Source organism: Nocardioides dongkuii (assembly GCF_014127485.1).
Classification (GTDB): domain Bacteria; phylum Actinomycetota; class Actinomycetes; order Propionibacteriales; family Nocardioidaceae; genus Nocardioides; species Nocardioides dongkuii.
Genome location: NZ_CP059903.1, coordinates 680,636 through 735,137, shown reverse-complemented (window position 1 = coordinate 735,137; position 54,502 = coordinate 680,636). Strand labels below are relative to the sequence as shown.

60 protein-coding genes and 3 tRNA genes (2 of these 63 cut by a window edge) are annotated in these 54,502 nt (G+C 73.4%); 21 read left to right on the top strand and 42 right to left on the bottom strand.

Annotation, left to right across the window (positions count from 1 at the left end):
- The 3 genes in view from H4O22_RS03450 to H4O22_RS03440 are tightly spaced (each overlapping or abutting the next) and all read left to right on the top strand, a layout consistent with a single transcriptional unit that may run on beyond the window.
- Positions 1–708 carry the 3' portion of a pyridoxal phosphate-dependent aminotransferase gene (locus H4O22_RS03450; RefSeq protein ID WP_182525680.1) on the top strand. Its footprint begins 531 nt before the window's first position, so only the last 708 of its 1,239 coding nucleotides appear in the window; its start codon lies off the left edge, out of view; the stop codon is at positions 706–708.
- Complete coding sequence (locus H4O22_RS03445; protein ID WP_182525679.1) at positions 709–1,743, top strand: adenosine deaminase; 1,035 nt, start codon at positions 709–711, stop codon at positions 1,741–1,743.
- A complete protein-coding gene (locus H4O22_RS03440) occupies positions 1,740–2,183 on the top strand; it encodes a DUF4190 domain-containing protein (RefSeq protein WP_182525678.1) in 444 nt (147 codons plus the stop codon). Before H4O22_RS03445 ends, H4O22_RS03440 begins: the two co-directional genes overlap by 4 nt.
- An 18-nt stretch (positions 2,184–2,201) precedes the next feature.
- Here the strand turns inward: H4O22_RS03440 and H4O22_RS03435 are convergent, their stop codons facing one another.
- Genes H4O22_RS03435 through H4O22_RS03425 form a run of 3 tightly spaced genes read right to left on the bottom strand, consistent with a single transcriptional unit; the run spans position 2,202 to position 4,007 of the window.
- Entirely contained in the window at positions 2,202–3,233 is a 1,032-nt protein-coding gene (locus H4O22_RS03435; protein WP_182525677.1) for a UDP-N-acetylmuramate dehydrogenase, read from the bottom strand.
- On the bottom strand, positions 3,226–3,609 hold the full coding sequence (locus tag H4O22_RS03430; protein WP_182525676.1) for a MaoC/PaaZ C-terminal domain-containing protein: 384 nt from the start codon (positions 3,607–3,609) through the stop codon (positions 3,226–3,228). Before H4O22_RS03430 ends, H4O22_RS03435 begins: the two co-directional genes overlap by 8 nt.
- Complete coding sequence (locus tag H4O22_RS03425; RefSeq protein WP_182525675.1) at positions 3,606–4,007, bottom strand: FAS1-like dehydratase domain-containing protein; 402 nt, start codon at positions 4,005–4,007, stop codon at positions 3,606–3,608. Before H4O22_RS03425 ends, H4O22_RS03430 begins: the two co-directional genes overlap by 4 nt.
- A gap of 23 nt (positions 4,008–4,030) precedes the next feature.
- Between H4O22_RS03425 and H4O22_RS03420 the strand changes: the two genes are divergently transcribed.
- A complete protein-coding gene (locus tag H4O22_RS03420) occupies positions 4,031–4,927 on the top strand; it encodes a hypothetical protein (RefSeq protein WP_182525674.1) in 897 nt (298 codons plus the stop codon).
- Positions 4,928–4,999: 72 nt separating this feature from the next.
- Here the strand turns inward: H4O22_RS03420 and rpmG are convergent, their stop codons facing one another.
- From rpmG to H4O22_RS03400, 4 genes are all read right to left on the bottom strand, one after another.
- Positions 5,000–5,170: a 50S ribosomal protein L33 gene (gene rpmG / locus H4O22_RS03415; protein ID WP_182525673.1), complete on the bottom strand. Its 171-nt coding sequence runs from the start codon at positions 5,168–5,170 to the stop codon at positions 5,000–5,002.
- Between the two features lie 45 nt (positions 5,171–5,215).
- Positions 5,216–5,289, bottom strand: a tRNA-Met gene (locus H4O22_RS03410).
- A 51-nt stretch (positions 5,290–5,340) separates the two neighbouring features.
- A tRNA-Thr gene (locus tag H4O22_RS03405) sits at positions 5,341–5,413 on the bottom strand.
- A gap of 46 nt (positions 5,414–5,459) precedes the next feature.
- Entirely contained in the window at positions 5,460–6,887 is a 1,428-nt protein-coding gene (locus H4O22_RS03400) for an amidase (RefSeq protein WP_227466364.1), read from the bottom strand.
- 17 nt (positions 6,888–6,904) lie between these two features.
- Between H4O22_RS03400 and H4O22_RS03395 the strand changes: the two genes are divergently transcribed.
- Together H4O22_RS03395 and H4O22_RS03390 are read left to right on the top strand one after the other, a co-directional pair.
- Entirely contained in the window at positions 6,905–7,801 is an 897-nt protein-coding gene (locus tag H4O22_RS03395; protein ID WP_182525672.1) for an alpha/beta hydrolase fold domain-containing protein, read from the top strand.
- Positions 7,802–7,814: 13 nt separating this feature from the next.
- Positions 7,815–8,567 carry a class I SAM-dependent methyltransferase gene (locus tag H4O22_RS03390; protein ID WP_182525671.1) on the top strand — a complete coding sequence of 251 codons (753 nt, stop codon included), beginning with the start codon at positions 7,815–7,817 and terminating at the stop codon, positions 8,565–8,567.
- 63 nt (positions 8,568–8,630) lie between these two features.
- Here H4O22_RS03390 and H4O22_RS03385 read toward each other — a convergent pair whose 3' ends face one another.
- The 3 genes from H4O22_RS03385 to H4O22_RS03375 form a co-directional block, all read right to left on the bottom strand.
- Positions 8,631–9,335 (bottom strand): LrgB family protein, encoded by a 705-nt coding sequence (locus H4O22_RS03385; protein WP_182525670.1) that lies wholly within the window; start codon positions 9,333–9,335, stop codon positions 8,631–8,633.
- Positions 9,332–9,676 carry a CidA/LrgA family protein gene (locus H4O22_RS03380; protein WP_182525669.1) on the bottom strand — a complete coding sequence of 115 codons (345 nt, stop codon included), beginning with the start codon at positions 9,674–9,676 and terminating at the stop codon, positions 9,332–9,334. Before H4O22_RS03380 ends, H4O22_RS03385 begins: the two co-directional genes overlap by 4 nt.
- A gap of 118 nt (positions 9,677–9,794) precedes the next feature.
- Positions 9,795–10,958 (bottom strand): ROK family protein, encoded by a 1,164-nt coding sequence (locus H4O22_RS03375; protein WP_182525668.1) that lies wholly within the window; start codon positions 10,956–10,958, stop codon positions 9,795–9,797.
- 101 nt (positions 10,959–11,059) lie between these two features.
- Between H4O22_RS03375 and zwf the strand changes: the two genes are divergently transcribed.
- From zwf to eda, 3 genes are read left to right on the top strand one after another with little or no spacing between them, the layout of a single operon-like run.
- Positions 11,060–12,535 carry a glucose-6-phosphate dehydrogenase gene (zwf, locus tag H4O22_RS03370; RefSeq protein WP_182525667.1) on the top strand — a complete coding sequence of 492 codons (1,476 nt, stop codon included), beginning with the start codon at positions 11,060–11,062 and terminating at the stop codon, positions 12,533–12,535.
- The gene (gene edd, locus H4O22_RS03365) at positions 12,532–14,400 is read left to right on the top strand and encodes a phosphogluconate dehydratase (protein WP_182525666.1); all 1,869 of its coding nucleotides are present in this window, start codon (positions 12,532–12,534) and stop codon (positions 14,398–14,400) included. Before zwf ends, edd begins: the two co-directional genes overlap by 4 nt.
- A complete protein-coding gene (gene eda / locus H4O22_RS03360; protein ID WP_182525665.1) occupies positions 14,384–15,019 on the top strand; it encodes a bifunctional 4-hydroxy-2-oxoglutarate aldolase/2-dehydro-3-deoxy-phosphogluconate aldolase in 636 nt (211 codons plus the stop codon). Before edd ends, eda begins: the two co-directional genes overlap by 17 nt.
- Before the next feature lie 137 nt (positions 15,020–15,156).
- Here the strand turns inward: eda and H4O22_RS03355 are convergent, their stop codons facing one another.
- Positions 15,157–15,735 (bottom strand): DNA-3-methyladenine glycosylase I, encoded by a 579-nt coding sequence (locus tag H4O22_RS03355; RefSeq protein WP_182525664.1) that lies wholly within the window; start codon positions 15,733–15,735, stop codon positions 15,157–15,159.
- The gene (locus H4O22_RS03350; RefSeq protein WP_244963091.1) at positions 15,732–16,739 is read right to left on the bottom strand and encodes a pirin family protein; all 1,008 of its coding nucleotides are present in this window, start codon (positions 16,737–16,739) and stop codon (positions 15,732–15,734) included. The genes H4O22_RS03355 and H4O22_RS03350 overlap by 4 nt, the downstream gene beginning before the upstream one ends.
- Before the next feature lie 125 nt (positions 16,740–16,864).
- Here H4O22_RS03350 and H4O22_RS03345 point away from each other — a divergent pair, with 125 nt between their 5' ends.
- Both H4O22_RS03345 and H4O22_RS03340 read left to right on the top strand, forming a co-directional pair.
- The gene (locus H4O22_RS03345; protein ID WP_182525663.1) at positions 16,865–17,698 is read left to right on the top strand and encodes a hypothetical protein; all 834 of its coding nucleotides are present in this window, start codon (positions 16,865–16,867) and stop codon (positions 17,696–17,698) included.
- A gap of 224 nt (positions 17,699–17,922) precedes the next feature.
- Complete coding sequence (locus tag H4O22_RS03340) at positions 17,923–18,645, top strand: DUF2189 domain-containing protein (protein ID WP_182525662.1); 723 nt, start codon at positions 17,923–17,925, stop codon at positions 18,643–18,645.
- On the opposite strand, the gene H4O22_RS03335 is transcribed toward H4O22_RS03340, so the two are convergent.
- Positions 18,620–19,816 carry a homogentisate 1,2-dioxygenase gene (locus H4O22_RS03335; protein ID WP_182525661.1) on the bottom strand — a complete coding sequence of 399 codons (1,197 nt, stop codon included), beginning with the start codon at positions 19,814–19,816 and terminating at the stop codon, positions 18,620–18,622. The genes H4O22_RS03340 and H4O22_RS03335 overlap by 26 nt on opposite strands.
- Positions 19,817–19,874: 58 nt before the next feature.
- Here H4O22_RS03335 and H4O22_RS03330 point away from each other — a divergent pair, with 58 nt between their 5' ends.
- The 4 genes from H4O22_RS03330 to H4O22_RS03315 are packed head-to-tail and all read left to right on the top strand — an operon-like array spanning position 19,875 to position 23,237.
- On the top strand, positions 19,875–20,684 hold the full coding sequence (locus H4O22_RS03330; protein ID WP_182525660.1) for a hypothetical protein: 810 nt from the start codon (positions 19,875–19,877) through the stop codon (positions 20,682–20,684).
- Positions 20,681–21,805 carry a fumarylacetoacetate hydrolase family protein gene (locus H4O22_RS03325; protein ID WP_182525659.1) on the top strand — a complete coding sequence of 375 codons (1,125 nt, stop codon included), beginning with the start codon at positions 20,681–20,683 and terminating at the stop codon, positions 21,803–21,805. The genes H4O22_RS03330 and H4O22_RS03325 overlap by 4 nt, the downstream gene beginning before the upstream one ends.
- A gap of 10 nt (positions 21,806–21,815) precedes the next feature.
- Positions 21,816–22,289, top strand: a complete 474-nt coding sequence (locus tag H4O22_RS03320; protein ID WP_182525658.1) for a nitroreductase family deazaflavin-dependent oxidoreductase — start codon at positions 21,816–21,818, stop codon at positions 22,287–22,289.
- 9 nt (positions 22,290–22,298) lie between these two features.
- The gene (locus tag H4O22_RS03315; RefSeq protein WP_182525657.1) at positions 22,299–23,237 is read left to right on the top strand and encodes a metallophosphoesterase; all 939 of its coding nucleotides are present in this window, start codon (positions 22,299–22,301) and stop codon (positions 23,235–23,237) included.
- A 68-nt stretch (positions 23,238–23,305) separates the two neighbouring features.
- On the opposite strand, the gene H4O22_RS03310 is transcribed toward H4O22_RS03315, so the two are convergent.
- The 5 genes from H4O22_RS03310 to H4O22_RS20705 all read right to left on the bottom strand — a co-directional run bounded on the left by H4O22_RS03310 (position 23,306) and on the right by H4O22_RS20705 (position 28,107).
- Positions 23,306–25,312, bottom strand: a complete 2,007-nt coding sequence (locus tag H4O22_RS03310; RefSeq protein WP_220451276.1) for an oxidoreductase — start codon at positions 25,310–25,312, stop codon at positions 23,306–23,308.
- Entirely contained in the window at positions 25,309–26,412 is a 1,104-nt protein-coding gene (locus tag H4O22_RS03305; RefSeq protein WP_182525656.1) for an NAD(P)H-dependent amine dehydrogenase family protein, read from the bottom strand. Before H4O22_RS03305 ends, H4O22_RS03310 begins: the two co-directional genes overlap by 4 nt.
- A 71-nt stretch (positions 26,413–26,483) precedes the next feature.
- Positions 26,484–27,143 (bottom strand): hypothetical protein, encoded by a 660-nt coding sequence (locus H4O22_RS03300; RefSeq protein WP_182525655.1) that lies wholly within the window; start codon positions 27,141–27,143, stop codon positions 26,484–26,486.
- A 206-nt stretch (positions 27,144–27,349) separates the two neighbouring features.
- On the bottom strand, positions 27,350–27,931 hold the full coding sequence (locus tag H4O22_RS03295) for an SGNH/GDSL hydrolase family protein (protein ID WP_280530192.1): 582 nt from the start codon (positions 27,929–27,931) through the stop codon (positions 27,350–27,352).
- A 41-nt stretch (positions 27,932–27,972) separates the two neighbouring features.
- On the bottom strand, positions 27,973–28,107 hold the full coding sequence (locus tag H4O22_RS20705) for a hypothetical protein (protein WP_264674370.1): 135 nt from the start codon (positions 28,105–28,107) through the stop codon (positions 27,973–27,975).
- Between the two features lie 115 nt (positions 28,108–28,222).
- Here H4O22_RS20705 and H4O22_RS03290 point away from each other — a divergent pair, with 115 nt between their 5' ends.
- Together H4O22_RS03290 and H4O22_RS03285 are read left to right on the top strand one after the other, a co-directional pair.
- A complete protein-coding gene (locus tag H4O22_RS03290) occupies positions 28,223–28,588 on the top strand; it encodes a DUF4333 domain-containing protein (protein WP_220451274.1) in 366 nt (121 codons plus the stop codon).
- Positions 28,585–29,121: a hypothetical protein gene (locus H4O22_RS03285; RefSeq protein WP_182525652.1), complete on the top strand. Its 537-nt coding sequence runs from the start codon at positions 28,585–28,587 to the stop codon at positions 29,119–29,121. Before H4O22_RS03290 ends, H4O22_RS03285 begins: the two co-directional genes overlap by 4 nt.
- A 24-nt stretch (positions 29,122–29,145) precedes the next feature.
- On the opposite strand, the gene H4O22_RS03280 is transcribed toward H4O22_RS03285, so the two are convergent.
- From H4O22_RS03280 to H4O22_RS03270, 3 genes are read right to left on the bottom strand one after another with little or no spacing between them, the layout of a single operon-like run.
- A complete protein-coding gene (locus H4O22_RS03280; RefSeq protein ID WP_182525651.1) occupies positions 29,146–29,697 on the bottom strand; it encodes a hypothetical protein in 552 nt (183 codons plus the stop codon).
- 37 nt (positions 29,698–29,734) lie between these two features.
- On the bottom strand, positions 29,735–31,072 hold the full coding sequence (locus H4O22_RS03275) for a putative T7SS-secreted protein (protein WP_182525650.1): 1,338 nt from the start codon (positions 31,070–31,072) through the stop codon (positions 29,735–29,737).
- The gene (locus H4O22_RS03270) at positions 31,069–31,383 is read right to left on the bottom strand and encodes a type VII secretion target (protein ID WP_182525649.1); all 315 of its coding nucleotides are present in this window, start codon (positions 31,381–31,383) and stop codon (positions 31,069–31,071) included. The genes H4O22_RS03275 and H4O22_RS03270 overlap by 4 nt, the downstream gene beginning before the upstream one ends.
- 123 nt (positions 31,384–31,506) lie before the next feature.
- Here H4O22_RS03270 and H4O22_RS03265 point away from each other — a divergent pair, with 123 nt between their 5' ends.
- Entirely contained in the window at positions 31,507–32,244 is a 738-nt protein-coding gene (locus H4O22_RS03265; RefSeq protein WP_182525648.1) for a DUF2238 domain-containing protein, read from the top strand.
- Here the strand turns inward: H4O22_RS03265 and H4O22_RS03260 are convergent.
- The 14 genes from H4O22_RS03260 to H4O22_RS03195 form a co-directional block, all read right to left on the bottom strand.
- On the bottom strand, positions 32,165–32,800 hold the full coding sequence (locus H4O22_RS03260) for a 3-oxoacid CoA-transferase subunit B (protein WP_182525647.1): 636 nt from the start codon (positions 32,798–32,800) through the stop codon (positions 32,165–32,167). The two genes, H4O22_RS03265 and H4O22_RS03260, sit on opposite strands and share 80 nt — an antisense overlap.
- Positions 32,797–33,468 carry a 3-oxoacid CoA-transferase subunit A gene (locus H4O22_RS03255; RefSeq protein WP_182525646.1) on the bottom strand — a complete coding sequence of 224 codons (672 nt, stop codon included), beginning with the start codon at positions 33,466–33,468 and terminating at the stop codon, positions 32,797–32,799. Before H4O22_RS03255 ends, H4O22_RS03260 begins: the two co-directional genes overlap by 4 nt.
- The gene (locus tag H4O22_RS03250; RefSeq protein WP_182525645.1) at positions 33,465–34,661 is read right to left on the bottom strand and encodes a thiolase family protein; all 1,197 of its coding nucleotides are present in this window, start codon (positions 34,659–34,661) and stop codon (positions 33,465–33,467) included. Before H4O22_RS03250 ends, H4O22_RS03255 begins: the two co-directional genes overlap by 4 nt.
- Positions 34,658–35,026: a 4-carboxymuconolactone decarboxylase gene (gene pcaC, locus H4O22_RS20495; protein WP_182525644.1), complete on the bottom strand. Its 369-nt coding sequence runs from the start codon at positions 35,024–35,026 to the stop codon at positions 34,658–34,660. The genes H4O22_RS03250 and pcaC overlap by 4 nt, the downstream gene beginning before the upstream one ends.
- On the bottom strand, positions 35,023–35,787 hold the full coding sequence (locus H4O22_RS03240; RefSeq protein WP_182525643.1) for an alpha/beta fold hydrolase: 765 nt from the start codon (positions 35,785–35,787) through the stop codon (positions 35,023–35,025). The genes pcaC and H4O22_RS03240 overlap by 4 nt, the downstream gene beginning before the upstream one ends.
- Positions 35,784–37,007, bottom strand: a complete 1,224-nt coding sequence (locus tag H4O22_RS03235; protein WP_182525642.1) for a lyase family protein — start codon at positions 37,005–37,007, stop codon at positions 35,784–35,786. The genes H4O22_RS03240 and H4O22_RS03235 overlap by 4 nt, the downstream gene beginning before the upstream one ends.
- The gene (gene pcaG / locus H4O22_RS03230) at positions 37,004–37,570 is read right to left on the bottom strand and encodes a protocatechuate 3,4-dioxygenase subunit alpha (protein WP_182525641.1); all 567 of its coding nucleotides are present in this window, start codon (positions 37,568–37,570) and stop codon (positions 37,004–37,006) included. The genes H4O22_RS03235 and pcaG overlap by 4 nt, the downstream gene beginning before the upstream one ends.
- Positions 37,567–38,394, bottom strand: coding sequence for a protocatechuate 3,4-dioxygenase subunit beta (pcaH, locus tag H4O22_RS03225; RefSeq protein WP_182525640.1), 828 nt, complete (start codon positions 38,392–38,394; stop codon positions 37,567–37,569). Before pcaH ends, pcaG begins: the two co-directional genes overlap by 4 nt.
- 211 nt (positions 38,395–38,605) lie before the next feature.
- Positions 38,606–40,444 carry a bifunctional sugar phosphate isomerase/epimerase/4-hydroxyphenylpyruvate dioxygenase family protein gene (locus tag H4O22_RS03220; RefSeq protein WP_182525639.1) on the bottom strand — a complete coding sequence of 613 codons (1,839 nt, stop codon included), beginning with the start codon at positions 40,442–40,444 and terminating at the stop codon, positions 38,606–38,608.
- A complete protein-coding gene (locus tag H4O22_RS03215; protein WP_220451273.1) occupies positions 40,444–41,463 on the bottom strand; it encodes a phosphotriesterase family protein in 1,020 nt (339 codons plus the stop codon). The genes H4O22_RS03220 and H4O22_RS03215 overlap by 1 nt, the downstream gene beginning before the upstream one ends.
- On the bottom strand, positions 41,460–42,488 hold the full coding sequence (locus tag H4O22_RS03210; protein ID WP_182525638.1) for a DctP family TRAP transporter solute-binding subunit: 1,029 nt from the start codon (positions 42,486–42,488) through the stop codon (positions 41,460–41,462). Before H4O22_RS03210 ends, H4O22_RS03215 begins: the two co-directional genes overlap by 4 nt.
- A complete protein-coding gene (locus H4O22_RS03205) occupies positions 42,488–43,411 on the bottom strand; it encodes a shikimate dehydrogenase (RefSeq protein ID WP_182525637.1) in 924 nt (307 codons plus the stop codon). The genes H4O22_RS03210 and H4O22_RS03205 overlap by 1 nt, the downstream gene beginning before the upstream one ends.
- The gene (locus tag H4O22_RS03200; RefSeq protein WP_182525636.1) at positions 43,408–44,682 is read right to left on the bottom strand and encodes a TRAP transporter large permease; all 1,275 of its coding nucleotides are present in this window, start codon (positions 44,680–44,682) and stop codon (positions 43,408–43,410) included. The genes H4O22_RS03205 and H4O22_RS03200 overlap by 4 nt, the downstream gene beginning before the upstream one ends.
- Entirely contained in the window at positions 44,679–45,260 is a 582-nt protein-coding gene (locus H4O22_RS03195) for a TRAP transporter small permease (RefSeq protein WP_182525635.1), read from the bottom strand. The genes H4O22_RS03200 and H4O22_RS03195 overlap by 4 nt, the downstream gene beginning before the upstream one ends.
- A 77-nt stretch (positions 45,261–45,337) precedes the next feature.
- Here H4O22_RS03195 and H4O22_RS03190 point away from each other — a divergent pair, with 77 nt between their 5' ends.
- Together H4O22_RS03190 and H4O22_RS03185 are read left to right on the top strand one after the other, a co-directional pair.
- Positions 45,338–46,357: a LacI family DNA-binding transcriptional regulator gene (locus H4O22_RS03190; RefSeq protein ID WP_182525634.1), complete on the top strand. Its 1,020-nt coding sequence runs from the start codon at positions 45,338–45,340 to the stop codon at positions 46,355–46,357.
- 60 nt (positions 46,358–46,417) lie between these two features.
- A complete protein-coding gene (locus H4O22_RS03185) occupies positions 46,418–47,077 on the top strand; it encodes a DUF2238 domain-containing protein (RefSeq protein ID WP_182525633.1) in 660 nt (219 codons plus the stop codon).
- 16 nt (positions 47,078–47,093) lie between these two features.
- Here the strand turns inward: H4O22_RS03185 and H4O22_RS03180 are convergent, their stop codons facing one another.
- Entirely contained in the window at positions 47,094–48,440 is a 1,347-nt protein-coding gene (locus H4O22_RS03180; protein WP_182525632.1) for a cytochrome P450, read from the bottom strand.
- A 183-nt stretch (positions 48,441–48,623) separates the two neighbouring features.
- A tRNA-Tyr gene (locus tag H4O22_RS03175) sits at positions 48,624–48,705 on the bottom strand.
- A 93-nt stretch (positions 48,706–48,798) separates the two neighbouring features.
- Between H4O22_RS03175 and H4O22_RS03170 the strand changes: the two genes are divergently transcribed.
- Positions 48,799–49,290 carry a YajQ family cyclic di-GMP-binding protein gene (locus H4O22_RS03170; protein ID WP_182525631.1) on the top strand — a complete coding sequence of 164 codons (492 nt, stop codon included), beginning with the start codon at positions 48,799–48,801 and terminating at the stop codon, positions 49,288–49,290.
- Between the two features lie 57 nt (positions 49,291–49,347).
- On the opposite strand, the gene H4O22_RS03165 is transcribed toward H4O22_RS03170, so the two are convergent.
- The 5 genes from H4O22_RS03165 to H4O22_RS03145 form a co-directional block, all read right to left on the bottom strand.
- Positions 49,348–50,430, bottom strand: coding sequence for a TolB family protein (locus H4O22_RS03165; RefSeq protein WP_182525630.1), 1,083 nt, complete (start codon positions 50,428–50,430; stop codon positions 49,348–49,350).
- 413 nt (positions 50,431–50,843) lie between these two features.
- Positions 50,844–51,818 (bottom strand): sulfate/molybdate ABC transporter ATP-binding protein, encoded by a 975-nt coding sequence (locus tag H4O22_RS03160; RefSeq protein ID WP_182525629.1) that lies wholly within the window; start codon positions 51,816–51,818, stop codon positions 50,844–50,846.
- A 19-nt stretch (positions 51,819–51,837) separates the two neighbouring features.
- The gene (locus H4O22_RS03155) at positions 51,838–52,647 is read right to left on the bottom strand and encodes a sulfate ABC transporter permease (protein ID WP_182525628.1); all 810 of its coding nucleotides are present in this window, start codon (positions 52,645–52,647) and stop codon (positions 51,838–51,840) included.
- Complete coding sequence (gene cysT / locus H4O22_RS03150; RefSeq protein ID WP_182525627.1) at positions 52,641–53,522, bottom strand: sulfate ABC transporter permease subunit CysT; 882 nt, start codon at positions 53,520–53,522, stop codon at positions 52,641–52,643. Before cysT ends, H4O22_RS03155 begins: the two co-directional genes overlap by 7 nt.
- Positions 53,522–54,502, bottom strand: the 3' portion of a protein-coding gene (locus H4O22_RS03145) for a sulfate ABC transporter substrate-binding protein (protein ID WP_182525626.1). The gene runs 63 nt beyond the window's last position; the window shows 981 of its 1,044 coding nt (coding positions 64–1,044); its start codon lies off the right edge, out of view; it ends in the stop codon at positions 53,522–53,524. Before H4O22_RS03145 ends, cysT begins: the two co-directional genes overlap by 1 nt.

The following is a 54,502-nucleotide window of genomic DNA, read 5'->3' as shown; positions in this document are numbered from 1 at the left end:
CGCACCGAGCGCACCAAGGTGCTGCTGTTCGTCTCCCCCTCGAACCCGACCGGCGCGGTCTACACCGCCGACGAGATCCGGGCGATCGGCGCCTGGGTCGAGGAGCACCAGCTGTGGGTGCTCACCGACGAGATCTACGAGCACCTCGTCTACGACGGCGTCGACACCGGCTCGATGCCGGTGCTGTGCCCCGAGCTCCAGGACAACTGCGTCGTGGTCAACGGCGTCGCCAAGACCTACGCGATGACCGGCTGGCGGGTCGGCTGGCTGATCGGCCCGAAGGACCTGGTCAAGGCCGCGACCAACCTGCAGTCCCACGCCACCTCCAACGTCGCCAACGTCTCCCAGCGAGCCGCGATCGCCGCGCTCGAGGGCGACCTCACCGCCGTCGAGGAGATGAAGACCGCCTTCGACCGCCGCCGCCACACGATCGTCCGGATGCTCCAGGAGATCGACGGCGTCGTGTGCCCGATGCCGGGCGGCGCGTTCTACGCCTACCCCTCGGTCAAGGGCCTGCTCGGCCGGGAGCACGGCGGGCGGACGATCACCACGTCGGCCGAGCTCGCCGAGTACATCCTCGAGGAGGCGGAGGTCGCGGTGGTCCCCGGCGAGGCGTTCGGCTCGCCCGGCTACCTGCGGCTCTCCTACGCCCTCGGCGACGACGACCTCGTGGAGGGGATCTCCCGCCTCCAGAAGCTCTTCGCGTAGTTGAGAGACCTGCACGCGCTCCCCAAGGCGCACCTCCACCTGCACTTCACGGGGTCGATGCGGCACACCACCCTGCTGGAGCTGGCGGAGCGCGACGGCATCAGCCTGCCCGACCAGCTGGTCGAGGACTGGCCGCCGCAGCTCTCGGCCGCGGACGAGAAGGGCTGGTTCCGCTTCCAGCGGCTCTACGACGTCGCGCGCTCGGTGCTGCGCACCGAGGACGACGTACGCCGGCTGGTCCGGGAGGCCGCCGAGGACGACGTCCGCGACGGCGGCCGGTGGCTGGAGATCCAGGTCGACCCCAGCGGGTACGGCGCCCGGTTCGGCGGCATCACGGCCTTCACCGACCTGGTCCTCGACGCCGTGCGCGACGCCTCGCAGGCCACGGGGCTCGGCATGGCCGTGGTGGTCGCGGCGAACCGCACCCGGCACCCCCTCGACGCCCGCACCCTGGCCCGGCTGGCCGCGCAGTACGCCGGGCGCGGCGTGGTCGGCTTCGGGCTCTCCAACGACGAGCGCCGCGGCACCACCGCCGAGTTCGCGCCGGCGTTCGCGATCGCCGAGCGGGCCGGGCTGGCGCTGGTCCCCCACGGCGGCGAGCTGCGCGGCCCCGAGCACGTCGTGGCCTGCCTCGACGCGCTGCACCCCGACCGGCTCGGCCACGGCGTGCGGTCCGCGGAGGACCCCTCCCTGCTCGACCGGATCGTGGCGGCCGGGGTCGCGCTCGAGGTCTGCCCGGTCTCCAACGTCGCACTGGGGGTCTACTCCGACCTGACCTCGGTCCCGGTGCCGACCCTGCTCGAGGCCGGGGCCACCATCGCGCTCGGCGCCGACGACCCGCTGCTGTTCGGGTCGCGGCTGGCCGGCCAGTACGCCACGATGCGGGCAGCGCACGAGCTGTCCGACCAGACCCTGGCCGAGCTGGCGAGGATGTCCGTCCGGGCGTCGCGGGCGCCCGAGGACGTGCGCACCCGCGTGCTCGCCGAGATCGACCGGTGGCTCGCCACCGACCCCACTGCGACGGAGGCCCCGTGACCGACCAGCCCAGCCAGCCCGACCAGCCCGGCCAGCAGCCCGGCCAGCAGCCCGGCCAGCCTGCCTGGAACCAGTACGGCCAGCAGCAGTACGGCGGCCCGCCGCCGTACGGGCAGCCGTACGGCCAGCCGGGCTACCCGGCGTACGGCCAGGTGCCGATGCACCCGCAGGCCACCACCGCACTGGTCCTGGGGATCGTCGGCCTGGGCGGCACCTTCGTGTGCGGCCTGCCGATCCTGCTCGGCCCGTTCGCGTGGTTCGTGGGTGCGCGGGCGAAGCGCGAGATCGACGCCGAGCCGCAGCGGTGGCGGGGCGCCGGCGAGGCGAACATCGGCATGGTCCTCGGCATCGTCAGCACGGTGCTCCTGCTGCTGGCCGTGCTGGCGGTGGTGCTGTTCATCGTGATCGCGGTCGCCGCGGGCAACGAGACCAACTACTAGGCGACCTCCCGCCCGGGGCTACAGCGCGCAGCCGACCAGCACCGGCTCGTTGACGAGCCGGATGCCGAAGCGCCCCTCGACGCCGTCCCGGACCTCCCGGGCGAGCGCGAGCAGGTCCTCGGTGCGCGCGGCACCGCGGTTGGTCAGCGCCAGGGTGTGCTTGGTCGACAGCGTGGCCGGCCCCGCGCCGTGGCCGCGGTGGAACCCCGCGTGCTCGATCAGCCAGGCCGCGCTGGTCTTGACCCGGCCGTCGGGCTGCGGCCAGGCGGGCGCGCCCTCGGGGACCACGTCCGGGTCGACGACGGGGTTGGTGAAGAACGAGCCGGCGCTCCAGGTGTCCGGGTCGTCGGCGTCGAGGACCATGCCCTTGCCGCGGCGCAGCCCCAGCACCGCCGCGCGCACGTCGGCCAGCGGGGCCCGGGCGCCGGTCTCGACGCCGAGGGTGCGCGCCAGCTCGGCGTACCGCACCGGCTCGCCGAGGGTGCCCTGGCGCAGCTGGAAGGTGACCGCGAGGACGACGTGCCGGCCGGGGTCGGCCTTGAACCGGCTGTGCCGGTAGCCGAACCCGCAGTCGGCCGCGGCGAAGGTACGCACCCCGCGGAGCCGGCGGTCCCAGACCCGCACCGACGCGATGGTCTGCGACACCTCCTGACCGTAGGCGCCGACGTTCTGGATCGGCGTCGCGCCGACGGAGCCGGGGATGCCGGAGAGCGCCTCGACGCCGACCCAGCCGCGCCGGACCGCGAGGGCGACGAGGTCGTCCCAGCCCTCCCCCGCCGCGACGGTCACCAGCACCCCGCCGCAGGTGGGGTCGTCGTCCCCGTCGAGGTCGGTCGTCACGCCGCGGGTGGCGACCTCGACGACGGTGCCGGGGAAGCCGGCGTCGGCGACCACCAGGTTGCTGCCGCCGCCCAGGACCAGGACGTCCTCGCCGGCGGCGTCGGCCGCCGCGACCGCCTCGACCAGGTCGGCCTCCGTCGTCGCCCGCACCCAGCGGCCGGCGGGGCCGCCGAGGCGCAGGGTGGTGTGGTCGGCGAGCCGCTCAGCCATGGACCCGGACGACGGCGCGGGGCATCCCCAGCACCTTCCGGCCACCCGAGGTGACCGTGAGCGCGACCGTGGTCAGCCCGTCGTCGCCGGGCTTCTCCTCGCCGGCGACCTCGAGCTCGACCCCGCCCTCGGCGGGCACGGCGACCGGCTGGGTGAACTTGCAGCCCAGGCTGACGACCTCCGAGCCCGGGAACCAGGTCCCGACGGCGCGCGCGGCGAGCGCCATCGTGTACATCCCGTGCGCGATCACCCCGGGCAGCCCGACGCTGCGGGCGACGTCGTCGTCCTGGTGGATCGGGTTGTGGTCGCCGCTCGCCGCGGCGTACCGCACCAGGTCGGCGCGGGTGACGGTGTAGGTCTGGGTCTCCAGCGTCATGCCTCGGCCCCCCGGTGCACCAGGGTGGCGCTCGTCGAGCACACGAGGGTGCCGTCGGCGTCGGAGACCTCGGAGGTGGTGCCGATGATGTCGTTGCCGCCCATGGTCCGCAGGCTCGCGACGGTCAGGGTGGCGGTCAGCACGTCGCCGGGGACGACCGGCCGCTCGTAGGCGAACCGCTGCTCGCCGTGGACGATGCGGTGCAGGTCGATCCGCTCGGCCTCGAGGAAGGCGTTCATCGCGTCGAAGGCGAGCACGATCGGGAAGGTCGCCGGCGCGGCGCCCCCGTCGTACGGCGTGCCGGAGGCGGCGGCGAAGGCACCGACCGCCTCGGCCGTGACGGCATAGGGTCGGGTGGGTGGGAAGACCCGGCCGACGAGGGACTGGTCGACTGGCATGTCCTCAACCTAGCCAACGCCGGGTGCCGCTCCGGGGCCTGGTCGTGGCCCTGGTCCTCGCCACCGCCATGGCCTGCACCCCGGGAGGCACCTCCACCACCTCCCGCGCCGGCCCGCCGACCGCCGCGGAGCCGCCGTCCTGCGGGCCGCTCACGCGGGCCTCCCGGAACGCCTGCGCGCACCGCTGGCTGCCGACCCGCGACGGGTTCGTCCCGCAGGGGCTGGCGGTGGCCGGCCGCACCGCCTGGGTGGGCGGGGTGGACGCCGACGGGCAGCCGAGGACGTGCGTGGTGGTGCGGGTCGACCTACGGCGCGGGACGGTCCGCGACCGCGTCGACCTGCCCCGCTGCTGGCACGGGGGCGGCCTGGTCCGCGACGAGCACGGCCTCTGGCTGGTCGACACCCGGCAGCTGCTGCTCCTCGACGAGGACGAGCTGACGGTGCAGCGCACCTGGCGGCTGCTCGACCCGCTGCGGGGGTCCTTCGCGACCGGGGACGACGCGGGCCGGCTGGGCCTGGGCCGGTGGCACCCGCGCCGGCCCGGCGTCCTGGACTGGGTGGAGACCGAGGCGCTGCTGGCGCCGGGGGTCACCGAGGTCGGCGCCGCGCAGGTGGTCGGGTCGGTGCCGGCCCCCGCACGCGCGCAGGGTGCTGTCGTGCTGGGCGGCCGCTGGTCCGGCGTCTGGTTCAGCCGGTCGGTCACCCGCTGCGGGATCCTGGTCGGCCCGGGGGGACGCCGCCGCGCGCTGGTCCCGGGCGCCGAAGGCCTGGCCCGCTCCGGGGAGGACGCGGTGTGGGTGGTCAGCGAGGCCGGGTCGGCGTACTACCAGCGCCAGGGCGGCCGGCCGCGCGTCCCGACCCTGATCCGCCTGGACGTCACCGACCTGGCGACCGGGCCGCGTCCGGACTGCACCGTGTGAGCGGGCGGGAACGCGACGACCCCTCCGAGCAGCGCTCGGAGGGGTCGTCGGACGTGCGGGAGCGGACCCGGGTCAGCGGGTCTCTCGGTGCGCCTGGTGGGTGCGGCACCGCGGGCAGAACTTCGCCAGCTCGAGCCGGTCGGGGTCGTTGCGGCGGTTCTTCTTGGTGATGTAGTTGCGCTCCTTGCACTCAACGCACGCGAGAGTGATCTTGGGGCGAACGTCAGAGCTCTTGCTGGCCACGGGAAGTCCTTGGAGGTCGATGGTGCGTGCTGCTCGGTGGTCGAGTAGCGGGGGCGGGACTCGAACCCGCGACACCACGATTATGAGCCGTGTGCTCTAACCACCTGAGCTACCCCGCCACGAGGGCAGGCTGGTCCGGCCAATCTAGCGCGCCGGACAAACCTTCCCAGAGCCCCTTTACGGAATCGAACCGTAGACCTTCTCCTTACCATGGAGACGCTCTGCCGACTGAGCTAAAGGGGCAACGACGGAGAACGATACACAGCGTCCCCGGGAACGAGAAATCGCCTCAGACACCCCGCGCCGGGGCGTCGATCCGGGCGAACGGAAAGGCCTCCTCGAGCTCCAGGGCGAGCTCCAGCAGGGTCGCCTCCCGGCCCGCCGCAGCGCCGAACATCACCCCCTGGGGAAGCCCCGCGGCGGTGATCGCGAGCGGCAGCGAGACCGCCGGGTCGCCGGTCACGTTCTGCCACGGGGTGAACGCCACCCAGTCCAGGAGCCGCTCCATCACCACGTCGTAGGACCGGCTCGGGTCCAGGTGGCCGACCCGCGGGGTCTCGGTCGCCAGGGTCGGCGTCAGGACGACGTCCCAGGTCTCGTGGAAGGCGGCCGAGGCCACCCGGGCACGCCGGAGCCGTCGGATCGCCCCCGGGATGCGGTGCAGGTGGCGGCGGGCGTGCCGCTCCAGGCCGAGGGTGAGGTTGTCGAGCCTGCTCGGGTCCCAGGAGGGGCCGTTGAGCCGGCGGCCGGTGCGCACGATCGCCGTCGCCAGCAGCGCCCAGTACAGGAGGAAGTCGTCGGGGAAGCCGGGGTCGACCGGCGCGTCGACCTCCTCGACGGTGTGGCCGAGCTCCTCAAGGCGGCCGGCGACCTTGAGGGTCAGCTCGGTGACCTCGGGGCTGGCGCCACGACCGACGCCGACCGTGTGCAGCGCGATGCGGAGCCGCCGTCGCCCGGGGCGGGTGACGTCGCCGACCGGCGGCAGGTGCGGGACGCGGTAGACCCGCTCGGCCTCGCGCAGGAACGCCGCGGTGTCGCGCACCGAGCGGGTGACCACGCCGTCGGCGACGATCCGGATCGGCATGTCGCGGGTGAGCCGCTCCTGGGCCAGCCGGTCGCGGGTGGGCTTGAGCCCGACCATGCCGTTGACCGATGCGGGGATCCGGATCGACCCGCCGCCGTCGTTGGCGTGCGCGAGGGGTACGGCGCCCGCGGCGACCAGGGCCGCGGACCCCGCCGAGGAGGCGCCGGCCACGTGGTCGGTCGACCACGGGCTGCGGACCGGCCCGAGCCGCGGGTGCTCGGCGGTCGCGCTGAAGCCGTACTCCGAGAGCCGGGTCTTGCCCAGCGGCACCAGCCCGGTCGCGAGGAACATCCGGGCCACGTCGCCGTCGGCGGGCCGGGGGCGGCCGACGAACGCGTCGGTGCCGTGCTGGGTGGGCAGCCCCCGGACGTCGACGTTGTCCTTGAGGAAGGTGGGCACGCCGGCGAAGTAGCCGCCCCGCGGGTCGCGGGCCTCGGCGCGTGCCCGGTCGAAGGCGGCGACGGCGACGGCGCCAAGCTGCGGGTCGACCGCCGTCACGCGCGCGATCGCGGCCTCGGTCACCTCCGGGACCGACACCCGCCCCGCGTGCAGGGCCTCGACCAGGCCGACCGCGTCGAGGTGACCGAGGGCGTCGTCGGAGGAGAAGGCGTGCACGCGGGTCATGCCGGTCATCCAACTACGCTCACGCCGTGGTGTCCTGGCAGCTGACGGGTGTGGCGGGGCTGATGCGCGCCACGCGCAAGCGGGCGTTCCGGACCCGGGAGGGCGGGCACCAGCTGCTCGCCCGGCCCAAGGGACCCTCCGCGCCGCCTCGCGCGGTGACCCGGCGGCTGCGGGTGACCACGACGAGCGTGGACGGGTTCGACGTCCACCGGGTCTCCCGGCCGGGCACGGCCCCGGACGCGCCGGTCGTGGTCTACCTGCACGGCGGCGCCTACGTGAGCGAGATCGTCGCGCAGCACTGGTCGCTGGTCGCCGAGATCGCCACGGCGCTCGACGCCGAGGTCTGGGTGCCGGTCTACGGCCTGGCGCCCGAGCACACGGCGACCGAGGCGCACGGCCTGGTGGCCGCGCTGCTCGAGGAGCTGTACGCCGCGGGGCGGGCCTGCTGCCTCGCCGGCGACTCCGCCGGCGGCGGCCTGGCGCTCGCCGCCACCCAGCTGGCGGTCGCGCGCGGCCGGTCGCCGGTCCGTGGGCTGACGCTGATCGCCCCGTGGCTGGACCTCGGCATGCGCAACCCCGAGGTCGACGAGCTCGAGCCGCACGACCCGTGGCTGGCGCGGCCGGCGCTCCGGGTGGTCGCCGACGCGTGGCGCGGCGACCTGTCCCTCGACGACCCGCGGGTCAGCCCGATCCTCGGCGACCTCGCGGGGCTGCCGCCGGTCGAGACCTGGGTCGGCACCCGCGACATCACGCTGCCGGACTGCCGGCTGCTGCGCGACCGGCTCGCGGGCCTCGGCGAGGTCGCGCACCACGAGCTGCCCGGCGGGATCCACGTCGTACCCCTGCTGCCGGTGCCGGAGGCGCGCCCGGCGCGGGAGCGGATCGTCGCGGGGCTGGGCCGGCGGCTCGGCGTCCCGGCCTAGGAGGGCGCGCTCGATGGGTGAACGGTTCTACTCGGATGCGAGGTTGTACGACCGGCTGTTCCCGGGTGGCGAGCGGGCCGTCGACTTCTATCGGGCCAAGGCCGATCGGCAGGGCGGATCTGTCCTGGAGCTCGGGTGCGGCACCGGGCACAAGCTGATCCCCATCGCCTCCGACGGGCATCCATGCACTGGCCTGGAGCTCTCGTCGGACATGCTCGCCGAGGCTCGGGGCAAGGCCGACGAACGTGCGACAGCGGTGGACTGGGTGCAGGGTGACATGCGTCGCTTCGACCTCGGTCGAACGTTCGATCTCGTGCTCATCGCAGCGAACTCGTTGCTCCACCTGCACGAGACTGCCGATCTGCTGAGCTGCCTCCGGTCCGTGCGGGCGCACCTGGCACCCGGGGCGCGGTTCATCTTCGACGTGTTCAACCCGGACGTGCGCCTCCTCGCCGGTGCCGACGGCGTTCGACGCCCCCGCGACGGTCTGTCGTTCTTCGATCCCGACCGTGGCGACGTGAGGGTCGACGTCGCCGAGACCTACGACGCTGCCGCGCAGGTGACCCGCGGGACGTGGTACTTCTCCACCGACCTCGAGCCCGACTTCGTCGTCGCACCGCTCGAGCTCCGGAGCATCTACCCCCAGGAGCTGCCACTGCTGCTCTCCCAGGCCGGGCTCCGACTCGTCGAGCGCTTCGGCGACTGGTCCGGTCGGCCGTTCACCGGGGACGCGGCTATCCAGCTCTGCGTCTGCGAGGCGGACTGAGCAGATTTCGACACGTCAGGAGGCTGGCCGACGGACCGGACGGTGGGCCGAGGGACGCACCCGTCAGAGCAGCAGCGCGAGGACCAGCGGCAGCACCAGGCTCGTCGCCAGCGCGGTCAGCCCCATGGACAGCCCGGAGAACGCGCCCTCGGTGCGGTCCTCGGCGAGCGCGCGCGACGTACCGATGCCGTGGGAGACCGCGCCGAGCGCGATGCCGCGGGCGGTCCGGGCGCGGACCCGGAGCAGGGTCAGCACCGCCGGGCCGGCGACGGCGCCGAGGATGCCGGCGACGATGGTGAGCGCCGCCGTCAGCTCGGGGATGCCGCCCGCGGTGTCGCTGAGCGCGATCGAGACAGGCGTGGTCGCGGCCTTGGGCGCGAGGGTGCGCTGGAGCAGCTCGTCGCCGCCGAGGGCGCGCGCCAGCAGGACGGCCGAGCCGACCGAGACCACGGCACCGAGGGGTACGCCGACCGCCAGCGGCAGCAGCAGCGACCGGAGCCGGTGGGCCTGGCGGTGCAGCGGCACGGCCAGCGCCACCGTGGCCGGCCCGAGCAGGAAGGTGAGCGCCGCGGTGCCGTCGAGGTAGTCACCGACGTCCGCGTCGAGCAGCAGGAGCACCGCGCCGACGAGCACCACCGCGACCAGCACCGGCTGCGCCAGGGCGTGCCCGCCCGACCGCGCGTGCACGGCGCGACCGAGCTGGTAGGCGAGCAGCGTCAGCAGCAAGGGGAACAGCGGCGAGCCGAGCAGCCAGTCGACGGTGCTCACGCCTCCGCCCGGCTGAGGAGCGCGACCGTCCAGCCGACCACCGCGAGGCCGAGCCGCCAGGAGCCCACCAGCGCGACGCCGATCGGCAGCGCGTCGGCGCGCAGCACGCCCAGGTAGCCCACCACACCCGCGCCCGCCGGCACGAACAGCAGCTGCAGGTGCCGCGGCACCCCGTCGGCGGCCCGCACCACCGCGGCGTCGTCACCGCTGCGGCGTACCTGGAGGACGACGAGGAGCAGCACCATCCCCACCACCGGCCCCGGCACCGGCACGTCGGTCGCCCGCACCGCCACCTCCCCCACCAGCTGGCAGCCCAGCAGCCACGTCAGTCCCGCAATCACCGCCCCATCCTCCCCCGCCGAGTCGGCGCGAATGTTCGCCTTGTCCACCACGCGCCTGTGGAGAACCCGGACATTCGCGCCGACTCGGCGTACGGCGGGGTGGGGGTGGGGGTGGGGGTCAGGCGGTGAGGCGGGCGTCGACGGCCTCGGGGCGCAGGGCGTGCTCGATGGCGAGGGCGGCACAGCCGACCAGCCCGGAGGAGTCGCCGTGGGCGGCGGGGAGGAAGGCGAGGTCGCGCACGGCGGTGGCAGTGGCGAGCGCGTAGACGCTCTCGCGGACGCCGGCGACGAAGAGGTCGAAGGCGCCGGCGAGGTCGCCGCCGATCACGACCGCGCGGGGGTTGAGCAGGTTGACGGCGACCGCGAGCACCTCCCCCACCTGGCGGCCGGCGTCGCGCAGCAGCCCCCGAGCGACCGCGTCCCCCTCGAGCGCCAGGGCCACCAGCTCGCGCACGTGGGCGACGGGACGCCCGGACCGGGTCATCCGCTGCACCAGCGCCCAGCCGCCCGCGAGCGTCTCGAGGCAGCCGGTGGCGCCGCACCGGCAGACCAGCCCGTCGGCGTCCGGCACCCGGGTGTGGCCGATCTCCCCGGTGGTGCCGACGCTGCCGGTGACGATCCGGCCGCCGGACACGGTGCCGAGGCCCAGCCCGGTCGAGGCCTTGAGCACGAGCATGTCGGTCACGACCGAGCTCGGGAACAGCTGCGAGCGGGCGAGCGCCTCGGTGTCGTTGGCCAGCAGCAGCGGCGCGTCGCAGACCTCGGCGAGGTACGGCGCGAGCGGGACCCGCTCCCAGCGGCCCATGATCGGCGAGTCGACGCTCGACCCGTGGACCGGGTCGACCGACCCCGGCAGGCTCAGCCCGATCCCCGCGACCGGCGGCTCGATCCCCTCCAGCAGCCGCGCCAGCCGCGCGGCGACGTCCGGCATCAGCTCGTCGGGCCCGACCCCCACCTCGTGGTCGCGGGTGTCGCCGACCAGCTCGCGCCCGTCGAGGTCGAAGATCCCGAGCTGGCTGCGCGAGCGCCCGATCGCGGCGCCGGCCACGACCGCGGCGTCCTGGTTGAAGACCAGCGCCCCGGGCGGCCGCCCGCCGGTCGAGGGCAGCTCCTCGCCGAGCAGCAGCAGCCCGGAGTCGACCAGCGCGGAGACGCGGGTGACGACCGCCGTGCGGGACAGCCCGGTCAGTCGCCGCAGCTCGGCCCGGGTGGTCGCCCGGCCGGTGCGCACCAGCTGGAGCAGGTCGGCCGCCGAGGATCCGGTGGGGGCGGTCTCACTCATGGCTCGGATTGAACCATGCCGTACCCAAGCCCCCGTTCTTTGATCTGAAAAAAGCCCAAGAGTGGTTGCCGTAGGGCTGAACCCGTCCTACCGTGGAAGACATGGAGATGCCCGAGACCTGTGACTTCACCGTGTTCGGAGGCACCGGCGATCTTGCGCTCCGCAAGCTCCTCCCCGCGCTCTACCTCCGCGACCACGAGGACCAGCTCCCCCGGGACTGCCGGATCATCGCCGTCTCCCGCAGCGAGTACGACGACACGGCGTACCGCGCCGAGGTCCGCGCGTCCCTGCAGCGGCACGTCGACCCCGCCGACCTGCGCGAGGACGTCGTCGAGCGGCTGCTCTCCCGGCTGCACCACGTGAGCCTCGACTTCGAGGACCCCGAGGGCTGGCACCTCCTCCACGGCCTGCTCAAGGACCGGCCGTCGTACGACGAGACCGTGCGCGTCTACTACCTCGCCGTCGCGCCGAGCATGTTCGGCGAGATCTGCGCGCGGCTCGAGGAGATCGGCGCGGTCGACCCGCAGGCGCGCGTGGTGATGGAGAAGCCGATCGGCCACGACCTGGCCTCGGCGCGCGCCGTCAACGAGTCGGTCGGACGGGTCTTCGAGGAGCGGCAGATCTTCCGGATCGACCACTACCTCGGCAAGGAGACCGTGCAGAACCTGCTGGTCACCCGGTTCGCGAACACCTTCCTGGAGCCGCTGTGGAACTCCAGCTGGGTCGACCACGTGCAGATCACCGTCGCCGAGTCGCTCGGCGTCGGCAACCGCGGGGGCTACTACGACTCCGCCGGCGCGCTGCGCGACATGGTGCAGAACCACCTGCTCCAGCTGCTCTGCCTGGTCGCCATGGAGCCCCCGACGTACGTCGACCGCGAGACCGTCCGCGACGAGAAGCTCAAGGTCCTCCTGGCGCTGCGGCCGATGACGCCCGAGATCGTGGACCGCGACACCGTGCGCGGGTGCTACGCCGCCGGCGAGGTCGACGGCGAGCCGGTGCCGTCGTACGCCGAGGACCTGGGCCGCGACGGGTCGCGCACCGAGACCTTCGTGGCGCTCAAGACCGAGGTTCAGAACTGGCGCTGGGCCGGGGTGCCGTTCTACCTGCGCACCGGCAAGCGGATGGACCGGCGGGCCTCCGAGATCGTGGTGGTGCTCAAGCGGCCGCCGCACGCGATGTTCCCCGGTGCCGAGGGCGTCACCACCGCCAACCGGCTGCACATCCAGGTCCAGCCCGACGAGGGCATGCGCCTGCACCTCACGGTCAAGGAGCCGGGTCCCGGGGGCTACCGCCTGCGGCCGGTCTCCCTGGACCTCTCCTACGCCACGGCCTTCGGCCAGCGCCTCCCCGACGCCTACGAGCGGCTGCTGATGGACGTGATGAAGGGCAACCCGACGCTGTTCATGCGCCGCGACGAGGTCGAGGCCGCGTGGGCCTGGGCCGAGCCGATCCTGCGCCGCTGGGACGAGTCGCCCGTGCCCCCGCTCGACTACCCCGCCGGCAGCGCCGGTCCCCAGGCCGCCGCGGCCCTGCTGGAGCGCGACGGCCGCACCTGGCAGGAGCTCGACGCATGACCTCACCCCACCCCACGGTCGCGGCGGTCACCGCCCGGATCGCCGCCCGCAGCGAGCGCACGCGGACGGCGTACCTCGCCCGGATCCGCGCCGCCGCCGACCGCGGCCCGGCCCGCGGCCGGCTCGCGTGCGCCAACCTCGCGCACGGCTTCGCGGCGTCCGAGCCCGCCGAGAAGGAAGCCCTGCGCGGGAGCACGAAGCCGAACCTGGCCATCGTCACCAGCTACAACGACATGCTCTCCGCGCACCAGCCCTTCGAGACCTACCCGCGGGTGCTCAAGAAGGCCGTCGTCCGCGCCGGCGGCATCGCCCAGGTCGCGGGCGGCGTCCCGGCGATGTGCGACGGCATCACCCAGGGCCGCGACGGCATGCAGCTCTCGCTGTTCAGCCGCGACGTGATCGCGATGTCGACGGCGATCGGGCTCTCCCACGACATGTTCGACGGCGCGCTGATGCTCGGCGTGTGCGACAAGATCGTGCCCGGCCTGCTGATCGGCGCGCTGTCCTTCGGCCACCTGCCGACCGTCTTCGTCCCGGCGGGGCCGATGCCCTCGGGGCTGCCGAACGGCGAGAAGGCCCGCGTCCGGCAGCGGTACGCCGAGGGCAAGGCCGGGCGCGAGGAGCTGCTGGCGGCCGAGTCCGCGTCGTACCACTCGCGCGGGACGTGCACGTTCTACGGCACCGCCAACTCCAACCAGCTGATCATGGAGGTGCTCGGCCTGCACCTGCCCGGCTCCTCCTTCGTCAACCCCGACACCCCGCTGCGGGACGCGCTGACCCGCGCGGCCGCCGCGCGTGCCGTCGCGATCACCCGGCAGGGCGGGGAGCACACCCCGATCGGCGAGCTCGTCGACGAGAAGGCAGTGGTCAACGCGTGCGTCGCGCTGCTCGCCAGCGGCGGCTCCACCAACCACACGCTGCACCTGGTGGCGATCGCCCGGGCCGCCGGGATCGACCTCACCTGGGACGACCTCGCGGACCTCTCCGCGGTCGTGCCGCTGCTGGCCCGGGTCTACCCCAACGGCGCGGCCGACGTGAACCACTTCCACGCCGCCGGCGGGATCGGGTTCCTCGTGCACACGCTGCTGCGCGCCGGGCTGCTGCACGAGGACGTCCGCACGATCGCCGGGCACGGGCTGTGGCGCTACACCGCCGAGGCCCGGCTCACCGGGACCGAGGTCTCGTGGGAGGAGGGCGCCAAGGTCAGCCACGACCTCGACGTGCTGCGCCCCGCGACCGCGCCGTTCTCGCCCGACGGCGGGGTCCGCGTGCTCGACGGCCCGCTCGGACGGGCCGTCATCAAGACCTCGGCGGTCGCCCCCGAGCACCGCGTCGTCACGGCGCCCGCGAGGGTCTTCGACCACCAGGACGACCTGCTCACCGCCTTCAGCGCGGGCGAGCTGGCCGGCCGCGACCTGGTGGCGGTGGTCCGCTACCAGGGACCCGCGGCCAACGGCATGCCCGAGCTGCACAAGGTCCTCCCTGCCCTCGGCATCCTCCAGGACCGGGGGCAGGGGGTCGCCATCGTCACGGACGGCCGGATGTCCGGCGCGTCCGGCAAGGTCCCCGCCGCGATCCACGTGACCCCGGAGGCCGCCCTCGGCGGTCCGCTGGCGCGGGTGCGGGACGGCGACCTGATCACCGTCGACGCCGACGCCGGCGTGCTGAGCATCGACGTCGACCCCGACGTACTGGCCCGCCGCGAGGCCACCGGCCGGGCGCCCCAGGGCGAGGAGTGGGCCGGCACCGGCCGCGAGCTGTTCGCGGTCTTCCGCGCCACCGTCGGGCCGGCCGACGCCGGCGCCAGCGTCTTCCCGGTGCCCGCACCGTTCCAGGAGGAGGTCCCTGTTGACCAGCACGCCTGAGCAGGTCCGCTCGGTGCTCTCGCTCGCCCCGGTCGTGCCGGTGGTCGTGCTGGACTCGGTCGCGCACGCCGTGCCGGTCGCCCGCGCGCTGGTCGCCGGCGGGGTGCCGGTCGTCGAGCTGACCCTGCGCACGCCGGTCGCGCTCGACGCGATCCGCGCGATCGCCTCCTCGGTCCCGGAGATCACCGTCGGCGCCGGGACCGTGACGTCCCCGCGGCAGGCGGAGGCGGCGTACGACGCGGGCGCGCAGTTCCTGGTCTCCCCCGGGCTCACGCCCGCGCTGCTCGCCGGCATGCGGGAGACCGGGCTGCCGTTCCTGCCCGGCACCGCCACCGTCTCCGAGGTGCTCGCCGCGCTCGAGGCGGGCTGCACCGAGCTGAAGTTCTTCCCCGCCGAGGCCTCCGGCGGGGCGGCGTACCTCCGCTCGATCGCCTCGGTCGTCCCCACCGCGCGCTTCTGCCCCACCGGCGGGATCACCGCCGCCAGCGCCCCGGCGTACCTCGCCCTCGACAACGTCGGCTGCGTCGGCGGCTCCTGGCTGACCCCCGCCGACGCCCTCGCCGCCGGCGACTGGGACCGGGTCACCCGCCTCGCCGCCGCGGCCGCCGCGCTGGGCTGACCTGCGCTTCCCGGCCCGGGACGTCATACGAACCGGTCGCCATCGCCGCCACCCCGCATGACGTCCCGCCGGACGTCAGACGAACAGGTCGCTATCGCCGCCACCTCGTATGACGTCCCGCCGGACGTCAGCCCGCGTCAGCCAGCACCCCGCCGGAAGCAGCCGCCCAGGTGCGGGTCGAAGATGCCCAGCGCCTCCATGAGCGCGTACATCGTGGTCGGCCCGACGAAGGCGAAGCCGCGCTTCTTCAGCGCCTTGGACAGCGCGGTCGACTCCGCCGAGGTGGTGGCGGCCTCCGCGGTGTCGGTCCACGCGGGCGGGTCGGCGGGGGCGAACGAGAGCACGAACGCCTCCAGCCCCTCCTGCTCGCGCAGCGCGACCGTGGCCCGGGCGTTGGTGATCGCCGCGTCCACCTTGAGCCGGTTGCGGACGATACCGGCGTCGGCCATCAGTCGCGCCCGGTCGTCGTCGTCGAACGCCGCGACCACGTCGGCGTCGAAGCCGCGGAACGCCTCCCGGAACGCCTCCCGCTTGCGCAGGATCGTCGACCAGGACAGGCCGGACTGGAAGGCCTCCAGGGTGAGCCGCTCGAGGTACGCCGACTCGCCGTGGACCCGCACCCCCCACTCGGCGTCGTGGTAGTCGCGCATCAGCCCCGGGCCGCCCGCCCACGGGCAGCGGGCGACGCCGTCCTCGCCGACCTCGGCGCCGGTCACCGGCGCTCACGCAGCCGGACGTTCGGCAGCACCGGCGCGGGGATCGGCGCCAGCCGCTCGCCGAGGACCACCCCGAACCGTCCCGGCCGGACCCGCTGGCCGTCGGGCACCACCCGCTCGCCGGCTGCGGAGTCCTCGTGCAGCCCACCCGCCTCGTCGGGGTCCCGCGGGGCTCCGTCGCGGTCCAGCACCTGGGCCTGCCACTCCTCGCGGAAGCCGGCGACCTCCTCGTGGGTGCGGCCCACGAAGTTCCACCACATGACGATCGGCTCCCCGAACGGCGTCCCGCCGATCAGCAGCAGCCGCGCGGGCACGTCGCCGGCGGCCAGCGACAACGTTGCCGAGCCCGGCGGGACGTAGCCGAGCGCGGCCTCCGGGACCGGGCTGCCGTCGACCTCGAGGGTGCCGGAGTCGACCAGCACGCCGTGCTCGTACGCCGGGTCGACGTCGAGGTCGACCCTCGCGCCGGCCTCGAGCAGCAGCTCCACGCCGAGCAGCGGGGTGAACGTCGGCACCGGCGAGGTGTCGCCGAGCAGCGACCCCACGAAGACCCGCGCCTCGTACCCCGGACCGGTGACCGGCTCCGGCACGTGGTGCACGAACCCGGGGTCGGTGTGCCGGTCGGCGTCCGGCAGCGCGACCCACAGCTGCGCGCCGTGCAGGGTCGTGGTGGCCGCGGTCGAGACCTCGGAGTGGCTGATCCCCCGGCCCGCGGTCATCAGGTTGACCTCGCCGGGGCGCACCATCGCGTGGTTGCCGGCGCTGTCGCGGTGCTCGATCTCGCCGGTGAACAGCCAGCTCACCGTCTGCAGCCCCGTGTGCGGGTGCGGCGCGACCCGCATCCCGCCGGTGACCCCGACGTCGTCGGGACCGTAGTGGTCCAGGAAGCACCAGGCGCCGATCAGGGACCGGTCGCGCTGCGGCAGGGTCCGGCGCACCCCCATCGACCGCGGGCCGCCGAGCGGGACGTCGCGAGGCTCGAGCACCTCCACCGAGCTGTTCACCCCACCATCATCGGGTCTCGGGACACGCGCGGCCACCCGCCGTGAGCGCCTCGTTCCCTCGGCCCCGGGCGACCACTACCTTGCTGACCACCCGCGGCGCCGAGGCCGCACGAACGAGGAGACCCATGTCGACGCACGAGCCGCCCTTCCCGCAGAACCCGCCCCCGCCGCCCGGTGGGTACGGCGCCCCGCCGCCCCCGCCCGGTGGGTACGGCGCGCCCCCGCCCCCGCTCGGTGGGTACGGCGCCCCGCCGACCGGCCCGCAGGCGTGGGACCTCGGGGCCGCGTTCGCGTACGGCTGGAAGAAGTTCCAGGAGAACGCCGGCCAGATCATCCTGGCCGCGGTCGCGCTGTTCCTCGCGATCGGCGTGATGGCCGCCGTCGGGATCGGGCTCGCCGCGCTGCTCACCAGCCCGGAGGAGTGCACCTACAACACCCAGACGATGACGCGTGACTGCACCGGCGGCACGGGTCTGGTGCTCGGCCTGGTCGTCGCCGCGATCACCGCCGCCCTGGTGATCCTGGCCAGCCTGGTCGTCGGCGCCGGCCTGATCCGCGGCGCGCTGGGCATCACCGAGGGGAAGCCGTTCCGGGCCGCCGAGGTCTTCAAGCTCGACAACCTCGGCTCCGTGCTCCTCACCAGCCTGATCATCGCCGGCCTGACCTTCGTCGGCATCCTGCTCTGCTACCTGCCCGGCATCGCGGTCGCCTTCGCGACCAGCTACGCGCTCTACTTCGTCATCGACAAGGGCATGGCGCCGATGGAGGCGATCAAGGCGAGCGTCGTGCTGGTCAAGGACAACCTCGGCACCACGTTCGTCTGGTACCTGGTCGGCGGGATCGTGGGCAGCGCCGGCGCGATCGCCTGCGGCGTCGGCGCCCTGGTGACCTACCCGCTCGTGCTGATCGGCACGGCGTACACCTACAAGGTGCTCACGTCCCAGCAGGTCGCCCCCTGACCCACCCCCTTCTCCACAGCTGCACCCCGGACCCCGCCGAGTCGGCGCACATGTGCGCCGACTCGGCGGGGTTCTCCACAGGGCCCCTTAGTGCTCGAGCAGCGATCGCGCCAGAGCACCATCCCTGCCGACCTCGGGACGACGGACCCTGGGCGGACCGGGGGCGCCACGCCTAGCGTCACGGGAGACCGCCACCGAGCGCACCGGCGCGAAGGAGCCCCCCGATGTCGACCTACGGACCGCCCGAGGGACACCCACCGGGGGCACCGGCGGTGGTCCCCCGGTGGGAGCTGGGAGACGCCCTGCGCTACGGGTGGGCGAAGTTCCGCGCGAACCTGGGGACGGTGATCCTCGCCGTGATCGCGGTCGCCGTGACGGTCGCGATCGTCCAGGGGGTGGGCTACCTCGTGCGCGACGCCATGGGCTGCAGCGGCTCCGGGGACACCGACTGCGGCGGGTTCCTCAGCCTCGCGAACCTGGTCTCCCTGCTGTTCAGCGCCCTGTCGTTCGTGGTGGGGCAGATCGTCGGGGCCGGGGTGATCCGCGCGTCCCTGGACCTCACCGAGGGCAGGGCGTTCACGCTCGCCACGGTCTTCTCGCCGCACCGGCTGCCCCAGGTCATCGTCGCCTCGATCCTCACCGGGATCCTGTCGACCGTGGGGTTCCTGCTGTGCCTCCTGCCGGGCATCGCCTTCAGCATCGCCAGCCAGTACACCCTCTACTTCGTCCTCGACAAGGGCCTGGGCCCGTGGCAGGCGATCAAGGCCAGCGTCCACCTGGCCCGGACCAACCTGGGCCCGACGCTGATCTGGTACGTCGTCAGCTTTGCCCTGATGCTCCTCGGGCTCCTGCTCTGCCTCGTGGGCTGGATCGTGATCCTCCCGGTCGTGCTCATCGGGCAGGCCTACACCTACAAGGTGCTCAGTGGGCAGCCGGTGGCCGACTGACCGACCGGCCGGCCCAGCTCCAGGCGTACGCCGGGTCCTCGACGGCGCGGCCGGCCTCGCCGAGCTCGAGCGGCGCGAAGGTGTCCACCATGACCGCGGTCTCCTCGAACGATTCCGCGCCCAGCGAGGCCTCGATCGCCTCCGGCTGCGGGCCGTGCGCGTGCCCGCCCGGGTGCAGGGAGATCGAGCCGACGCCGATGCCGGAGCCCTTGCGGGCCTCGTAGTCGCCGGCGACGTAGAACATCACCTCGTCGCTGTCGACGTTGGAGTGGTAGTACGGCACCGGGATCGCCAGCGGGTGGTAGTCGACCTTGCGCGGCAGGAAGTTGCAGATCACGAAGCCGTGCCCCTCGAAGACCTGGTGCACCGGCGGCGGCTGGTGCACCTTGCCGGTGATCGGCATGTAGTCCTCGATGTTCAGCGTGTACGGGTAGAGGCAGCCGTCCCAGCCGACCACGTCGAAGGGGTGGGTCGCGTGCACCATCCGGGTGCCGACGATGCCCGCGCTGGTGCGGTGCTTGACCAGCACCTCGACGTCCGTGCCCTCGACCAGCAGCGGCGCGGTCGGGCCGTGCAGGTCGCGCTCGGAGTACGGCGCGTGCTCGAGCAGCTGGCCGTAGCGGGAGAGGTACCGCTTCGGGGGCGCGACGTGGCTGCTCGCCTCGATCGCGTAGAGCCGCGAGGCCTCCGCGGGCACCCAGCGGTGGGTCGTGGCGCGCGGCACCACGACGTAGTCGCCGGCCCGGTAGGGCACCGTCCCGAACGGGGTCTCGACGACGCCGGTGCCGGACTCCACGAACACGCACTCGTCGCCGACCGCGTTGCGGTAGTACGCCGAGGGCGCGACGCCGGTGACGACGTACCCGATCCGGACGTCGTGGTTGCCGAGCACCAGCCGCCGGTCGGCGACCGCGTCCGGGCCGGTCTCCAGGGCGTGCAGGCGCAGGTGCCGCGGCCGGAGCGGGTGGTTGGGCACCCGAGACTGGTCGGGCAGCTCCCAGACGTCGGCGGCGACGATCGCCGAGGGCACCCCCCGGTGGTAGAGCAGCGAGGAGTCCGAGGAGAACCCCTCCTCGCCCATCAGCTCCTCGCGGCGGAGCCGCCCGTCGCCGTCGCGCAGCTGCGTGTGCCGCTGCCGCGGGACCTCGCCGACCTGCCGGTAGTACGCCATCGTCGCTCCGTCCGTCTATCGGACATATCCGTCCGATATGTACCGGTAGGGTACGCAGGTGCCTCTCTCCACGGAACCCTTCTGGTCCGCGTTGGTCGACGACGCGGCGATCTTCCCGCCGGGCGACGCCGAGCTGGCGGCCGCGGTCGGCGCCCACCTCGCCCGCGACCAGCCGCTCGTCGGGTCGTTCGTGCTGCGCGACACCGACCTGCCCGCCGTCGCGGCGCTCCCCGGGTCCGCGGACCTCGCGCTCTCGGTCGTGGTCACCGGCGGGGCCGGCCAGGTGGCCGGGCCCGCGGCGTACGCCGCCCGGGCCGGGCTGCGGCTGGCCGGGCTCGAGACCGCGCTCCGGGACCTCGACGACCTCGCCGGCAACGCCCGGCGCGTGGTGGCCGCGGTGGACGCCGCCCGCGCCGAGGGCGCCCTCGACGAGGACGTCCCGGTCTTCGTCGAGCTGCCGCAGGACGACCCGTCGTACGCCTGGCTCGCCGCGGCCGACGAGGTCGCCGCCGCCGAGCTGCGGCTCAAGCTCCGCACCGGGGGCGTCGAGGCCCACCAGGTGCCGGACGCCGCGCGCCTGGCCGCCTGGGCCGACGCCGCGCTGGACCGCGAGACGCCGTTCAAGTGCACCGCCGGGCTGCACCGCGCCGTGCGCCACGACGCGGGTCACGGCTTCCTCAACGTGCTGCTCGCGACCGTGCGCGCCTTCGACGGCGCCGCCCGCCCCGAGGTGATCGCCGTCCTGGAGGACCGCGACCCCGCCCTCGATCCCGCGGAGCTGGCCCGGGGCCGCCGCTGGTTCACCTCGTTCGGGTCCTGCAGCGTCGACGAGCCGCTGGCCGACCTGCGCGCGCGGGGCCTGGCATGACCGGCTTCGGCCTCGACCACCTGCCGTACGGCGTCTTCTCGGTCGCCGGTGGCCCGCGCCGGGTCGGGGTCCGGCTGCACGACACGGTGGTCGACCTGCACGCGCTGACCGGGCGGGCGGAGTTCGCCGAGGCGTCCCTCAACGCCTTCCTCGCGCTCGGCCCCGAGGTCTGGCGGCAGACCCGGGAGGAGCTCACGACCCTGGTCCCGGACGCCCCCGGCGTACCCCTCGAGGACGCGACGCTGCACCTGCCGTTCGAGGTCGCCGACTACGTCGACTTCTACGCCTCCGAGCACCACGCGACCAACGTCGGGCGGCTGTTCCGGCCCGACCAGGAGCCGCTGCTGCCGAACTGGAAGCACCTCCCCGTCGCCTACCACGGCCGGGCCGGGACCGTCGTGGTCAGCGGCACCCCCGTGGTGCGCCCGCGCGGCCAGCGGGTCTCGACCGGCTCGACCAACGGGGGGACGGCGGCGCCCGAGTACGGCCCGAGCCGGCGGCTCGACATCGAGGCCGAGCTCGGGTTCGTGGTCGGCGTGCCGAGCAGCCTGGGCGACCCGGTGCCGCACGACGCGCTCGCCGATCACGTCTTCGGCGTCGTGGGGGTCAACGACTGGTCCGCGCGCGACGTCCAGGCCTGGGAGTACGTGCCGCTCGGCCCGTTCCTCGGCAAGTCGTTCGCCACCTCGGTGGCCGCGTGGGTGACCCCGCTCGCCGCGCTCGACGCGGCGTGGTGCGCGCTGCCGCCGCAGGACCCCACGCCGCTGCCGCACCTCGGCCCCGGCGCGACCCGCGGCCTGGACATCGAGGTGGAGGTCGAGCTGGACGGCGAGGTCGTCAGCCGGCCGCCGTACCGGACCATGTACTGGTCGCCCGCGCAGATGCTCGCCCACCTGACCTCGAACGGCGCCTCGGTGCGCACCGGCGACCTCTTCGCCTCCGGCACGATCAGCGGCCCGGAGCCCGACCAGCGCGGCTCCTTCCTGGAGCTCTGGTGGGGCGAGCGGTTCCTCGAGGACGGCGCCGAGGTGGTGCTGCGCTACTCCGCGCCCGGGACCGGCGGCGGGCGGATCGCCCTGGGCGAGGTGCGGGGCCGCGTCGAGCCGTCCCGGCACGCCTAGGATCCCGCGCATGGGACTGCTCACCCCGCTCGCGATCCGCATCGGCCGCCTGTCCTGGATGCCCCGGCTGCTCCCCCAGGTGGTGTGGGCCGACCGGCGGCTGCAGCAGCTGACCCGGGGCCGGTACACGATCCTCGACGTCGCGGGGCTGCCGAACCTGGTTCTGACCGTCGTCGGCCGCAAGTCGGGTCTCCCGCGGTCGACGCCGCTGCTGTGCGTGCCGCACGAGGGTCGCTGGCTGGTCGCGGGCTCCTACTTCGGGGGCCCGGACATGCCGGTCTGGGTGCACAACCTCCGGGCCGCCGGCGAGGCGACCGTGACCGTCGACGGGCGCGAGGTGCCGGTCACGGCCCGCGAGGTCTCCGGCGAGGAGCGCGACGAGCTCTGGCAGGTGATGCTCCGCACCTGGCCGAACTTCGCCCACTACGAGGAGCGCACCGACCGGGTGATCCCCGTCTTCGACCTGGCACCGCGGCCCGCCTAGCCTGTGCCCGTGCAGCTCGGCCAACACCCCGCCCCCACCCACACCATCGCCCACCTCAGCGACCCGCACCTGCTCTCCGGGGGCACCCGGCAGTACGGCGTCGTCGACACCGAGGCCGGCCTGGTCCGCGCCCTGGAGCGGCTCGCGCACGCGCACCCGGCACCGCAGGCCCTGGTCTTCACCGGCGACCTCGCCGACAAGGCCGAGCCGGCGGCGTACGCCCGGCTCCGCGAGATCGTCGAGCCGGCGGCCGCGGCGATGGGGGCCGAGGTCATCTGGACGATGGGCAACCACGACGACCGGGCGACGTACTCGCGGGCGCTCTTCGGCCTCGAGCCCGACCACCCCGAGGCGACCCAGGACCGCGTGCACGACGTGGCGGGGCTGCGGGTCGTCGCCCTGGACACCAGCGTCCCCGGCTACCACCACGGCGAGGTCACCGAGGCGCAGCTCGACTGGCTCGCCGGCGTGCTCGCGACCCCGGCCGAGCACGGCACGGTGCTGGCGATGCACCACCCGCCGGTGCCGACGCCGATGCTGCGCGCCGCCGAACTGATCGAGCTCGCCGACCAGGACCGGCTCGCCGCGGTGCTGGCGGGCACCGACGTCCGGACCATCCTGGCCGGGCACCTGCACTACTCGACGTACTCCACCTTCGCGGGGATCCCGGTCTCGGTGGCCTCGGCGAGCTGCTACTCCGCCGACCCGGCCCCGATGGAGCGGTTCCTCTCCGGGGTCGACGGCCACCAGTCGTTCACGATGATGCACGTGTACGCCGACCGCGTGGTGCAGACGATCGTCCCGCTGGCCGAGGCGCCGGAGCTGACCGGCTTCCCCTCCGACGTGGTCGCCCAGCTCGAGGCGCTCACCCACGACGAGCGGCGCGAGCACATCTCCCGCAAGGACTCGGCCTTCAACACCGACCTGGAGTCGCACGAGCCCCGCTGACCCCGCGCTGTGGAGAGGATCGCCGAGTCGGCGCACATGTGCGCCGACTCGGCGAAGGTTCTCCACAGTCAGAGGGCGTGGGCCGCGCGGGCGGCGGACTCGACCGCGCCGCGGATCAGGCCGAGGCCGGTGCAGTCGCCCAGAGGTGTGAGGGGTACGCCGGGCAGCCGCGCCGCCAGCGCGTCGTGCAGGGCGAGGTCGGGGCGGGCCTCGCCGGCGAGCAGGACCGTGTCGGCGCGCAGCTCGCGGGCGGTGCCGCCCGCGGGCCGGAAGACCAGCCCGCCGGGGACGACCCGCTCGGTGACCGCGCCGGCGTGGGCGGTCACGCCGAGCCGGTCGAGCCGGTCCATGTGCTCGGTGCGGCGCTTCCAGCCGACCTCCGGCGCGAGCACGTCGCCCGGCTCCAGCACGGTGACCAGCCGGCCGCGGCCGGCGAGGAACTCTGCGAGCTCCACGGCGACCAGGTCGCCGCCGACGATCGCGACCCGCCGTCCGACCGGCAGCCAGGCCCGGCTCGCGCCGCGCAGCAGCCCGGGGCGCAGCAGCCCCTGGCCCGGCAGCCCGGCGAGCCGCTCGCGCAGGTCCACCCCCCGGCGTACGTGGGGCAGGTCGGCGCCGGGCAGGTCCGGCACCTCGATCCGCGCGCCGGTCGCCACCAGGACCGCGTCCGGGGACAGCGCCGCGACCACGTCCGGCGTCGCCTCGACCCCCCGGCGTACGTCGACCCCGGCGCGCGCGACCTCGGCGAGCAGCCAGGTCAGGAACGGCTCGTTCTCGGGGTGCACGACCGAGGCCCAGACCAGCGCGCCCCCGAGCCGGCGGGACCGCTCGAGCAGGGTCACCCGGTGCCCGCGCCCGGCCGCGACCCGGGCCGCCTCCAGCCCGGCCGGCCCGCCGCCGACGACGACCACGTGGCGGGGCCGGGCCGCCGGTCCCGGCAGCAGCTCCAGCTCCCGCCCGGTGCGCGCGTTGACCGCGCAGTCGACGGCGAGCCGCTCCTCTAGGGAGTCGATGCAGTTCTCGCAGGAGATGCAGCGCCGGACCCGGTCGGCCTGCCCGGTGGCGAGCCGGCGCGGCAGGTCCGGGTCGGCGAGGAGCGGCCGGGCCATGGCCACGAAGTCCGCCCGCCCCTCGGCGAGCACCCGCTCCGCCAGCGCCGGGTCGTGCAGCCGCCCGACCGCGATCACCGGCACGTCCACGACCTGGCGCACCGCCGCCGCGGCGCCGACGTTGAGGCCGTCGCCGTCGTCGGCGCCGTTGACCATCCGGGTCACCAGCCGGTCGATCACCCCGCCGCTCACGTGGAACGCCGCGACGCCCGCCTCGACCAGCACCGGCGCCGCCCCGGCGGTCTCCCAGACCGGCCGGCCGCCGGCGACCCGCTCGTACCCGGAGATCCGCAGCGTCACCGGCAGGTCGACCTCGGCCCGGACCGCCGCCAGCACCTCCAGCAGCAGCCGCAGCCGGCCCTCCGGCGAGCTCCCGCGGTAGCGGTCGGTGCGCCGGTTGCGGTGCGGGGCGAGGAAGGAGCCGATCATCATGTAGCCGTGCGCGGCGTGCAGCTCGAGGCCGTCGTACCCCGCCTCCGCGACGCGGGTCACCGCCGCCCGGTAGCCGTCGAGCAGCTCGGCGATCTGGGCCTTGGTCATCTCCGTGGACGGCCGGCCGGTGAGGTACGACGCGATCACCGACGGACCCAGGGACGTCGCGCCGTGCATCTCGGGGCCGAGCCCGTCCGGCCCGGCGTGCACCACCTGGGGCTGGATCCGCGCGCCGTGCGCGTGCACCGCCTCCACCAGCCGGCGGTGCGCGGGGACCGACTCCGCGGTGCCGATGTGCAGGCCGCCGGGCGTCTCGGGGTGGCGGTGGTCGATCCCGGTCGCGCCGAGGGTGATCAGGCCGACCCCGCCGGCGGCGCGCTCGGCGACGTACGCCACGGTGCGCTCGGACGGCAGCCCGTCGGGCGTGCCGTACATCGTCTCCATCGGGGACATCACGATCCGGTTGCGGGTCGTCATCGACCCGATCCGGCCCGGTCGCAGCAGGTGCGGGAACCCGGTGGCGGTGGTGCTCACCGCGCTGCGTACGCCGCCTCGACGAACCGCCCGCCGAAGGCGCGCAGCGGCAGGTCGGCGCTGGTGACGATGCCGGGCGGCGCGGCCACGACCGCCGGGATCGCGTTGAGCGCCGGCATCCCGGTGACGGTCATCCCGATCGCGGCGAACGCCTCGACCGAGGAGAAGTCGGTGCCGGGCTTGGGCAGGATCAGGTGCTTGCTGTGGATCACCGGGTCGCCCTGGATCTTGGTGATGTAGCAGCCCTGGACGTCCCACCTCGGCTCGGTCAGCGGCGTCATCTGCCACTCCAGGTGCAGCTCGACGCGGGGCACGCCGGCGACCTTCCCGACGTACTGGAACGCGGCGCCGCCGACCGAGCCCTGCGGCAGGACGTACCAGCCCAGGTCGACGTCCTCGGTGCAGGCGCCGAGCTGGAGGTCGAAGGTGACCTCGTCGAGCTCGATGCCGAAGCAGTCGGCCATCAGGTGGACGCCGTCGCCGAAGACCCGGGTGCCGATCTCCAGCATCCGGGGCACCTCCGGGTCGTCGACCGGGCGGCCGAAGCCGCAGTTGGCCCAGGTGTCCGAGGAGTGGTGGCAGGAGACGTCGACGGACTCGATGCAGGTGACGTTCTCGATCTCGGCGACGTCGGCGGAGTGCACGGTGGTGAGGATCTGCGCCAGCCCCGGGTTCATGCCGGTGCCGTAGAACGTCGCGCCGCCCCGCTCGCAGGCGGCGGCGATCAGCTCGGTCTCGGTGCGGCCGTCCTCGCGCCGGTGGTTGGCGTCGCGGTGGTGGCCGGTGATCCAGTCGGCGGTGGTCACGACGTCGATGCCGGCCTCCAGCACCCGCACGTAGAGGTCGACGTCGGGCCACACGCCGTGGAACGTCAGCACGTCGGGCTCGGCGGCCAGGATCTCCTCGACCGACCCGGTGGCCAGGACCCCCACCGGCCCGATGCCGGCGATCTCCCCCGCGTCGCGTCCCACCTTCTCCGGCGAGTAGCAGTGCAGCCCGACCAGCTCCAGCTCACGGTGGCGCTGGAGTCGCTTGACCATCTCGGTGCCGACGTTGCCGGTGGCGACCTGGAAGACGCGGATCGGACGCTGAGCTGCCATGACGCGAGAACATAGACCGATCCATGTTTTGCGACAAGGCTCGTCCGATAAGCCGCGTCCCCCACGACGGGTCAGGAGACCGGCGCCACCAGGTCCGAGGAGTCGCCGGTGACCACGACGTAGAACCGCTTGCGGGTCTGCGCCGTCGTCACCTGGCCGTCGCTGAGGCGCGGGCTGACGACGAGGTGCTCGGTGTTGTTGGTGCCGACCGGCGCGCAGCCCACGACGCCGGCGATGCCGCACATGGTGGCGGTGATCTCGCCCGAGAACTCCGGGTTCGCGTCGGCGCCCGGCGCCCGGCCGTTCAGGATGGCGTCGCCGTTCTGGTCGACCTGGTTCTGCAGCGCGACCACCGCGAGCACGCCGTTGTCGGTGAGGTCCTCGTTGGCGTCGAGGTAGACGTTGCCGACGGCGCCGGCCGGGGTCGTGGCGTCGGCGTCGTAGCGGGAGGCGACGGTGAAGCCGCCGGACTGCTGCACGATCTGCCCGGTCGCGTCGACCAGCGCCCACCGGCCGACCCCCGCGGGCCCGGCCTCGCCCTGCTCGCCGGCGGGGAGGCTGCCGGTGCGGAAGTCCTTGGCCTTCAGCGTGCCGTCGCGGACGTCGCGCGAGCGGACGGTGTCGTCGACGATGTCCTTGCTGGTGATCTGCATGGCGGCGTACGACGTCCCGCCGGTCGCGACGACGAGGGCGAGGGTCGAGACGACCAGGGACGGGCTGGGACGGCGCATGGGAGGGCCTTTCGAAGGGTGACCGCGGTCACGACAGTGGTGACCATGGTTCGGAGCCCTCCCCCGTTCGGATGGGAATCCCCACCACCGTTGAGTTGGGCACACCTCACCGTCGAGTTGGGCCCAACTCACTACCGAGTTGGGGTGAACTCACCCCAACTCGTGAGTTCACCCCAACTCGAGCGTGAGTTCACCCCAACTCAACCTCAGGCCGAGTCGGTGCGCAGGGCCTCGAGGACGGCGGGGAGCAGGGACGCGGCGATCACGGCGTACCCGCGGCTGGAGGGGTGGAAGCGGTCCGCGGAGAACAGCGTCGGGTCCTCGGCGAAGGCCCGGGAGGTGCGGTGGTCGGCGTCGGCGACCAGCCCGCCCTCGGCCTCGACCGCCGCGACCTGCAGGGCGCGCAGCTCCTCGCTCGCGCGGCGTACGGCGGGGCGCATCGCGGCCGGCACGTGCGGCACCGAGCTGAGGTCGGGGGCCGGCGCGACCACGACCCGCGCCCCGGCCGACCGGAGCGCGCGGACCGCAGCGCCGAGGTCGGCCGCCGCGTCGCGCGGCGGGGTGCGATGGGTCAGGTCGTTGGCGCCGATGACGATCACGGCGACGTCCGGGCGCGCCGGCTGCGCCCGCCGTACCTGACCGGCGAGCGCGGTGCTGCGCGCGCCGGGGACGGCGACCACCTCGGCGTCCGACTCGATGCCGTGGTCGGCGAGGCCGGCGACCAGCCGGGCCGCCAACCGGTCCTCGGGGCGCGAGGCGCCCTGGCCCCAGCCGATCGAGTCGCCCAGGACGGCGAGCCGGAGGGCGCGCGCCCGGGCGTCCGGGGCGCTCAGCTCTGCCCGGGGGCCGGGTCGGGGTCGCTGGCCGGCTCGGAGTCGGGGTCCAGCTGCTCGACGTCCGGCTCCTGGCCGTCCGGGGTCGGCGGCTCGGCGTCCTGGTCGTGCTCGTGGGGTTCCTGGGTCATGCTGGATCGGTACCCCGGTCGTCCCTCCGCTCACGCTCCGACGCACCGGGGTCGGCGACGTTTCCGCCCGGGCGAGCCTGGTCATGATGGCCGAGAACCCACCGGAGAGGATGTCGTGAGAACCCCACCCCACCGCCAGCTCCCGTCTCGCCTCGCGGGCCTCGCCGCCGTCGCGGCCACCGTCGCGACGCTCTCGACCGGGTGCAGCGCCGAGGTGTCCGCGGGCGGCTCCGCGATGAGCGAGGGCCAGGTCGAGGACCTGCTGATGGAGAAGATCACCGAGGAAGCGGGTCAGGAGCCCGACGACGTCGACTGCCCCGACGACCTGGACGCCGAGGTCGGCGCCACGATGACCTGCACCCTGACCGCCGGCACCGACACCCTCGACATCGACGTGGAGGTCACCTCGGTGGAGGGCGACGACCTCCGGTTCGACTACGAGATCGGCCAGATCAACGAGCCGGCCGAGGGCGGCGCATGACCGGCCCGCTCGCGCGGGAGTTCGCCGCCGCGGTCGCCCGGACCGCCGAGGGCACGCCGTACGTCGTCACGCCCACCGAGACCGGCTTCGACGTCGGCATCGACATCGTCGACGCGCAGTGGTTCGGGGTCCTCAACAAGTCGGGTCTGCACAAGACGTTCGTCCACCACGTGGCCGTGCGCGAGTCCGACCGCAGCTTCACGATCACCGATGAGTCCCGGACGGTGGAGTGGGTGGCGGGGGTGCCGCAGCTCACGGGGTCGGTCCAGGTGATGAAGGGCCGGATCAAGGAGTTCGGCGCCCGCAAGGTCTGGGCCTTCGACGAGCACGGGAGCTTCGGCGTCCAGGCCGACTTCCAGTTCGGGTCCGAGGAGGGCCGCGACCTCGTCGTGGGGGTGGCCCAGCAGCTGGGGCTGACGTCACGACGAGGCACCGCGGAGAAGGTCGGGCTCGGGATGGCCCTGTTCACCGTGGTCGGGCTGCTGATCGGCGGCATCGTCGCGATCGTGCTCTTCGCGCTCGGCTACCGCTGAGACCCCCGCCCCCGCGGGGTCCGCTCACTGCGGCGGCAGCGGGTGCGGCTCGCCGTCGGCCGCCGGCCAGTCGACCTGGCCGTCGGGGACGACCTCCACCGTGGCCATGAACTGCTGGAACTCCCGGCCCATCTCCTCGAACTGGCGGTACGTGCAGCTCAGGGTGTGCACGACGACCACCCGGCGCGCGGGGTCGCGCACGTCGACGAAGCCGCGGAAGACCTGGGCCTGCCGGACGTCGAAGCGCCGCCCCTCGACCTCGACGGTGCAGCCCACCGACTGCACGACCGCCTGGTCGTGCTCGCTGCCGGTGACCCGCCGCTGCACGAGCTCGACCTCCGTCGCCCCCTCGGCCCGCAGCTTCGCGAGCGCCTCGTCGGCGATCTCCTCCAGCGGCGTGCTGTCGTTGCGCCAGCCGCCGGAGACGGTGATCGTCGGGGAGTAGTCCTCGTCCAGCCCGCGGCGTACCGCCAGGAACGAGGCGTTCTGCACCCCCCAGGACTCGGGGTCGACCGCGCCCCACTCCGGGCCGGGCAGCTCGAAGCGGAGCGGGATGGGCAGCGTCGTGGCACTCACGGGGTGGCCCTCTCGGTGGTGGTCGGTCGGTGGACGGTCATGGCAGCACGTCGCCGAGGGAGGCGATCAGGTCGCCGGTGTTCTCGGCGATCTCGGGGAAGTCGAGCTCGATCTCCCCGCCGATCTTGCCGCCCACACCCCAGGCGATCCCGCCGGAACCGCCGAGCTTGAGGATCCCGTCGTCGAAGCCGACATCGAGGTCCCCCGCGATGCCGGCGCCGGCCCACGCCTCCGCCTCCACCCCGGCGCCGACGCCACCGAGGTCGACGGAGCCGTTGGCGCTCGCCTTCGCGCCGGCGAAGGCTTCGCCCCCGGCGTGGACGCCGGTCGCGTCCGCGGTGAGGTGGCCGCTGGCCGTGGCCTCCACCGAGACCTCTCCGCCCAGCGACCCCTCGGCGAGCCCGTACTCGCCGGTGACCTCACCCTGCGCGTTGAGCAGCGTGAGGGTCCCGTCGGCATTGATCCGGACGCCGTCCTTGTCGATGACGGCCTCGGCCGACCCGTCCGCCCCGGCGGCGGTGAAGCTCCCGTCGGCGTTGACCTTGAGGCCGCCGAAGTAGTCCTCGTACTCCCCCTTGGCCTGGTAGACGTAGACCTCGCCCTCGGCCTTGCCCAGGCTGATCTCGAAGGGGCTGTCGTGGGTGTCCTTGTACTTCCCGTCCTTCCCGGTGGCGGGGTCGTGGCCGAACGTCTGCTCCCACAACGGCCAGCTGATGCTCGGGCCCTCCGCGGAGCCGTCGGCGCCGAAGACGTCGTCGGAGCCCTCGGTGCGCGAGCCCTCCAGGGCCCCGAGAGCCTCGAGCGTGGTGACGCCGGCCTCGTCCAGCTTCTCGCGGGCGTCCTCGAGGATCTGCACGGCCTCCTCGCGGATCGCCTCGCCCGGGTCCTGGAACGGACCGGGCCGGGCGGGCGAGACCGAGGGAGCCGCGCTGGGAGGCGCGAACGGCGACTGCACGGGTGCGGGCCTGCAGACCGCGTCCTCGTACGCCTTGACCGCGGCGTTGTGGGCCGCGACCGCCTCCTGGGTGGCCTGCTCGCCCTCCTCCCACTTGGCGATGGCGTCCGCGGCGCTGCTCTGGGCGGTGCGGAGCGAGCCCGCGTAGGTGCGCAGCGTCGACCCGGCCTTCTCCAGCAGGGTGGTGTAGGCGCCCCACTTCTCCTGCTCGCGGGCGAACGCCCCGGCGTACGCCGGCTGGGCGAGCCCGCCCTCCCACCCCGGGGTCGTGATCGCGCCCACGGTGGTGGCGAGCCCGCGGACCCGACGGGCCTCGGTGGCCAGCGCGGTGGCGATGGCGTCGACGTGGGCCGGGTCCCCCAGGATGAGCTTCTTCGGGTCGGACGTGCTGCCGAGCTCGCCGCCGGGAGGAAGGCTCATCGGGCACCGCCCGGGCCCGGCGGGAGGAGCGGCGACCGGAACCCGGCGGCGGTCTGCTCGTCGGTGCGCCGGTAGTCGTCCGCCGCCAGGTCCAGCCTCGACGCCAGGGTCTCGAGCCCGGAGTGGAGGGCGTCGTGGGCCTTGACGCACTGGTCGCCGACGGCGTTCATCCAGCCGGCGAGCTCGACGTGGCCGACCTCGGTCGACTTCTCGTCCTTCATCTCCACCGGCTCCGTGCCGAGGTCTCCCGCGACGGCACGGTGCTTCCCTGCTGCGCTCCGCAGCTCCTCGACGAGTACCTCAAAGGTCATCGAGCCGGTCCCTTCCTGACCACCGCATGCCTGGACCATCCGATTCCCGCCGTCGCGGGCTCGAAACCCGCACCCCGGCCCGGATTCCGGCCGGAATTCGTACACCATGGCTAGCGTGATGTCGTGGGCGCCCTCGCCGCGGACCCGGTCCGACCCTCGACCCCCAACCCCGTCATCGTCCTCGACGTGGCTGCCAAGGCCTTGCTCGTGCTCCTGCTGGCGAGCGCGATCCGGTACCCCGAGCTGGGCCACCTCGAGGGCAAGGGCGCCACCGCCCGGGCGGTCGGGTATCCGCTGATGGCGTTCGTGATCCCGGCCGCGTGGCTCCTGGGGTGGCGCGACCGGGTGTCGTTCCCGTGGGTCGTGGACCTGCTGGTGACCCTGACCTGCTTCACGGACACGCTGGGCAACCGGATGGACCTGTACGACAGCCTCCGCTGGTTCGACGACGTGATGCACTTCGTCAACACCGGGGTGCTGACCGCCGCGTTCATCCTGCTCACGCTGTCGCCGCGCGCGACCCGTGGAGCCGTCATCGAGCGCTCGCTGGCCTTCGGCGTCACCGCGGCTCTCGGCTGGGAGATCGCCGAGTACTACGCCTTCCTCAGCACCTCGGGCGTCATCGACCGGTACGCCGACACGCTGGGCGACCTCGCCCTCGGGACGATGGGGTCGGTGGCCGCCGGACTTCTCGTGCACTGGGCCTGGCAGCACGGCCGCCTGCTGACGGCGGGGCCTCAGCCGCTGCCGGCGGTGCGGGTGTTCGCCGTACGTCCCCCGGTCAGCCTCCAGCGACCAGCGGTACGTCGAGGCGAGCGGCCAGCTCGTCCATCGTGGCGCCGAAGGTCTCCAGGACGGTGACGCCGCTCGCCCCGACGGCGAAGGTGGCGGACTCGGTGTAGACCCGGTCGACGCAGCCGACCCCGGTGAGGGGATAGGTGCACGCGGGGACCAGCTTGGGCGAGCCGTCCTTGGCGAAGAGGGTCATCATCACGAACACCTGCCTGGCGCCGATCGCGAGGTCCATCGCCCCGCCCACCGCAGGGATGGCGCCGGGCGCTCCGGTGTGCCAGTTGGCCAGGTCTCCGGTGGCTGAGACCTGGAACGCGCCGAGCACGCAGACGTCGAGATGTCCGCCGCGCATCATGGCGAAGGAGTCGGCGTGGTGGAAGTACGACGCACCGGGCAGCTCGGTGACGGGGACCTTGCCGGCGTTGGTCAGGTCGGGGTCGACCTCGTCGGGTCGCGCGGCCGGCCCCATGTTGAGCATGCCGTTCTCGGTGTGCAGGACGACGCCGGCGTCGGGCGCGAGGTGGTCCGCGACCAGGGTCGGCGCTCCGATGCCGAGGTTGACGTAGGCGCCGCGCGGGATGTCGCGCGCCACGACGGCTGCCAGCTCGTCCCTGGACAGGCTCATCGTCGATCGCCGATCTCGACCACCCGGTCGACGTAGATGGAGGGGGTCACGACGGCCTCGGGATCCAGCTCCCCCACCGCCACGACCTCGGAGACCTGGGCGACCACCGTGGTCGCCGCGGTGGCCATGACGGGTCCGAAGTTGCGCGCGGTCTTGCGGTAGACGAGGTTGCCCATCCGGTCGGCCCGGTGCGCCCCGACCAGGGCGACGTCGCCCCGGATGGGCAGCTCGAGGAGGTACGTGCGCCCGTCGATCTCCCGCGTCTCCCTGCCCTCGGCCAGGGGCGTGCCGACACCGGTCGGTGAGAAGAAGGCACCGATGCCGGCGCCGGCCGCGCGCATCCGCTCGGCGAGGGTGCCCTGGGGCACCACCTCGAGCTCGATCCTCCCGGCACGGTAGAGACCGTCGAACACCCAGGAGTCCGACTGCCGCGGGAAGGAGCAGACCATCTTCTGGACCCGCCCCGCCGCGAGCAGCGCCGCGAGCCCGGTGTCGCCGTTGCCGGCGTTGTTCGACACCACGGTGAGGTCGGTGGCGCCCTGCCTGATGAGGGCGTCGATGAGCGCGACCGGCATGCCCGCCATCCCGAAGCCGCCGACGAGCACGGTGGCGCCGTCCCGGACCCCCGCCACGGCCTCGTCGGTATCGACGCAGACGGTGGCGCTCACCGGTGCCCTGCCCCGGTCACGTTCTCGAGGACGACCGCCAGGCCCTGGCCGACGCCGATGCAGATCGCGGCGACGCCCCACCGGTCGCCCGACGCGACGAGGCGCTTCGCGAGCGTGCCGAGGACCCGACCGCCGGAGGCGCCGAGCGGGTGCCCGATCGCGAGGGCACCACCCTTGGCGTTGACGATGTCGGGGTCGATGCCCCACTGGTCGATGCAGGCCAAGGACTGCACGGCGAACGCCTCGTTGAGCTCCACCGCCGCGACGTCCGCCCACCCGACGCCAGCGCGGGCGAGCGCTCGGTTCGCCGCCTCGACCGGCGCGACGCCGAACAGCGGCGGCTCGTTGGCCGCCGTGCCCCGACCGGCCACCCGGGCCAGCGGATCGAGGCCGAGGGTGGCCGCCGCGCGCTCGGAGCCGAGCAGGACCGCCGACGCTCCGTCGTTGAGCGGGGAGGAGTTGCCGGCCGTGATGGTGCCGTCGGGGCGGAACGACGGCGTGAGGGCGGCGAGCTTCTCGCTGCTGGTCCCGGAGCGGATGCTCTCGTCGCGGGCCAGCTCCGCGCCCGGCACCTGGACGACCAGGTCGTCGTAGAAGCCGTCGGCCCAGGCTCGGTCGGCCCGCTCGTGCGAGCCGACCGCGAAGGCGTCCTGGCGCCGGCGCGAGATCCCCGTCCTCTCGGCCAGCACCTCGGTGGAGTCGCCGAGCGAGGACGTCCACTCCCGCGGCATGGCGTCGTTGACGAGCCGCCAGCCCAGCGTGGTCGAGACGAGCGTGGCGTCCCCGGCCGGGTAGGCCCGCGAGGGCTTGGGCAGCACCCAGGGGGCACGGCTCATGGACTCCACGCCGCCGGCCACGACCAGGTCGGCGTCACCGGTCTCGACCATCCGGGACGCCTGCATCGCCGCGTCGAGGGAGGACCCGCACAGCCGGTTGACCGTGGTGGCGGGGACCGAGACGGGCAGCCCCGCGAGAAGCACCGCCATCCGGCCGACGTTGCGGTTGTCCTCCCCGGCCTGGTTCGCGCAGCCCCACACCACCTCGTCCACCCGGCTGCGGTCCAGCGCCGGCGCCCTGGCCAGCACGGCGTCGAGGGCGAGGGTCGCGAGGTCGTCCGGGCGCACCCCGGCGAGCGCGCCGCCGAACCTGCCGAAGGGCGTGCGCGCCGCGGCGTAGAGGTAGGCGTCGGTCACGGGCTCTCCTCCAGGACCTGCTGGGCGATGCGGAAGGCGGCGTTGGCGTCCGGGACGCCGCAGTAGACGGCCGTCTGCAGCAGGACCTCCCGGATCTCGGTCACGGTGAGTCCGTTGCCGAGCGCCGCGCGCAGGTGCATGGCGAGCTCCTCGTGGTGGCCACGGGCGACCAGGGCGGTGATCGTCACCACCGAGCGGGTGCGCCGGTCCAGGTCCGGTCGGGTCCAGATCCCGCCCCAGACGTACTCGGTGATCAGCCGCTGGAAGTCGGCCGTGAGGTCGGTGGTCGCCGCGTCGGCGCGGTCGACGTGCTCGTCGCCCAGCACCTCCCGACGTACCTGCATCCCGTCGTCGTACCTGCTCATGCTGCTCCTCCCACGGTCGTGGACCTCACCTGCCGGCGGACGAGGTCCGCGACGGCCTCCGGCGCCTCGGCGGGGGCCAGGTGGCCCACGCCGTCGAGGACGACGAGGCGGCCGTCGCGGACCCCGTCGGCGATCTCCCGCAGCGACTCGGGTGGCGTGGCGACGTCCTCAGCGCCGGCCACGGCGAGGACCGGGGAGGCGACCTCGCCCAACCGGTCACGCACGTCGAAGGTCGCGAGCGCCCCGCACACCGCCGCGTACCCGTCGTCGTCGGTGTCGGCGAGCGCGTGCAGCAGTGCCGAGGCCCGAGCCGGTTCCCGATCGAGGAACCTCGCCCCGAACCAGCGCCCGGCCGACTCCTCGACCACCGACGCGGTGCCCGAGCGGAGGACGCGGTCGGTCCGCTCCTGCCAGGACTGCGCCGTGCCCAGGCGCGCGCCGGTGCAGAGCAGGACGGCCGAGGCGACCCGGTCGGGGACGTCGAGCAGCAGCTGGAGACCGACCGCGCCGCCGACGGAGTTCCCCGCGTAGTGGAAGGGCCCCTCGCTGCGCGCCGAGACCTGGTCGAGCACCCGGGCGGCGAGATCCACCATGCTCAGCGGCCCCCGCGTCCGGTGCGGGCCGGTGCGGTCGCTGCCGTGGCCGGGCAGGTCCCACGCGACCACGTCGAGGTCCGGCTCCAGGAGCCGGGCGCAGTCGCCCCACAGGGTGGCCGCCGACGTGCCGAGCGAGGGACCGAGCACCAGGACCGGCCGGGTCATGCCCGCGCCTCCGCCAGCACCGCCGCGGCACGCGCGAGCGGCGCCTGGAGGAAGGCGTCCGTCGCGCCCAGGTACGACGGCGCGGGCTCACGCCCGGCGAGGGCGGCCATCGCCTGCTGCTCGGCACCGACGCCGTCAGCCCCGGCGAGCAGCTCGGCCGCGCGGTCCTCGTGCACGACCAGGTCGCGGAGGAGATCGGTGGTCTGGGACCCGGCGACGACGGTGCGACGCAGCAGGACCCGCAACGTCGACCACTCGGCGTGCCACCCGCCCGCCGTGCGCTCGTCGGTGGCGTCCGCCGCAGCGGCGTGCAGCGTGGCGCACAGGGCGGGGGCGGTGAGGGCCGCGCGGCGTACCAGCACCGAGAGGGTCGGGTTGGCCTTGTGCGGCATCGTCGAGGACGCGCCGCCCACCCCCTCGGACAGCTCGCCGACCTCGGACCGCGCTGCCGACAGCACGTCGTTCGCCACATGGCCCCAGGCGTCGGTGCAGCGGGTCGCGGCGTCCCCCAGCCGGGTCACGCTGGTGCGGACGGTGTGCCACGGCGTCGACGGAGCCAGGCCGAGCGCCGACGCGACCTGGACCGTCGCCTCCGCGACGGCGGAGACCGGGTCGGACAGGTGACCGGCGAGCTCCACGGCGGCGGCCATGGTGCCGGCGGCACCGCCCAGCTGGACCGGCAGGACCACCGCCGTCAGGTCGTTGTGGGCGTCGAGCACGCCGCTCAGCCAGGACGCCGCCCGCAGCCCCACAGTGGTCGGCACGGCGTGCTGGGTCAGGGTCCGGGCGACGGCCGGCGTGTGCCGGTGCGTCTCGACCAGGTCGACGAGGCATCGCACCTGCACCAGGAGCTCCCGGCGCAGCATCTCGACCGGTGCGGTCGCGCACCGCATCAGCGCGGTGTCGACGACGTCCTGGCTGGTGAGGCCGCGGTGCAGCCACCGGCCGGGCTCGCCGTCGAGGCCCTCGCGGAGGAGCGCGACCAGGGGCACCACCGGGTTGCCGCTGGCCTCGGCCCGCGCGCCGAGCACCTTGAGCACGTCGGTCGGGAGCAGCGCGGCGAGCTGCGCTGCGGAGACCGCGGCGCCCGCCGGCGCGATCCCGAGCGTCACCAGCGCGGCGCTCCAGGCAGCCTCGAGCTCGAGCGCCGCCTGCAGGAACGACTGGTCGTCGAGCAGCCCCCCTGCTCGGTGGTCCCCGGGCCAGAGCAGGTCGCTCATCGGGCGTCGTGACGGAGGAAGACCGTCTCCCCCTCACCCTGCAGGCGCACGTCGAACACGTAGCCGTCCCGGTCCCGGCGGGCCACCAGGGTCTCGCGCCGCCCGGGCTCGACCGCTGCCAGCAGCGGGTCGGCCGCCAGGGCGGCGCTCCCCTCCGGCCCGCTGGCCGGGAGGTAGGCACGGGTCAGCAGCCGGTCCGTGAGGCCGCGGCCGAGCAGGCAGAGGGCGAAGTACGGCGCCGCCCCGGGCACGACGGGACCCGGCGTGAGGGTCGAGAACGAGTACCGGCCGGTGCGGTCGGTCGCCGCGCGGCCCCACCCGGTGAAGACCCAGCCGTCGCGGTGCAGCGACCCCGGCTCCTGCGGCACGCGGCCTGCCGGGTCGGTCTGCCAGACCTCGACCACGGCGTCCGGCACCGGGTCTCCGGCACCGTCCAGCACCTGCCCGTGCAGGCGCACGCGGCCGGGGTGCCCGGACGGGACCAGGTCGGCGCTGCCGTCGTACGGCAGCGCGAAGTGGAAGAACGGGCCGACGGTCTGGCCCGGGGTGGGGGTGGGCGTCACCGGTCGTCCTCCCTGTCGTCCTGCACGTCGCGCTCCAGCGGCGTGCGCGCCCCGCCGGTGAGCACGATGTCCCACCGGTAGCCCGTGCTCCACTCGTGCTGGGTCAGGTCGTGGTCATAGGTCGCCACCAGCCGCTCCCGCGCGTCCTGGTCCACCAGCGACCCGTAGATCGGGTCGAGCCCGAAGATGGGGTCCCCCGGGAAGTACATCTGGGTGACCAGCCGCTGGGTGAATGCCGTCCCGAACACGGAGAAGTGGATGTGGGCGGGCCGCCAGGCGTTGCGGTGGTTCTTCCACGGGTAGGGACCGGGCTTGATCGTCGTGAACCGGTAGGAGCCGTCGTCGCCGGTGAGACAGCGGCCGGCCCCGGTGAAGCACGGGTCGAGCGGCGAGGGGTGCTGGTCGCGCTGGTGGTGGTAGCGCCCACCGGCGTTGGCCTGCCAGACCTCGACGAGCTGACCTCGCACCGGGCGGCCCGATCCGTCGACCACGCGCCCCGTGACCGTGATCCGCTCCCCGATCGGCTCACCGCCGCGCTGGATGGTGAGGTCCGACTCGAGCGGGTCGACGTCGCGGTGCCCGAACGCCGGCGACCACAGCTCGATGCCCTCCGGGTCGGTCTGCTGCAGGTCCTTGGTGGGGTGCCGCAGCGTCGTGGAGCGGTACGGCGGGTAGTCCAGTCGCGGATGCTCTTCCGCCGGAGCACCCCCGGCCAGTCGGGCCGCGTACTCCCCGGCGATCGCGGCCATCTCGGCGCTGATCTCCGTCTGGGAGCCGTGTGCGGCGTCGGAGGAGGCCGCGGACGGCTGCTGCGCGGTCGTCATGCGATCGAGCCTAGGAAGCCGCCACCGCGAAGTCGACGGTCGTTCGTCACCGGGTGGAACGGCCCCTGACGAGGTGGACGCCCATGGCAGGCAGCACCGGACAGCCCGGCGCGTCCGTCGTCGACCGCACGGTCGAGCAGCCCGTCCTCGACGGAGGGGGCCCCGCAGCAGGGTGAGGACCTGCGGGAGGGACCCCGCCACGGCGCCACCATCAGTGCCGCCCGGACGGGGCCGAGCGCTGGTGCTGGGCCGCCAGTCGCACGGGTGCGTTGGGCGCGCCGTACCCGTCGTAGCCGCCCCGGCGCTGCACGACCTCGAAGAAGACGCCGCCCACGGTCTCGGTGTAGAAGTGCACGAACTCCCCCGCGGCGTGTCGGTCATAGAGGATCCCCAGCTCCTGCATCTGCGCCAGCTCCTGGTCCGGGAGCCGGAAGCGTGCCTGCAGGTCGTCGTAGTAGTTGGCCGGGATCGGCAGTGGTCGCAGCCCGCGTCCACGTGCCCGGCGCGCGACGGTCATCGCGTCGGTCGCCGAGAACGCCACGTGCTGCGGGTATCCCTGGGGGTGGTCGAAGGCCGGCGGCGCCACGTTCAGGGCCAGGCGCACCGCGCCGTCCGCGCTGCGGATGACCTGGCTGCGCACGAGCCCCGTGGGTGCCGCCACGTCCTGGCTGCTCCCGGAGCTGAGCGCCAGGACGCTGCTGTAGAACAGCACCGCCTCGTCGTAGTGCTGCCAGGAGTGCGTCAGGTTGACGTGGTCGATGTCGGTGACCAGCGGATCGCCGGCGGGGGTCTCGCCGTGCTCGAACTCGCCCACCCAGGCGGCGTCGTCGCCCGCCACCCCCGCCAGGAAGACCTCGGTGCCGTCCGGCCCCCGGAAGGCCGGCAGCTCCTGCTCGTGGGCATGGGTGCGCCGCACGACCGTCGGGGCCTGCAGCTCCGCGGCCCGGCGGGCCGAGGCCTCGGGGTCGGTGACCTCGAAGCCCACCGCGGCCAGCGTCGGCACCCAGTCGCGGGCCTGCTGCTCGTTGAGGATGATCCGCGCGCGACCCTGGGTCCACAACCGCACCGGCTTGGTGCGGTGGCGGCCGCGGAAGGCGAACCCCAGCTGCCGGAGCACCGCGTCGATCTCGCTGGCGTCCTCGGCCTTGACCTCGACGAAGTCCAGCGCCGCCGGCGCAGCGACGGGGGGCAGCCGCCTCGGGCCGTCTGCGCCAGGTGCGAGGACCGGCGGGGCCGCGAGCCCGGCGACCTGGTCCTCGAGCCAGGTCAGCGAGCGCTGGGCCTGCTGGGCGGTGCGGTGGACGTCGGTCTGGCGGAAGGTGTCGTTGAAGACCTCGAGGGAGAGCGGACCGGTGTAGCCCGCGCGCAGCACGTGGCCGACGAACGACGCCAGGCCGAACGACCCCTCGCCGGGGAAGAGCCGGTGGTGCCGGCTCCACGAGAGCACGTCCATCGACAGCGCGGGGGCGTCGGCGAGCTGGAGGTAGAAGATCTTCTCGCCCGGGATGCCCTCGATCGCGGCGGGGTCGTGCCCGCGCGAGAGGATGTGGAAGCTGTCGAGGCACACGCCCACCGCGGGGTGGTCGGCCAGGTCGACGATGCGCCACGCGCGCCGGTAGTCGTCGACGAAGCGACCCCACGCCAACGCCTCGAAGGCCAGGCGCATCCCGTGGCTCTGCGCCAGGTCGCCGAGTCTCCGGAGCTGGTCGGCGGACACCTCGTCGTCGTCGACGGTGGCGGAGCCGACGTTGCTGCACACGAGCATGGTGTCGATCCCGAGCCGGCCCATCAGCCTGAACTTCGACGCCGCTCGGTGGAGCACGTCGGCGAACAGCTCCTCCGTGACGCCCTCCGCGTCGCGGAAGGGCTGGTACAGGTCGAGGGTGAGCCCGAGCCGGCGGGCCAGGGCGGCCACCTCCTCCGGGCTCTCCGCCGACGCCACGAGGTCGGGCTCGAAGATCTCCACGCCGTCGAACCCGGCCGCTGCCGCCGCGTGCAGCTTCTCCGGGAGTGCGCCGCTCAGGCAGACGGTGGCGATCGACGTGCGCATCAGGCGCCCCTGCCGGCGGTGGGGACGGTGGCGGCGGGCAGTCGCGGGCGCAGCAGGCGGGCCGGGTTGGCGACCAGCAGCTGGTGGATGTCGTCGTCGGTCGCGCCTCCGCCCAGCAGCTTCGGGACGATGCGCGTGGAGATGTCCTCCAGGTGCCAGTTCGGCGCGTGAGCGGCTCGCCAGGACGGCGGGGTGACGCGGCTGAAGAAGGCCGCGTCGTGGGAGAGCACCATGCTCTCGACGTAGCCGCGGTCGATCAGCTCGAGCACGGTCTGGATCCGCGCCTCGTCCGGCAGCACGTGCTCCATGCCGAAGCGGTCCATCCCGATGGTGGCGCCCGCGTCCATCAGCTCCCGCAGGTAGTCGATGTCCTGGCTGTCCCCGCAGTGGCCGATGACGAGCCGCTCGGGGTCGACCCCGCGTGCGGTGAGGAACGCCAGCTGCTCGCGACCGTTCCGCGAGGGCGCGTGGGTGTGGGTGGTGATGGGGACGCCGGTCTGCTGGTGAGCGGTGGCGGCAGCGCTCATCACCCGCCGGACGTCCTCGGTGAGCCCGGGCCGGTCGGTGACCACCTTGAGCATCGCGGCGCGGACCCCCGTGCCCGCGATGCCGGTCTCGATGTCGTCCAGGAACATCTGGGTCAACGGGTCCGGGCCGTGGTCGATGAGCAGGCCCGGACCGTGGACGTGGAAGTACGGCGGCAGCGCGTCGACGCAGTAGTAGCCGGTCGAGGCCAGCAGGTTGATCTCGGTCCGTGCGGCGACGGCGGCCACGCGGGCGACGTCGCGCCCGAGGCCGAGGACCGTCAGGTCGACCACCGTGCGGATGCCGAGAGCGCCGAGCCGGTCCAGGCCGGCGATCGCGGTCCGGACGGCTGCCGCCTCGTCCCATTCGGGGTGGGGGAAGTTCAGGTCGAGCTCCGGATCTCCCACGAAGACGTGCTCGTGGATCAGGGTCGGGCCGAGGTCATCGGCAGCCACCGCCCCTCGGAAGGTCTGGACCTCGCCCACCTCGGTCACTCCGCCACGCCTCGGATGGCCTCGTACACCGCGAGCTGCTCCTCGTTGAAGTTCTCCCGCAGGTAGGTGTCGGCCTGGGTCCGGAACGCCTCGACATCGACGTCGTCGACGATCTCCATGTCACCGGTCTCCTCCCACTCCGCGAGCGTCTTCTCCTCGTCCTCGGCGACACAGCCCGGGACCTCCTCGACGGCCTTGTCGACCGCCGACTGGAGCACGTCCTGCTGGGCCGACGTCATCTCGTCCCACACGCCGCCGATGATCACGAGGTTGGAGTTGGCCTGGTGACCCGACAGGCTGACGTAGTCCTGCACCTCCTGCAGCGAGCTGGAGTCGATGTTCGTGATCGGGTTCTCCTGGCCGTCGACCGTGCCCTGCTGCAGCGCGAGGAAGAGCTCCTCGTAGGCGACCTCGGTGGCATCCGCGCCGAGCGCCTCGGCGTTCATCAGGAACTGCGGCGAGTTGGGGAACCGCATCCGCAGGCCGTCGAGATCCTCGGGCGACCGGATCGGCTCGTTGGCGGTGAAGTGGCGGGCGCCGGCCGACCACGCTCCGAGCGTCGTGACGCCGGCCTCGTCGGCGAAGCTCTGCACGAGCTCGTCGGAGGCCTCGCTGTCGAAGAAGCGAGCGAGGTGCTCGCCGTCGTCGAACGCGTAGGCGGCGTCGACGACGGCGACGGGCTCGTACACGGCGCCGAGGGCCGATGCGCCCTGGATGTCGATGTCGACGTCGCCGGAGACGACGGAGGCGATGCGGTCCGCGTCCGCGCCGAGCTGGCTCGCCGGGAAGATCTCGACGGTCATGTCCGCGTCGGCCGCGGCGACCTCGTCGGCGATGATCTGGGCTCCGCACCGGTGCTGGGGCTGGGTCTCGGTGTAGGAGTGGGCGAGCGTCAGCTCGACCGCTCCGCCGCCGCCGCCGTCGTCGTCGTCACCGCAGGCAGCGAGGAGGACGAGGGGCGCGACGGCCGCAGCAGCCAGGGTGGCGCGTCGTCGAGAGCGTCGGCTCGTGTCGGGGAGTGCCATCAGGGGTTCCTTTCATCGGGTGTGTCCGGGACCTGGGGGTCGAGCCGCGCGCGTCGTACCTCGGCCCCGACGAGCTCCTCGAGGTCGCCGAACATGGCGGCACGGTCGGCCGGGAGACCGGTGATCAGCTCGAAGGCGTCGGCCGCCTGGTGCACGGCCATGCCGGCGCCGGTCAGGGTGCGGCAGCCGCGTTCGGCCGCGGCGAGGAGCAGCGGGGTGTGCAGCGGGCGGTAGACGATGTCGGCCACCCACAGCCCGGGGCGCAGGAGCTCGGTCGGGACCGGAGTGCCGGGGTGCGCCGCCATGCCGATCGGCGTGGCGTTGACCAGGCCGTCCGCCGCAGCGATGGCGTCGGCGACGTCCTCCGGCGAGACGGCGACGACCTCTGCGGCGTCGGCGAGCCGTGGCACTGACCGGCTCAGGTCCTCGGCCCGCGTGACGTCCGGGTCCGCCACCCGGAGCCGCCGGACGCCGTGCGCGAGCAGGGCGTGGGCGACGGCCGTCCCGGCGCCTCCGGCGCCGAGGAGGACGACCTCGTCACGCGGGGCCCCGGCCAGACCGTCCTCGAACGAGCGACCGAACCCGGTCACGTCCGTGTTGTGCCCCACCGTGCCGCCGGCGCCGATCAGGACGGTGTTCAGCGCGCCGATGGCCTCGACCCCGTCACTCACCCGGTCCACGAGCGGCACCATCGTCTGCTTGACCGGGTGGGTGACGTTGAGGCCGTCGAAGCCCAGCTCGACGGCGGCGGCCAGCAGCTCGCGGAGTCGCTCCGGGGTCGTCTGCTGCTCGGCCAGGTCGACCGTCTTGTAGACGTAGCGGACCCCTTGGCGGACCGCCTCGCGCTCGTGCAGCTCGGGCGTGAGGGACGGACCGACTCCCTGGCCGAAGAGCCCGGCGAGGAAGGAGCGACGGGCGCTCACAGGTTGAGCCTCTCCGGCAGGTACAAGATCGCGTCGGGCCAGAAGATGATGCCGAAGCAGATCAGCAGGAGCGGCACCATGAAGGGCAGCGAGCCGTAGAAGACCTCGGCCATGCGTGCCTTGGCGATCGCCTGGAGCACGAAGATGACCGTGCCGACCGGTGGGGTCAGCAGCCCGATCATCTGCGAGAGGATCATCAGCACGCCCAGCGCGATGGGGTCCACGTCGTACTGCGCGCTGATCGGGATCAGGATCGGCACGGTCAGGGTCAGCACGGCGATCGCGTCGAGGGCGGTGCCGAGGACGAGCGAGAGCGCGAAGACCAGCAGGAGGAAGACGGTCGCGTTGTCCGTCAGCCCGAGCACCAGCTCCGAGAGGTCCTGGGGCACGCGCTCGCGAGCGAAGATGTAGCCGAGGAGGCTCGCCGAGGCGACGATCAGCATGATGCTGCCGGTGGTGAGCACCGCCTCGGTGAACACCTTCGGGAGGTCGCGGACCCTGAGGGTGCCGTACGCGAAGCCCAGGACCGCCATGTACGCGGCGCCGACGGCAGCGGCCTCGGTCGGGGTGAAGTAGCCCCCGAGGATGCCGCCCAGGATGATGACCGGCGCGCCGAGCGGGGCGATCACGCGACGCCCGGTCACGCCCACCTGGTGCCAGCTGAACTCGGTCCGCTGGATGTTCGGGTCCCGGCGCACCCAGATGAAGACGACCACGGCGAGGCCGAGGGCCATCAGCAGGGCCGGCACGACCGAGGCTGCGAACAGCGCCCCGGTCGAGACCGCGGCGAGCCCCGCGTAGATGACGGCCGGGATGCTGGGCGGCATGACCGGCGCGATGAGGGCGGCCGAGCCCGTGACCCCGAGGGCGAACTTGCGCGAGTAGCCGTTGCGCAGCATCGCCGGGATCTGCAGCTTGCCGAGCGCGGCGGCGTCGGCCACCGCGGAGCCGCTCATCCAGGAGAAGCCGACGCTGACGCCGATGCTGACGTAGCCGAGGCTGCCGCGCACCCGGCCGAGCAGCGCCAGGGCGAAGTCGAAGAGGCGGTCCGCGATACCGGCGTGGTTGGCGAAGGAGCCCAGCAGGATGAACAGGGGGACGGCGAGCAGCGGGAAGCTCGCGGTCGCGTTGGCGACCAGGCGGAGGGCGAGCCCCACGGACTGGTCGGTGGTGATCATGTAGAGCAGGCACGGGCCGACGAAGGCGAAGGCGATCGGCACCCGGACCAGCAGGAGCGCGGTGATCAGCAGGCTGAGGACGAGCAGGCTCATGTGGTCGGGACCCCCGCGACGTCCTCGAAGGACATCACCGGCGCGCCCAGGACGGCGTACCGCACGGCGGCGATCACTGCCCGGACCGTGGTGCTGACGAAGCCGATCATCGAGATGCCGTAGAGCCAGGACATCGGCATCTCCAACGCGGGCGACTTCAGCACGCCCTGGGTCTCCACCAGCTCCCAGGCCTCCGCGGTGAGCCCGTAGCCGACCGCCGCGACGATCAGGCACGAGAGGACCCGCACGACCCGGCGCACGGTGTCGTTCCCTACTCCGTCGATCATCTCGATCGCGATGTGGGAGTCGGTGGTGACCAGGACGCCGGCGACGACGAAGGTCAGCCACACCAGCGAGAACCGCGCGAGCTCGCCGGTCCAGGCCCAGCCCTCGATCGGCAGGTATCGCTGACCGGCCTGGACGAGGACCAGGAAGAAGATCAGCAGGAGAGCAGCCACCCCCAGGGCGATCTCGAGGGCCGTCACCGTGCGCGCGGCCCTGGCGAGCCAGCGGGGCGGGTCGGTGAACAGGCCTGCGAGCCGCCCGCGGGCGCCGGAGGAGCGTGGGTCGGCCGTCACAGCCAAGGACCGTAGGAGCGTGACGACAATCACGGCAAGGGGTTGCCAACCTGTTGCCACCGGAGTTGGGTGAGCACGTGAGCGGCCCCACCATCTACGACGTGGCCCGTGCGGCGGGCGTCGCGACCTCGACCGTCTCGCGGGCCTTCTCGAGTCCCACGCGGGTCAGCGCGACCACGCGCGAGCGGGTGCGCGCCGTCGCCGCCGAGCTCGGCTACCAGCCGAATCCCCACGCGCGCGCCCTGCTGTCGGGACGACACCAGACCATCGCGATGGTGGTCTCGGACATCGCCAATCCGCACTACTTCGATCTCATCAGGGGCGCCGAGATGCGGGCGCGCGCCTCCCAGTTCACCCTGGTGCTGGTCAACGCAGAGGAGTCGCCACGGGTCGAGTACGACCAGATCCAGCGTCTGGTGCCGGCGGTGGACGGGTTCGTCCTGGCGGCCAGTCGCCTTCCCGACGAGAACCTGCGACAGGTGGCCGGCCAACGTCCCGTGGTCCTGATGAGTCGAGAGCTGCCCGGCCTGGCCAGCGTCGTGCTCGACCACCACCGGGGCTGCCGCCAGATCGTGGAGCACCTCGCGTCACTGGGACACCGGGGGCTCCTCTACCTGGCCGGGCCGCGCAACTCGTGGATGGCGGCCACGCGCTGGTCCGCCCTCGCGACAGCCGCCGACGAGCTCGGGATCGAGGCGCGGCGGATCGGCCCGTTCACGCCCAAGGCGTCCCAGGGCGGCGCGGCGGCCGACGCCGCGACGCAGGCCGGTGCGACGGCGATCGTCGCCCACAACGACCTGCTGGCGATCGGGGTGACCCAGCGACTCGCACACCGCTCGCTCGCCGTGCCCGACGACGTCAGCGTGGTCGGCTTCGACGACATCTTCGCCGCGGAGATGTGCACACCGGGCCTGACGACCCTGGGCGGGGCCCATGTCGATGTCGGCCGGGCAGCCGTGGACCTGCTGCTGGACATGCTGGGCGGGCCCGACCGCAGCGCGCGCCAGCCGGTGCAGCTCGCGCTCCCGACGGAGCTCGTCCTGCGTTCCTCGACCGGGATCGCGGCGAGCACGCGGCGAGCTGCCGTAGGGACGTAGCGGCGGGTGGGACGCCCGCCCGACGCCGGGCTCGGGGCGGACCACGGATAGCGTGCGCCTGTGAGCGACGACCCCCCGGCCTCCGTTCGACACCCGATCCCCGGACTCGTCGCCGCCCTCGACGTCGCGGGCAAGGCCTCGCTCCTGCTGCTGCTGCTGAGCGCGATGCTCTACCCCGAGCTCGGCAACCTCGAGGGGAAGGGGGCCACCGCCCGGGCGATCGGCTACCCGCTCCTGGCGTTCACGATCCCGGCCGTGTGGTACCTGCGGTGGCGCGACCGGGCGTCGTTCCCGTGGCTCGCGGACCTGCTGGTGACCGTGACCTGCTTCTCCGACACCCTCGGCAACCGGATGGACCTCTACGACACCATCCGGTGGTTCGACGACCTGATGCACCTGGTCAACACCGGCCTGCTGGCCGCCGCGTTCATCCTGCTCACCCTGGCGCACCGCGCGACCCTCGGACGGGTGCTGGAGCGTGGGCTCGCCTTCGGCGTCACCGCGGCCCTCGGCTGGGAGATCGCCGAGTACTACGCCTTCCTCAGCACCTCGGGCGCCTCCGACCGGTACGCCGACACCCTGGGCGACCTCACCCTCGGAACGCTCGGGTCGGTCGCCGCCGCCCTGGTGGTGCACCGCGCCTGGCAGGGCAGCTACCTGCTCGCCGCAGCGCCCCAGCTGGAGTCGAGGGCGCCCGTGCCCGCGACGACCATCGGCTGACCGGTCCGGGCGGCACTCAGGACACGGTGGCCGGGAGGGTGGCGAAGCCGCGCAGGATGCGGGTGTCGCGGCGCCGGGCGCCGGGCTCGAGGCGGAGGTCGGGGTAGCGCTCGAAGAGCCGGCGGAGACCGACCTCGCCCTCCATCCGAGCCAGGGCCGCGCCGAGGCAGAAGTGCCGGCCCCCGGAGAACGAGACGTGCTCGGCGGCGTTGGCCCGGGTGACGTCGAAGGTCCCCGGGTCGGCGAAGACCTCCGGATCGCGGTTCGCCCCGGCGAGCAGCGCGGTCACGACGGCACCGCGGGGGACGCGCACGCCCGCGATCACGGTGTCCCGCACGACGGTGCGGCCGGTGAGCAGCACGGGCGGGTCGAGCCGGAGCACCTCCTCGACGGCGGTGGGCCAGCGCTCGGGCTCGCGGCGCAGCAGCGCGAGCTGGTCGGGGTTGTCGTGCAGCAGCGAGATGCCGTTGCTGAGCAGGTTGACCGTGGTCTCGAAGCCGGCAGCCAGGACCAGCCCCGCAGTGGCCTTCAGCTCGGCGTCGGTGAGGGCGACGCCGTCGTCGTCCAGGGCGGCCACGAGCTTGCCCAGCAGGTCGTCCCCGGGCTCTCGCCGCTTGGTCTCGAGGTGGTCGGTCAGCCAGTCCTCGAAGCGGGTCAAGGCATGCTCGACCGAGCTGAACTCGCGCCAGGACAGGCCCAGGTCCAGGCTGGGCGCGGCACCGGTGCCGAACTCGAGGACCTTGCCCCGGTCGGCCTCGGGCACGCCGAGGATCTCGGCGATGACGGTCACGGGGAGCAGGGCGCAGTAGGCCTCGACCAGGTCGACCGGGTCCGCGCTGGACCGATCACCGGCCAGGGAGTCCAGCAGCTCGTCGGCGATCCGCTCCGTACGGTCCCGGAGGCCCTGCACGGCCTTGACGGTGAAGACCCGGGTGACGAGCTTGCGCATCCGGGTGTGGTCGGGCGGCTCGGTGACCAGCAGGGACGGCGGGGTGAGCGGGCCGAGCGGGGCGGTCCGGGCCGCCCAGCGGCCCAGCCGACCCAGCGGGCCGGGGCCGCCGCTGAGATCGATGCCGGCCCGGACGTCAGGGTTGGCCAGGACCTCGCGCACGACCGGGAGGCTCGCTGTCACGGAGGCGTACTTCGACCGGTGCAGCGGACCGGCGGCGCGGATCTTCTCGAAGAGCTCCAGCGGCGCGTCGCTGCTCGTGCCGGAGGAGACGACGAGCTGCGCGTGCAGGTCCCCCTCCGTGGCGGCCCGGGAGATCGCCCACTTCGGCAGCGCGTGGTTGAGCCCCCAGCGGACCCGACGCCGCACGCGCTCGAGCGGCTGGCCCAGGGGCCGGGGCGGCGTGCTGGTCATCCGGCCACTCCTGAGGTCACGGGGACGTCGACCTCGCGAGTATTCAACACCGGTCGAGGGCCAGGAGCAGGTGTCCACGCCCCCGGCCACGGCCGCCGGCGCCGGCGGGGCGACGCAGGGGGTCGGAGACAGCGAAGGGCCCCTGGCCGCATCGCTGCTGGCCAGAGGCCCTTCTCCCTGGTGTGGCAGGTGAAGGATTCGAACCTTCGAAGGCTACGCCGACGGATTTACAGTCCGCTCCCATTGGCCGCTCGGGCAACCTGCCAGGGATGGTCGCCCCGGCTTGGCCGGAGAGACGCAAGACGAAAGAATAGCGCAGCCCCATCAGCAGCACGAAACCGTCTCCCGAGGAGCACCCATGGCCGACTCGTCCTTTGACATCGTCAGCAAGATCGACCGCCAGGAGGTCGACAACGCCCTCGGGCAGACCGCCCGGGAGATCGCCACCCGGTTCGACTTCAAGGGCACCGGGGCGACCATCGAGTGGCAAGGCGAGCACGCCATCGAGATCAGCGCGTCCGCCGACGACCGCGCGAGCGCCGTCCTTGACGTCTTCAAGGACAAGCTGATCAAGCGCGACGTCAGCCTCAAGGTGCTCGACGCCTCCGAGCCGCGGCCGTCGGGCCAGCAGAGCAAGATCAGCATCGCGCTCAAGGAGGGCATCTCCTCGGAGGACGCCAAGAAGATCAGCAAGCTGATCCGCGACGAGGGCCCCAAGGGTGTCAAGGCGCAGATCCAGGGCGACGAGCTGCGGGTCTCCTCGAAGAAGCGCGACGACCTGCAGGCGATCATCGCGCTGGTCAAGCAGCAGGACTACGACTTCGCGGTGCAGTTCACCAACTACCGCTGATCCTGAGAGTGTCTCCGCGGCGTGGCACTTCGATGTCTGGGGCGCCGGCCGAGGGGATCAGCCGCCCAGCCGAGTCCACAAGTAGAGCCCGTACTGGGTCGGCGTCGCTCTGTCAGCACCGTAGAAGACCGCGACCGCCCCCGAACTGCTGAGCGAGGTGACGCCCCCGTTGAGCGGTGCTGCGATGTCGGTCCGTTGGTTGGCGTTCCGGTCCAGCAGGAGCGTGGTCGTCGCCGCGCCGGGGGCGTCACTGGCGAACTCCACGTACGACACCCAGCGGCCGTCGGCGCTGACGTCGGCGCCGTAGGCGCGTCCGGCGCTCGCGTTCACCAGGGCGACGGAGTCGGTCCGGGCGCGGTAGAGGAAGGCATCATGCCCCTTGTCGGTGTCGGCTGCCGCCAGCCGCGGCGAAGAGGAGCTCAGAGCCACGATGCTTCCGCCGTTGCTGATGTCAGTCGGGGTCGTCTTGCCAGCGGCCGACCCCGACAGACCGCGGCTCGCCAGGATCGTGGTGTCGGTGAGCACGTCGTAGACGTAGGTGTCGATGCTCCCGTTGGTGTCGCTGGGCCCCATGTTCTTGGCGGTGGTGGCGTACGCGACGTATCGACCGTCGGGACTGACGACGCCGGAATTCGAATTGCCGTCGGTCTCGGCCCCCGACATCGTCTCGCTCACCTTGATGGTCTCGTCGAGAGTCGCGTCGTAGCGGAACACGTCGGCCCGGTTGTTGTGGTCCCCGGGGACGAGGTTGTGCCCGTAGCTGATGAACGTGATGTAGCGGCCGCTCGCGCTGATCGAGGAACCGAACGCCAAGTCCTTGGCGAGCTCTCCACGGGGCGACTTCGAGACCCGCATGGTCTTGCCAGTTGCGACGCTGTACCGGAACACCTGCAGGTCGGTCGTCCCCACGCTGTCCGCGGTGAGATTGCTCGCGGGGCTGGAGAAGACGACGAACTTGCCGTTGGCGCTGATCTCAGGTCCGCCGCTCCAACCGTTCCCGACCGATCCGTCCGGTGCCCGACTGACCAGGGTGCTCGTCCCTGTCGTCGTGTCGGCCAAGAACACGTCGGGCCCCTCATTGGTGTCGCCAGCCATGACCTGGCTGCTCTCGAAGGCGACGTACCGGCCGTCGTCGCTCACGCTCAACGAGGAGGCGCTGCTCAACAGCCCCGGCGAGCTCGACGCGACCGGGGTGACCGTGCCGTCGACCGCGTGCGCAGCAATCCCGCCGAGTCCAGTGGCGACGGTGATCGCCCCGGCGGCGACCAGGGTCCGGGCGACGAGAGTCGACATGGGTGCCTCCTGGGCGGTCGGCTGCGAACGAACAAGGCCGATCGGATCATTCGTCTCTCATGCCCGCCCGGCATTCGCGAGTGGCTACCCGGATTTGGGCACGCCCCGCAACCATCGATGACCGACCACGACGGTCCCCGGTCGATCGGCGCCCCGACACCGGGGTGGTCCGCACCCGAGCAGGCAGCGACACCAAGGCCGCCCGCCCGAGGAGGGTGCATCTCCTCGGACGGACGGCCGGCTTGGGGGTACGCCGCGGCTCAGCCCGCGACGAGCGCCGGCACCGTGGTGGCGCCGGAGGCCGGGGTCAACCAGACCCGCGCACCCTGCTCGAGGCCGACCGAGCGGGCGTGGGTGCGGGTCATCACGACCGTCACCTCGGGCCCGTCCTCGGTCGTCACGGTCGCCCGCACCTCGAACCCGATGCGCAGCAGCCGGGTGACCGTGCCGCCGACCGAGCCCGGGGCGCCGGGGGCGAGGGCGACGTCGATGTCGTGCGGCCGGAGCAGCACGCCGTCGAGCGCCGTCACCTCCCCCAGGAACCCCATGACGAAGTCGTTCGCCGGCTCGTCGTAGAGCTGCTCGGGCGAGCCGATCTGCTCGACCCGGCCCTCGTTGATCACCACGATCTCGTCGGCGACCTCGAGGGCCTCCTCTTGGTCGTGGGTCACGAAGACCGTGGTCACGTGCACCTCGTCGTGGAGGCGGCGCAGCCAGTCACGCAGCTCCTTGCGGACCTTCGCGTCGAGGGCGCCGAACGGCTCGTCGAGGAGCAGCACCTGCGGCTCGACCGCCAGCGCCCTCGCCAGCGCCATCCGCTGGCGCTGGCCGCCCGAGAGCTGGGAGGGCAGCCGGTGCGAGAACTGCGAGAGGTGCACCAGCTTCAGCAGCTCGTCGACGCGCTCGGCGACCTCCGCCTTGGGCCGCTTGCGGATCTCGAGGCCGAAGGCGACGTTCTTCGCGACGGTCATGTGCTTGAAGACCGCGTAGTGCTGGAAGACGAAGCCGACGTTGCGCTTCTGCGGCGGCAGCCGGGTCGCCTCGACGCCCGCGATCTTGATGCTGCCGGCGTCGGCGGAGTCGAGGCCCGCGATGATGCGCAGCAGCGTGGACTTGCCGCCGCCCGAGGGGCCGAGCAGGGCGGTCAGCTGGCCGCTGGGGATGGTCACGGAGACGTCGTCGATCGCGACGAAGTCGCCGAACCGCTTGGTGACGCCTGAGACTTCGATGCTCATGTCGGATTCCTTGGGGTGGTCACGAGGAGTGCTTGGGGCGGAGGAGGGCCACGACGACGAGGCAGGCGATGCTGACCAGGATCAGCAGGAACGACGTGGCGTACGCCGTGTCCTGCTGGAAGTTCTGGTACTTCGCCTCCACGACGAGGGTCGCGGTCTGGGTGCGGCCGGTGATGTTCCCCGAGACGATCTTCACGGCGCCGAACTCGCCGACCGACCGGGCCAGGCTCAGCACCACGCCGTACACGACCGCCCACTTGATGCTGGGCAGGGTGATCCGCCAGAACGTCTGCGGGGCGTTCGCGCCGAGGGACCGGGCGGCCTGCTCCTGGTCGTCGCCGATCTCGTGGAGCACCGGCACCACCTCGCGGATCACCAGTGGCAGGGCCACGAAGCAGGTCGCCATGATCATGCCCGGCGAGTTGAAGATCAGCTGGACGCCGTTGTCCTCCAGCGTCGGGCCGAACCAGCCGGTCCGGCCGTTGTAGGCGAGCAGCAGCGCCAGGCCGACGACCACCGGGGAGACCGAGAGCGGCAGGTCGATCAGGGCGGAGAGCACCCGCTTGCCGGGGAACTCGAAGCGCACCAGCAGGATCGAGATGGTCACGCCGAAGACCAGGTTGATGACGACCGCCCACAGCGCGACGACGGCCGTCAGCTGGAGCGAGTCGACGACCCGGTCGTCGGCCAGCGCCTCGGACAGGAACGCCCCGCCGTCGGCGAAGGTGCTCTTGACCAGCAGGCCCACGGGCCAGGCGATGAGCATGAAGACGTAGCCGATGGCGAGCACGCGCAGCAGCCACCGGACGGGCAGGGAGGTGGTCACCATCGCCGGGACACCCGCCTCTGGACGATGTCGAGCACCACGATCACGACGAGCGCGACAGCGAGCATCACCGAGGCCAGCGCCGCCGCCGAGGCCGTGTTGCCGTTCTCGATGAAGGTCAGCACCCGCACCGAGACGACCTCGGTCTCGTACGGCTTGTTGCCGCTGAGCAGCACCAGCGAGCCGTACTCCGAGATCGCCCGGGCGAAGGACAACGCCGCACCCGCCGCGATGGCCGGGGTGAGCGCCGGGAGGACGATCCGCCGGAAGACCGTCAGCCGGCTGGCGCCGAGCGACGCCGCCGCCTCCTCGACGTCGGTCTCGAGCTCCTCGAGGACCGGCTGCACGGCGCGGACGATGAAGGGCAGCGTGACGAAGGCGAGCGCCAGGGTCACCGCGCTCTCGGTGAAGGCCCAGTGGATCCCGAGCGGGCTGTTGGGGCCGTAGAGCGAGAGCAGGACCAGGCCGGCCACGATCGTCGGCAGCGCGAACGGCACGTCGATGATGACGTCGAGCAGGGCCTTGCCCCAGAACCGGTCGCGGACCAGCACCCACGCGATGACGGTGCCGATCACGGCGTTGACCACCGTGATCACCAGCGCCTGGGTGACCGTGAGGCTCACCGCCGCCCAGGTCTGGTCGTTGCGCAGCACGTCGAGGTAGCGCGACCAGCCGCCCTCGGCCGCGGCGGCGACCACGGCCGAGAGCGGCAGGAGGACCAGGATGCTGAACCACAGCATGGCGATGCCCAGCCCGAGGCCGGAGGCCCGGCCGAGCGTGTTCCTCGGGGTCGTACGACGTGTGCGCCGCGGCCGGCGCCCCTCGGGGGGCGCCGGCCGGGCCGCGTCGATCGTCGCCCCGGAGAGGGCCGAGGACACTACTCCTCGCCGACCTTGCCGGTCGTCTGCTGGAGCTCGGTGATGATGCCGAGGGGGTTGCCCTCCTCGCCGTCGCCGAAGTACTTGTCCGCGGCCTCGCCCCACCCGCCGAAGTCACCGTCGACGGTGAACAGCTGGGCGGGGGTCGGGAACGGGTCGGCCGGGTCGTTGGCCCCCTCGACCTCGCCGATGTCGACGCCGTCGACGACCGGGCGGAAGCCGGACTGGGCGTAGTCGGCCTGGGCGTCGGGACCGGTCATGAACTCCAGGAAGGCCTGGCCGGCCTCGCTGGCGTCGGTGGTGACCGCCGCCGGGTTCTCGATCAGCAGGGTGTCCTCGGGCAGCACGTAGTCGATCGCCGCGCCGCTCTGCTTGGCCAGGATCGCCTCGTTCTCGTAGGAGAGCAGCACGTCGCCGCTGCCGTCGGTGAACGCCGTGGTCGCCTCGCGGCCGGAGCCGGGCAGCGCGATGGTGTTCTCGAGCAGGCCGGTCACGAACTCCTCCGCCTCGGCCTCGGTGCCGCCGTTGCCGGTGACGTGCGCCCACGCGGCGAGGATGTTCCAGCGCGCGGAGCCCGAGGAGCCGGGGTTCGGGGTGATGATCTCGACGCCCGGCTCGACCAGGTCGTCCCAGCCCTCGATGCCCTCGGGGTTGCCCTCGCGGACCACGAAGACCACGACGGAGGAGGTCGCGATGCCGTTGGTCTCGTTGTCCTTCCAGTCCTCGGCCACGAGGCCCTCGTCGACGAGACGGGTCACGTCGGTCTCGAGGGAGTAGTGGACGACGTCGGCCTTCGAGCCGGCCTGGACGGCCCGGCTCTGGTCGCCGGACGCGCCGTAGGAGGTCTCGAAGGTGGTGTCGGCGCCGGCGTCGGTGCCCTGGAAGTCCTCGATGACGGGCTCGTTGGCCGCCTCCATCACCGAGAACGCGTTGATGCTGACCGTCTCGCCACCACCGGAGTCGCCGTCCCCACTCGCCGT

Bases quoted from the DNA above. Each gene is read 5' to 3' on its own strand.
- H4O22_RS03435 (WP_182525677.1), bottom strand. From the start codon at position 3,233: ATGGCTGAGCGGCTCGCCGACCACACCACCCTGCGCCTCGGCGGCCCC.
- H4O22_RS03430 (WP_182525676.1), bottom strand. From the start codon at position 3,609: ATGACGCTGGAGACCCAGACCTACACCGTCACCCGCGCCGACCTGGTG.
- H4O22_RS03425 (WP_182525675.1), bottom strand. From the start codon at position 4,007: ATGCCAGTCGACCAGTCCCTCGTCGGCCGGGTCTTCCCACCCACCCGA.
- H4O22_RS03400 (WP_227466364.1), bottom strand. From the start codon at position 6,887: ATGACCGGCATGACCCGCGTGCACGCCTTCTCCTCCGACGACGCCCTC.
- H4O22_RS03390 (WP_182525671.1), top strand. From the start codon at position 7,815: ATGGGTGAACGGTTCTACTCGGATGCGAGGTTGTACGACCGGCTGTTC.
- H4O22_RS03375 (WP_182525668.1), bottom strand. From the start codon at position 10,958: ATGAGTGAGACCGCCCCCACCGGATCCTCGGCGGCCGACCTGCTCCAG.
- zwf (WP_182525667.1), top strand. From the start codon at position 11,060: ATGGAGATGCCCGAGACCTGTGACTTCACCGTGTTCGGAGGCACCGGC.
- edd (WP_182525666.1), top strand. From the start codon at position 12,532: ATGACCTCACCCCACCCCACGGTCGCGGCGGTCACCGCCCGGATCGCC.
- H4O22_RS03345 (WP_182525663.1), top strand. From the start codon at position 16,865: ATGTCGACGCACGAGCCGCCCTTCCCGCAGAACCCGCCCCCGCCGCCC.
- H4O22_RS03340 (WP_182525662.1), top strand. From the start codon at position 17,923: ATGTCGACCTACGGACCGCCCGAGGGACACCCACCGGGGGCACCGGCG.
- H4O22_RS03335 (WP_182525661.1), bottom strand. From the start codon at position 19,816: ATGGCGTACTACCGGCAGGTCGGCGAGGTCCCGCGGCAGCGGCACACG.
- H4O22_RS03325 (WP_182525659.1), top strand. From the start codon at position 20,681: ATGACCGGCTTCGGCCTCGACCACCTGCCGTACGGCGTCTTCTCGGTC.
- H4O22_RS03320 (WP_182525658.1), top strand. From the start codon at position 21,816: ATGGGACTGCTCACCCCGCTCGCGATCCGCATCGGCCGCCTGTCCTGG.
- H4O22_RS03305 (WP_182525656.1), bottom strand. From the start codon at position 26,412: ATGGCAGCTCAGCGTCCGATCCGCGTCTTCCAGGTCGCCACCGGCAAC.
- H4O22_RS03300 (WP_182525655.1), bottom strand. From the start codon at position 27,143: ATGCGCCGTCCCAGCCCGTCCCTGGTCGTCTCGACCCTCGCCCTCGTC.
- H4O22_RS20705 (WP_264674370.1), bottom strand. From the start codon at position 28,107: ATGACCCAGGAACCCCACGAGCACGACCAGGACGCCGAGCCGCCGACC.
- H4O22_RS03285 (WP_182525652.1), top strand. From the start codon at position 28,585: ATGACCGGCCCGCTCGCGCGGGAGTTCGCCGCCGCGGTCGCCCGGACC.
- H4O22_RS03275 (WP_182525650.1), bottom strand. From the start codon at position 31,072: ATGAGCCTTCCTCCCGGCGGCGAGCTCGGCAGCACGTCCGACCCGAAG.
- H4O22_RS03270 (WP_182525649.1), bottom strand. From the start codon at position 31,383: ATGACCTTTGAGGTACTCGTCGAGGAGCTGCGGAGCGCAGCAGGGAAG.
- H4O22_RS03260 (WP_182525647.1), bottom strand. From the start codon at position 32,800: ATGAGCCTGTCCAGGGACGAGCTGGCAGCCGTCGTGGCGCGCGACATC.
- pcaC (WP_182525644.1), bottom strand. From the start codon at position 35,026: ATGAGCAGGTACGACGACGGGATGCAGGTACGTCGGGAGGTGCTGGGC.
- H4O22_RS03240 (WP_182525643.1), bottom strand. From the start codon at position 35,787: ATGACCCGGCCGGTCCTGGTGCTCGGTCCCTCGCTCGGCACGTCGGCG.
- H4O22_RS03235 (WP_182525642.1), bottom strand. From the start codon at position 37,007: ATGAGCGACCTGCTCTGGCCCGGGGACCACCGAGCAGGGGGGCTGCTC.
- pcaH (WP_182525640.1), bottom strand. From the start codon at position 38,394: ATGACGACCGCGCAGCAGCCGTCCGCGGCCTCCTCCGACGCCGCACAC.
- H4O22_RS03220 (WP_182525639.1), bottom strand. From the start codon at position 40,444: ATGCGCACGTCGATCGCCACCGTCTGCCTGAGCGGCGCACTCCCGGAG.
- H4O22_RS03210 (WP_182525638.1), bottom strand. From the start codon at position 42,488: ATGGCACTCCCCGACACGAGCCGACGCTCTCGACGACGCGCCACCCTG.
- H4O22_RS03200 (WP_182525636.1), bottom strand. From the start codon at position 44,682: ATGAGCCTGCTCGTCCTCAGCCTGCTGATCACCGCGCTCCTGCTGGTC.
- H4O22_RS03180 (WP_182525632.1), bottom strand. From the start codon at position 48,440: ATGACCAGCACGCCGCCCCGGCCCCTGGGCCAGCCGCTCGAGCGCGTG.
- H4O22_RS03170 (WP_182525631.1), top strand. From the start codon at position 48,799: ATGGCCGACTCGTCCTTTGACATCGTCAGCAAGATCGACCGCCAGGAG.
- H4O22_RS03160 (WP_182525629.1), bottom strand. From the start codon at position 51,818: ATGAGCATCGAAGTCTCAGGCGTCACCAAGCGGTTCGGCGACTTCGTC.
- H4O22_RS03155 (WP_182525628.1), bottom strand. From the start codon at position 52,647: ATGGTGACCACCTCCCTGCCCGTCCGGTGGCTGCTGCGCGTGCTCGCC.